Annotated in this window: 51 protein-coding genes (1 of these 51 running past the window's edge); 44 read left to right on the forward strand and 7 right to left on the reverse strand. The window is 42.1% G+C overall.

Translation table 11 applies throughout. From position 1 onward, the window contains the following. Nucleotides 1–272 precede the first annotated feature (272 nt). The 11 genes from J2Z34_RS03265 (at nt 273) to J2Z34_RS03315 (ending at nt 13151) form a co-directional block, all read left to right on the forward strand. On the forward strand, nt 273–2057 hold the full coding sequence (locus J2Z34_RS03265; RefSeq protein WP_209458432.1) for a GmrSD restriction endonuclease domain-containing protein: 1785 nt from the start codon (nt 273–275) through the stop codon (nt 2055–2057). Nucleotides 2058–2278: 221 nt separating this feature from the next. Further along, on the forward strand, nt 2279–3430 hold the full coding sequence (locus J2Z34_RS03270) for a hypothetical protein (RefSeq protein WP_209458433.1): 1152 nt from the start codon (nt 2279–2281) through the stop codon (nt 3428–3430). A 933-nt stretch (nt 3431–4363) separates the two neighbouring features. Further along, on the forward strand, nt 4364–5029 hold the full coding sequence (locus J2Z34_RS03275) for a DUF4230 domain-containing protein (RefSeq protein WP_209458434.1): 666 nt from the start codon (nt 4364–4366) through the stop codon (nt 5027–5029). After that, a complete protein-coding gene (locus J2Z34_RS03280) occupies nt 5029–5664 on the forward strand; it encodes a DUF4230 domain-containing protein (RefSeq protein ID WP_209458435.1) in 636 nt (211 codons plus the stop codon). The genes J2Z34_RS03275 and J2Z34_RS03280 overlap by 1 nt, the downstream gene beginning before the upstream one ends. 209 nt (nt 5665–5873) lie before the next feature. Continuing rightward, nucleotides 5874–6998: a hypothetical protein gene (locus J2Z34_RS03285; protein ID WP_209458436.1), complete on the forward strand. Its 1125-nt coding sequence runs from the start codon at nt 5874–5876 to the stop codon at nt 6996–6998. A 161-nt stretch (nt 6999–7159) separates the two neighbouring features. Continuing rightward, the gene (locus J2Z34_RS03290) at nt 7160–9007 is read left to right on the forward strand and encodes a sigma 54-interacting transcriptional regulator (RefSeq protein WP_209458437.1); all 1848 of its coding nucleotides are present in this window, start codon (nt 7160–7162) and stop codon (nt 9005–9007) included. Beyond that, on the forward strand, nt 8980–9117 hold the full coding sequence (locus J2Z34_RS03295) for a hypothetical protein (protein ID WP_209458438.1): 138 nt from the start codon (nt 8980–8982) through the stop codon (nt 9115–9117). The genes J2Z34_RS03290 and J2Z34_RS03295 overlap by 28 nt, the downstream gene beginning before the upstream one ends. A 111-nt stretch (nt 9118–9228) precedes the next feature. Continuing rightward, nucleotides 9229–10491: a 3-isopropylmalate dehydratase large subunit gene (gene leuC, locus J2Z34_RS03300; RefSeq protein ID WP_209458439.1), complete on the forward strand. Its 1263-nt coding sequence runs from the start codon at nt 9229–9231 to the stop codon at nt 10489–10491. Beyond that, nucleotides 10491–10988 carry a 3-isopropylmalate dehydratase small subunit gene (locus J2Z34_RS03305; RefSeq protein WP_209458440.1) on the forward strand — a complete coding sequence of 166 codons (498 nt, stop codon included), beginning with the start codon at nt 10491–10493 and terminating at the stop codon, nt 10986–10988. The genes leuC and J2Z34_RS03305 overlap by 1 nt, the downstream gene beginning before the upstream one ends. Next, complete coding sequence (locus J2Z34_RS03310) at nt 10985–12271, forward strand: SLC13 family permease (RefSeq protein WP_209458441.1); 1287 nt, start codon at nt 10985–10987, stop codon at nt 12269–12271. The genes J2Z34_RS03305 and J2Z34_RS03310 overlap by 4 nt, the downstream gene beginning before the upstream one ends. A 16-nt stretch (nt 12272–12287) precedes the next feature. Continuing rightward, a complete protein-coding gene (locus J2Z34_RS03315) occupies nt 12288–13151 on the forward strand; it encodes an isocitrate lyase/PEP mutase family protein (RefSeq protein WP_209458442.1) in 864 nt (287 codons plus the stop codon). 126 nt (nt 13152–13277) lie between these two features. On the opposite strand, the gene J2Z34_RS03320 is transcribed toward J2Z34_RS03315, so the two are convergent. After that, complete coding sequence (locus tag J2Z34_RS03320; protein WP_209458443.1) at nt 13278–14348, reverse strand: helix-turn-helix domain-containing protein; 1071 nt, start codon at nt 14346–14348, stop codon at nt 13278–13280. Nucleotides 14349–14670: 322 nt separating this feature from the next. Here J2Z34_RS03320 and J2Z34_RS03325 point away from each other — a divergent pair, with 322 nt between their 5' ends. The 15 genes from J2Z34_RS03325 (at nt 14671) to J2Z34_RS03395 (ending at nt 30228) form a co-directional block, all read left to right on the forward strand. Further along, on the forward strand, nt 14671–14889 hold the full coding sequence (locus tag J2Z34_RS03325) for a biotin/lipoyl-containing protein (protein ID WP_209458444.1): 219 nt from the start codon (nt 14671–14673) through the stop codon (nt 14887–14889). Between the two features lie 35 nt (nt 14890–14924). After that, nucleotides 14925–15644, forward strand: coding sequence for a dihydrolipoamide acetyltransferase family protein (locus tag J2Z34_RS03330; protein WP_209458445.1), 720 nt, complete (start codon nt 14925–14927; stop codon nt 15642–15644). 46 nt (nt 15645–15690) lie between these two features. Further along, the gene (locus J2Z34_RS03335; RefSeq protein WP_209458446.1) at nt 15691–16674 is read left to right on the forward strand and encodes a thiamine pyrophosphate-dependent dehydrogenase E1 component subunit alpha; all 984 of its coding nucleotides are present in this window, start codon (nt 15691–15693) and stop codon (nt 16672–16674) included. Next, nucleotides 16671–17639, forward strand: a complete 969-nt coding sequence (locus J2Z34_RS03340) for an alpha-ketoacid dehydrogenase subunit beta (RefSeq protein WP_209458447.1) — start codon at nt 16671–16673, stop codon at nt 17637–17639. Before J2Z34_RS03335 ends, J2Z34_RS03340 begins: the two co-directional genes overlap by 4 nt. Before the next feature lie 165 nt (nt 17640–17804). Continuing rightward, the gene (locus tag J2Z34_RS03345; RefSeq protein WP_209458448.1) at nt 17805–18845 is read left to right on the forward strand and encodes an NAD(+)/NADH kinase; all 1041 of its coding nucleotides are present in this window, start codon (nt 17805–17807) and stop codon (nt 18843–18845) included. Nucleotides 18846–18964: 119 nt separating this feature from the next. Continuing rightward, nucleotides 18965–19951 carry a lipoate--protein ligase gene (gene lplA / locus J2Z34_RS03350; protein WP_209458449.1) on the forward strand — a complete coding sequence of 329 codons (987 nt, stop codon included), beginning with the start codon at nt 18965–18967 and terminating at the stop codon, nt 19949–19951. Nucleotides 19952–20212: 261 nt separating this feature from the next. Beyond that, nucleotides 20213–21508: an ATP-binding protein gene (locus J2Z34_RS03355; RefSeq protein ID WP_209458450.1), complete on the forward strand. Its 1296-nt coding sequence runs from the start codon at nt 20213–20215 to the stop codon at nt 21506–21508. A 404-nt stretch (nt 21509–21912) separates the two neighbouring features. Continuing rightward, nucleotides 21913–22182, forward strand: a complete 270-nt coding sequence (locus J2Z34_RS03360; protein ID WP_209458451.1) for a UxaA family hydrolase — start codon at nt 21913–21915, stop codon at nt 22180–22182. Nucleotides 22183–22191: 9 nt separating this feature from the next. Then, nucleotides 22192–23349 (forward strand): UxaA family hydrolase, encoded by a 1158-nt coding sequence (locus tag J2Z34_RS03365; RefSeq protein WP_209458452.1) that lies wholly within the window; start codon nt 22192–22194, stop codon nt 23347–23349. 556 nt (nt 23350–23905) lie between these two features. After that, entirely contained in the window at nt 23906–24646 is a 741-nt protein-coding gene (locus J2Z34_RS03370; protein WP_209458453.1) for a GntR family transcriptional regulator, read from the forward strand. 40 nt (nt 24647–24686) lie between these two features. Next, the gene (locus J2Z34_RS03375; RefSeq protein WP_209458454.1) at nt 24687–25709 is read left to right on the forward strand and encodes a nucleoside hydrolase; all 1023 of its coding nucleotides are present in this window, start codon (nt 24687–24689) and stop codon (nt 25707–25709) included. 17 nt (nt 25710–25726) lie between these two features. After that, nucleotides 25727–26701 (forward strand): nucleoside hydrolase, encoded by a 975-nt coding sequence (locus tag J2Z34_RS03380; protein ID WP_209458455.1) that lies wholly within the window; start codon nt 25727–25729, stop codon nt 26699–26701. A 106-nt stretch (nt 26702–26807) separates the two neighbouring features. After that, complete coding sequence (rbsK, locus tag J2Z34_RS03385) at nt 26808–27698, forward strand: ribokinase (RefSeq protein WP_209458456.1); 891 nt, start codon at nt 26808–26810, stop codon at nt 27696–27698. A 173-nt stretch (nt 27699–27871) separates the two neighbouring features. Continuing rightward, the gene (locus J2Z34_RS03390) at nt 27872–29392 is read left to right on the forward strand and encodes a YjjI family glycine radical enzyme (protein ID WP_245250496.1); all 1521 of its coding nucleotides are present in this window, start codon (nt 27872–27874) and stop codon (nt 29390–29392) included. Continuing rightward, nucleotides 29389–30228 (forward strand): YjjW family glycine radical enzyme activase, encoded by an 840-nt coding sequence (locus tag J2Z34_RS03395; RefSeq protein WP_209458457.1) that lies wholly within the window; start codon nt 29389–29391, stop codon nt 30226–30228. The genes J2Z34_RS03390 and J2Z34_RS03395 overlap by 4 nt, the downstream gene beginning before the upstream one ends. A 123-nt stretch (nt 30229–30351) precedes the next feature. On the opposite strand, the gene J2Z34_RS03400 is transcribed toward J2Z34_RS03395, so the two are convergent. Beyond that, nucleotides 30352–31074, reverse strand: coding sequence for a Crp/Fnr family transcriptional regulator (locus tag J2Z34_RS03400; RefSeq protein ID WP_209458458.1), 723 nt, complete (start codon nt 31072–31074; stop codon nt 30352–30354). A 450-nt stretch (nt 31075–31524) separates the two neighbouring features. Here J2Z34_RS03400 and J2Z34_RS03405 point away from each other — a divergent pair, with 450 nt between their 5' ends. From J2Z34_RS03405 to J2Z34_RS03475, 15 genes are all read left to right on the forward strand, one after another. Then, nucleotides 31525–32622 carry a BMP family lipoprotein gene (locus J2Z34_RS03405; RefSeq protein ID WP_209458459.1) on the forward strand — a complete coding sequence of 366 codons (1098 nt, stop codon included), beginning with the start codon at nt 31525–31527 and terminating at the stop codon, nt 32620–32622. 132 nt (nt 32623–32754) lie between these two features. Continuing rightward, nucleotides 32755–34260: an ABC transporter ATP-binding protein gene (locus J2Z34_RS03410; protein WP_209458460.1), complete on the forward strand. Its 1506-nt coding sequence runs from the start codon at nt 32755–32757 to the stop codon at nt 34258–34260. Then, the gene (locus J2Z34_RS03415; RefSeq protein WP_209458461.1) at nt 34257–35312 is read left to right on the forward strand and encodes an ABC transporter permease; all 1056 of its coding nucleotides are present in this window, start codon (nt 34257–34259) and stop codon (nt 35310–35312) included. The genes J2Z34_RS03410 and J2Z34_RS03415 overlap by 4 nt, the downstream gene beginning before the upstream one ends. A 4-nt stretch (nt 35313–35316) precedes the next feature. Next, nucleotides 35317–36222, forward strand: a complete 906-nt coding sequence (locus J2Z34_RS03420) for an ABC transporter permease (protein WP_209458462.1) — start codon at nt 35317–35319, stop codon at nt 36220–36222. A 51-nt stretch (nt 36223–36273) separates the two neighbouring features. After that, complete coding sequence (locus J2Z34_RS03425; RefSeq protein ID WP_209458463.1) at nt 36274–37050, forward strand: nucleoside phosphorylase; 777 nt, start codon at nt 36274–36276, stop codon at nt 37048–37050. A gap of 33 nt (nt 37051–37083) precedes the next feature. Continuing rightward, a complete protein-coding gene (locus J2Z34_RS03430) occupies nt 37084–37878 on the forward strand; it encodes a GntR family transcriptional regulator (protein ID WP_209458464.1) in 795 nt (264 codons plus the stop codon). 696 nt (nt 37879–38574) lie between these two features. Next, entirely contained in the window at nt 38575–39375 is an 801-nt protein-coding gene (locus J2Z34_RS03435) for a caspase family protein (RefSeq protein WP_209458465.1), read from the forward strand. Continuing rightward, nucleotides 39372–40514: a CHAT domain-containing protein gene (locus J2Z34_RS03440; protein ID WP_209458466.1), complete on the forward strand. Its 1143-nt coding sequence runs from the start codon at nt 39372–39374 to the stop codon at nt 40512–40514. Before J2Z34_RS03435 ends, J2Z34_RS03440 begins: the two co-directional genes overlap by 4 nt. 194 nt (nt 40515–40708) lie before the next feature. Then, on the forward strand, nt 40709–43816 hold the full coding sequence (locus tag J2Z34_RS03445; protein WP_245250499.1) for a leucine-rich repeat protein: 3108 nt from the start codon (nt 40709–40711) through the stop codon (nt 43814–43816). 12 nt (nt 43817–43828) lie between these two features. Next, nucleotides 43829–44146 (forward strand): hypothetical protein, encoded by a 318-nt coding sequence (locus tag J2Z34_RS03450; protein WP_209458468.1) that lies wholly within the window; start codon nt 43829–43831, stop codon nt 44144–44146. Nucleotides 44147–44208: 62 nt separating this feature from the next. Further along, nucleotides 44209–45987 (forward strand): DNA/RNA non-specific endonuclease, encoded by a 1779-nt coding sequence (locus J2Z34_RS03455; RefSeq protein WP_209458469.1) that lies wholly within the window; start codon nt 44209–44211, stop codon nt 45985–45987. Between the two features lie 386 nt (nt 45988–46373). Next, the gene (locus J2Z34_RS03460; RefSeq protein WP_209458470.1) at nt 46374–47297 is read left to right on the forward strand and encodes an L-lactate dehydrogenase; all 924 of its coding nucleotides are present in this window, start codon (nt 46374–46376) and stop codon (nt 47295–47297) included. Between the two features lie 44 nt (nt 47298–47341). Then, nucleotides 47342–48370 carry an ABC transporter substrate-binding protein gene (locus tag J2Z34_RS03465; protein WP_209458471.1) on the forward strand — a complete coding sequence of 343 codons (1029 nt, stop codon included), beginning with the start codon at nt 47342–47344 and terminating at the stop codon, nt 48368–48370. A 7-nt stretch (nt 48371–48377) separates the two neighbouring features. Further along, complete coding sequence (locus J2Z34_RS03470) at nt 48378–49325, forward strand: ABC transporter permease (RefSeq protein WP_245250497.1); 948 nt, start codon at nt 48378–48380, stop codon at nt 49323–49325. Beyond that, nucleotides 49322–50143: an ABC transporter ATP-binding protein gene (locus J2Z34_RS03475; protein ID WP_209458472.1), complete on the forward strand. Its 822-nt coding sequence runs from the start codon at nt 49322–49324 to the stop codon at nt 50141–50143. Before J2Z34_RS03470 ends, J2Z34_RS03475 begins: the two co-directional genes overlap by 4 nt. A 296-nt stretch (nt 50144–50439) precedes the next feature. On the opposite strand, the gene J2Z34_RS03480 is transcribed toward J2Z34_RS03475, so the two are convergent. Then, nucleotides 50440–51402 (reverse strand): aldo/keto reductase, encoded by a 963-nt coding sequence (locus J2Z34_RS03480; RefSeq protein WP_209458473.1) that lies wholly within the window; start codon nt 51400–51402, stop codon nt 50440–50442. Nucleotides 51403–51816: 414 nt separating this feature from the next. On the opposite strand from J2Z34_RS03480, the gene J2Z34_RS03485 reads away from it, so the two are divergent. Then, nucleotides 51817–52158, forward strand: a complete 342-nt coding sequence (locus tag J2Z34_RS03485) for a thioredoxin domain-containing protein (RefSeq protein WP_209458474.1) — start codon at nt 51817–51819, stop codon at nt 52156–52158. Nucleotides 52159–52308: 150 nt separating this feature from the next. Here J2Z34_RS03485 and J2Z34_RS03490 read toward each other — a convergent pair whose 3' ends face one another. The 4 genes from J2Z34_RS03490 to J2Z34_RS03505 form a co-directional block, all read right to left on the reverse strand. Then, nucleotides 52309–53610, reverse strand: a complete 1302-nt coding sequence (locus J2Z34_RS03490; RefSeq protein WP_209458475.1) for a DUF4825 domain-containing protein — start codon at nt 53608–53610, stop codon at nt 52309–52311. A 52-nt stretch (nt 53611–53662) separates the two neighbouring features. After that, nucleotides 53663–53959 carry a hypothetical protein gene (locus J2Z34_RS03495; RefSeq protein WP_209458476.1) on the reverse strand — a complete coding sequence of 99 codons (297 nt, stop codon included), beginning with the start codon at nt 53957–53959 and terminating at the stop codon, nt 53663–53665. Further along, complete coding sequence (locus tag J2Z34_RS03500; protein WP_209458477.1) at nt 53940–54431, reverse strand: RNA polymerase sigma factor; 492 nt, start codon at nt 54429–54431, stop codon at nt 53940–53942. The genes J2Z34_RS03495 and J2Z34_RS03500 overlap by 20 nt, the downstream gene beginning before the upstream one ends. Nucleotides 54432–54671: 240 nt before the next feature. Next, entirely contained in the window at nt 54672–55685 is a 1014-nt protein-coding gene (locus J2Z34_RS03505) for a LacI family DNA-binding transcriptional regulator (protein WP_209458478.1), read from the reverse strand. Nucleotides 55686–55832: 147 nt separating this feature from the next. On the opposite strand from J2Z34_RS03505, the gene J2Z34_RS03510 reads away from it, so the two are divergent. Together J2Z34_RS03510 and J2Z34_RS03515 are read left to right on the forward strand one after the other, a co-directional pair. Beyond that, nucleotides 55833–56996, forward strand: a complete 1164-nt coding sequence (locus J2Z34_RS03510; RefSeq protein ID WP_209458479.1) for an aconitase family protein — start codon at nt 55833–55835, stop codon at nt 56994–56996. Nucleotides 56997–57007: 11 nt separating this feature from the next. After that, nucleotides 57008–57671 carry the beginning of an aconitase/3-isopropylmalate dehydratase large subunit family protein gene (locus J2Z34_RS03515; protein ID WP_209458480.1) on the forward strand. The gene runs 1109 nt beyond the window's last position, so only the first 664 of its 1773 coding nucleotides appear in the window; the start codon lies at nt 57008–57010; the stop codon falls past the right edge of the window.

Here is a 57671-nt window from a genome sequence, read left to right on the forward strand (position 1 = left end):
TTGATGACGGCATGATAATCACTCCACTCGTATTGATGGTTTGATTATCTCAAAACACTTGTTTGGCTGCTATGTGCTGTACAATTTCCGCTTACGGCGAAAATATAAAGTATGATGTGGTGAGTAGTTACGACAAGCTATGGGAACTTGTTCAAGGATAAGATTGAATGTTAACAACGAGGAGAGTCTATTATGCCAAGGACAATCACTTATTATTGTCCAGTATTACGCCTCTCTGTCAGTTTATTGGTTAATAAAAAGGAGAACAAAGTATGGCAAAAGCAATCTATACCAATGTGCCGCGGCAGTTATCAGATATTTTAAAGGATGTACGCAATGGAAGAATCGGTCTTCCAGATCTTCAACGTCCCTTTGTCTGGAAGGACAACAAGGTTCGTGATTTATATGATTCGATGCTGAAGGGATTTCCGATTGGCTATATTATGCTGTGGGAATCGCCGGTTGATTACGATGACAAAAAAGCAGCCATCGGAATTGGCGAAAAAGCTTATAAGGTCCCGAAGGATCTTGTAATAGATGGACAGCAACGTTTGACGGCATTAGTTGCTTCTATGTACGGAGAAACTGTGAAGGATAAGAATTTCCAGGATCGCAGAATTCGTATCGGCTACAAACCCCAAACTAAAGAATTTGATGTTTGGACACAGGCAGTCGAAAATAATCCGGAATACATTTCAGATATAAGCGAAGCTTTTTCTGCAAAAGAAAATAATACTTCTGGAAAGTTCAGGAAGGATTTTATTAGACGTCTAAATGAAAGCAGGATAAAAAGAAACGAACTTGAACTCTCCGACGAAGAAGAGTATCAAATTGAAGAAAACATCAATGAGCTTTTACACCTTGAATCCTATCAGATTCCTTCTCTTGAGATTGCGTATTCCTCCAGTGAAGAAGATGTGGCTGATATTTTTGTGCGTGTAAATTCAGCAGGACAGAAATTAACGGAAAATGATTTTATTCTGACACTTATTTCAGTATACGAAAAGGACCGTAGAGATCAAATCGATAAATTTTGCGCGGACTCTCGTATCCCAGCCGATAAAACTTCGTTTAATCATCTTTTATCAGTAGATCCATCGCACCTTGTCCGAATGACTGTCGGTGTGGGTTTTAGACGCGCCAGATTACGATATGCCTATATGATTTTGCGTGGTAAAGATCTGCAATCAGGGATAACGAGTGAAGAAATTAGAGAATCTAATTTGGAAATTTTCAAGAAAGCTTTAGATAAAGTAGTAGATCTTAACAATTGGCACGGCTATCTAAATATTTTAAAAGAAGCCGGATACATATCAGACAAATTAATTGCATCCTCAAATGCAGTTGTGTTTAGTTATGTGCTTTATCTTATCGCTAAGTATGATTACCACATGGATTCCATGCGATTGAGAAAACTTATTCGCAAGTGGTTTTTTATGGCAGCCATTACTTATTTCTATACAGGCAATGCAGAATCAGACGTTGAAAAACAATTTGCAGATATGCGTGAATTTAAAACCGCTGATGAATTGGAGGCATACCTTCAAAGGGCAATTGATGCTCGATTCACTGAGGACTACTTTAAAATCACTCTGCCCATGGAACTTGAAACGTCATCAGCAATTTCTCCGAGCTGGTATGGTTATTTGGCATCACAAATCGTTCTTGGTTATCCAATGCTTTTTAGTACTACGCCACTTTCTCATATGTTTTCGGCTGGTGCAAGTGGAACAAAAAATGCAGTTGATAAGCACCATATATTCCCGAAGAATTACTTAGCACAAATTGGTATTGAAAAAGACAGAGATAGAAATCAGACCGGGAATTTTACCTACCTGGATTACAATACAAACATTCATGTTTCTGACAGACGACCCCAGGAGTATGTAGTAGCTTTTAGAGAAAAACTCGGAGATGAGGAATATTTTAAAACATGCTCACAGCACGCTCTACCTGATAATTTTGAAGCGATGGATTACTTTGAATTTATTCAAAAACGGCGATTCTTGATGGCCCAGATCGTGAAGAAGGCCTATCAAAGGCTTTGTAATAGTTAGGGATTCAATAATGGCAAGCAATGCAAGTGTTAATACACTTGCCAAAATCATTTCGATTTCACTTTTGGAGTATCCCAAACCCTGATACCCTGACTCAGATCTGATTGCAAACAAGGGTTCGTTAGTGGTAAGTCTAGACGTAGACTTTAGAACAGATAGCAGAGAAAAACGCGGAACTTACAAGCGCTGTTGACAGACTTGAATCGGAGGAGGAAACCATAATGGATGGTAAAAATGAACTTGTTAAGGCAATGATGGATGTTGAATATTATCCTCCTTCAGAGCTTGTAAAAATGAATATCGATTTGACTGAAACGCAAAAGTTTCCTATTGAGAAAGCAGCTACATTGGGTGTAGCTTTCCAACCCATAATACAGCTTGTAAGCTATGCCATGGGCGGCGCTGGTCAAAGTGGTATGTACTTTGTTAATACTGCAGGAAAGACTATGTTTCAAAGTGGCGGTCAGTTTATTGGCAATCTTCAAGCAGCTAATGGTGGCGTTGGTGGTGGCCTTGCAAGAATGACGCAAGTGCCTCTTGATCCAACCATGCTTTGTATGGCAGTAGCTTTAATGGCGATTGAAAAGAAACTAGACGCTATCCATGAAGCGCAAAAAGATATCCTTGCCTTCTTAGAATTAAAAGAGGAAGCTAAGCTCAAGGGTAATCTTAATGCGTTAACCGATATTCTGAACAACTACAAATTCAATTGGGACAACGATAAATACAAAGACCATAAGCATATTTTAGTTCAGGATATTAAGCGCGAGGCCGAGCAGAGTATTATACTTTATCGTGAGCAGCTTACAAAAGAGCTCAATAAAAAAGCCCTGTTCCGTAGTGGTCAGGAAGTAAAATCTACACTGAATAAGACAATGAGTCGCTTAAACGATTATCAATTGGCGCTATATACATTTTCCTTCTCGTCATTCTTGGAGGTTATGCTTCTTGAAAATTTCGATACGAACTACTTAAAAAGCATCGCAAGTAAGATTCAGGAGTATTCAGGTGACTACATCGCTTTATATGAAAAGTGCGCCGAGAAAATCGAAAAGGACTCAAAGACTTCTCTTGAAGGATATGCCTTAAAAGGTTTATCAAAACTAAGCAACGGTACAGGAAAAATGGTAGAGAAAATTCCTGTAATCAGCAAGTCACAGATTGACGAAAATTTCATCAAGGTTGCTGGTATTATTCAGGATTTAGATATAAATAGAACACAAAAAATAATGCAGATACTTATGGAAAACCAAACCGATTATATTAGTTCATTCGTTGAAAGCATCCTTACCATAGATAATTTATTCAATCAGACCATGCAGTTGATGTTTGATTCAGAAAACATCTACATTGCAAAGGTGGCTAATGGATAGGAAGGAAAATAAAATGACTACAGCTGAAAGAGCACTAAATTCGATGTGCAAGTAATTCTTTATTGATTATTTTGAAGATTTCAGGAGCTGCGAAGATAAAAAACTTTGAGCCAGAAACTCCTTGTAGATAACAAGAATGCATCATCACTATTAGCCCAGTTGACCAGAATTAACTATACAAAGTGGATTTTTGATAACAATGAAGAAAAAGAAGCATTGAGGTAATCATCAACTCCAATCGACTCGATGATGTTATAAGAAAAAAGGCAAGAGAATATTTTATTAGCTTATAACAAATATACCCTCGTCCATCAAAAGTTAGGATGATTTCTTCCTTCATATCAATTAACATTGCAAGCTCGGGATGATTGATTCTTGACTATTTTCCGCATAATTCTATTAGCGTTCTTTTTCTAGTTTGTCTGCTGAGCTTTGAAAAAATAAATGATTGATGTTTGATTGGACTGTAAGGGCTTCTTCATAGTGTTTTTTTGAAATGAATAATCTTTTAGCTTGGCTCTTTTTGCATCTCTGCATATGTTTAATTCCAGTTGAAGTTCTCATAGCAAAGGTATTTTATCTGAGGAGATCAAGTCAAATGACCGCTTTGCGGATTGGTGAAGCAATATGTATTCTAATTTGACTCTTAGAATTTCTTGGATTAATGGTAGAGGTTTGACTGTTTTAACACTTATTAGGACGCTGTTATATTCTTTGGATCACTTTACAATTTTTAATTAATTCAGGTGCATCATTTGATTAAAGCTTCAAGAAAAACACATTCCATAATGGGGAGGTGTTTTAGCATGTATTGAGATTAATCTACCGAGAACAATTCTGTACAAGAAGCAAGGATTAGTATCGTAAGCTTTCATTTAGAATGTTCAGGTTGAGTTGATAATAAGGATTATTAAAGAGAGGGGAGCAGGTTCTATGGATAATAAAGAGTACGAAGACAAGCAAGGAAATACTCAAAGCCAGGAAATCAAACACAAAATCAAACTGGGAAAGAGGCTAGGTGAAAAATCGATTTTCATAGTGGTACCTCTTGTATTAGTAATCGTAAGTGTTGTTTTAATTGGAACGAAGGCGTTCGGTTGGCAAGAGAAAAAGGCAGAAATTATAACAATCTCATCCTTGGAAAAGATCATCGATATCAGTGAATTATCTACTTTCCAGGCCATATATAATGGGATAGCTGTGGTCATGAATGAAAAGAAACCTGAAGAAGTTGACTATCATGTATCATACGAAGCAAGAGTAAATGCAGGATTCGATTTCAACAAGGTGGATTTTAGGGATGACATGGAGAACAAAATACTTACCGTTGAACTCCCTGAAATTGTCCTAAATGATGTAATAGTGGACATCGCTTCACTGGATTACATGTTTCAAAATGAGAAAGCAAATACAAGCACTGTTTCTGCACAGGCATATAGCGCTTGCATAGCTGATGTCACAAATGAATGTATAGAAGAGTCAGCAATCTATGACTTAGCGGAACAGAACGCGATAAACATAATGAAAGCAATACTAAACCCATTAATAGCTCAGTTAGATGCGGACTATAAGTTAAATGTGATTTTTGGAGGTGCATGATGAACATGATAAGAAAAATATCTATGATTCTCCTGATTATGGGAATGTCATGCACATTTGTTTCCTGCTCTGAGCAGAAGGAAGCAACACTTAAGCTCCAAGAATCCCAAATGAAATCTATAGCTCAACTGGCAACGATGGAATGCTATTATCACAATGTCGCTAAATTCAAAGAGGATGCAGGAGGAATCTTCCCATGGAATAAGGACAAGCATTTCTGGATCGAATATAGCGGCAGTGTCAAGATTGGTATAGATGCATCGCTAGTGAAAATTGATATTGATGATGATATTATTAAAATACAGATTCCTGAAGCAAAGGTGCTTAGTTATGAAGCAAATCAAGAAACTATCACTGAAGATTCATTTATCGTTGCAGAAGACTCCGCAAAAATAACCGCAGAAGATGAGACTAAAGCTTTTGAAGAAGCACAGAAAAATATGGTCTTGGAAGTATCTCGGGATTCAACTCTTATGGCAAGTGCTCAGCAACGGGCACAGAAAATCATTGAAGAATATATAGATAGTATTGGAAAAGCAGTTGGAAGAGAGTACAGGGTAGAATGGGAATACCTCACGGACATTAGTAGTGGAACCGAATCTACTAATCCTTCAGAGGGGAATCCAGATTCATAAATCGAAAAGAATAGAATATGGATAGAATCGAGATCTGATTAGGTTTCATCAACATCAAAGAGTAACTATGTAATAACCTAATCAGACTCCATTGATTCATTGGATTTCAGATGAAATGTATATATAATCTATTCGGGTTCATAAATTCCATTTTATGAGCAACTTATGTCATAAAATCAGCAGCTATGTATAGAGGTAAGGGGGTCGAAATGATTACTGAAAATCTAAATCAAGTATTTAGAAATTACATCGATAAGTTCGATTACATGAACGACAAAGATCACAATGAGTCATACAAATGGATTGCTGTAGAGCATTTTCAAAGGAACTGGGACATTGATGCCCTCGACTTCATATCCATGTTCAAGGAAGCCGTAAGCAAAACGGACAATCTGATCAACAATAGCAAGATTCATCCTAGTGCGGGGATTTTGAAGCTGGCTGAACATGATGAAGAAGCAGTCCGTGAATTATTTCGAAATCTTTACAAAGATGATCAGGGAGACCTCATTAAGCGTCAAGACCAAATAAATGAATTCAACTACAGGATAAAGGAACTGCTTGAAAAATATGAAAAGGGCAAATGGAGTTACGCACATGATATACGGACAATCATAAGCTATCTATGCCTGCGTTACCCAGAGGATAACTATTTTTACAAGCCGAGTGAGGCTAAAATGCTGGCTGAAAGCATGGATTCCGCTGATGATTGGGGTGCAGGACAGTCATTTAAGCTAATTAAGTACTACAAGATGTGTGATACCCTGGTTGAGGCAATAAAAGGGCAACCTGAGCTGTTGAATTTGCACAGTTCCCGTTTGAAAGATGGGGTGTTCACAGATGAGAGTCTTCACATATTGGCTTATGACTTAATCTATTGCGCCAAGAATTACAATCTTTATACTAACTTGCCAGTTCCAAAGATTCCATCCAGAAAAGTAATAGTTGATAATAATGGGCGAGCGGATGGACAGAATAAACAGACAGAACGAGTAAAACTCCAGTGTCAGATAGACGAGTTAAGGAATAGGCTGGAAGAATTAGAATTTGAAATTGAGAATCTGGAGAAAGTATCTCTTCTAGGGAAGACAGTTAATCACAAGGTGTATGGCTGGGGTGACGTGACAAGTCAGATTGATAGTTATGTTGAAATTAGATTTAAAGGGGAATATAAGAGATTTCCCTTATCAAGTGTATTCTCGGATAAATTCCTAGAGATAGGGGATTATCGCATTACTGAACTTTCAAGTTGTCATACAGAACTAAAGAAACAAGAAGAAATACTAAAATACGAGTTAATGAAAGCGGAATATGAAATCAAGAAGATCATATAGGAATCGGTACTCAATTTTGAAATAGAAAATTGGATAATATCGTGAAAGTTAGATTTATCATAATTAGTAATAAAATATTTATTAGGGTAAAGGTGAGTATCAAACAGTTATTGATTATATAAAGCTTGAATGCGAATTTGAAGTGATTAATTGGAGCAAATATGAAAGTTAGACTTGGTTTTATAAGTTATGGTGGATTGACAGATATTATTAGGAAAATCGAAGGTAAGTATAAAGGGATTGCTGAGTTCTACATAACGCATACCCCAATTGATAACGTTGTTGATATTACAAGAAAATTCCAGAAAGAAAATAAGTTGGATATTGTCTTGTCGGCGGGAGCTAACGGTTTCGAAATTAAGAAAGCAGGAATCAAACCGTATGTCGATATCTCACCAACCATTACTGATTTCTTATTTTCTGTAAAAAGAGCAAAATTGATTGGTGGCGATATTGCAATTGTAAGTTATCATTCAAGAATGCCATATTTGGAAGAATTGAAGTCATTGATCAATGTAACTATTCATGAGAGAACGTATTCTGATTTCCTGGAACTCGAAGATATTGTAAGAGAGCTGGTAGATGAAGGTATAACGAATGTGATCGGAAGTAGTCTTGTACGCGAAAAAGGAGATCAGTACGGACTGAACACATATTTAGTATATTCAGAGTCCAGTGTCGAAGAAGCAATTGATGAAGCGATTAGTATTGCATTAGCGCTAAGAGAGAAAGATCGTCAAAATGAAAGATTAAAAGCAATGATGAACTTCACATATGAGGGTATTATTGCTACTGATAAAAATGGTGTAATCGAAATATTCAATAAAAGCGCCGAAAGGATTTCAGGCATTTATTCTAATCAGGCGATTGGTAATCGTATTAGTGACATTATTCCAAATACTAGACTTGAAGAAGTAATTGCGTCTGATAAGGAGGAGCTAAATCAAACTCAGCTTATTGGCAAATACGAAATTCTGACAAATAGGGTCCCTATAAAAATCAAGGATGATGTTGTTGGGGCTATTGCAACATTCCAGACGGTGAATACAATCCAAGAGGCTGAAGAGAAGCTAAGACGCAGACTGAATAAGAAAGGGTTTACAGCAGACACCAAATTTGAGGGTATGATTGGCAAAAGCCAGATATTCAAGCATACTGTTGAGAAAGCAAAACTCTATGCTCGGACAAATTCAACCATACTTTTGTACGGAGAAAGTGGTACTGGAAAAGAGTTGTTTGCACAAAGCATACACAATTATAGCTTGAGAGCTAACAGACCGTTTGTAGCAATCAACTGTGGAGCTTTACCTGAAAATATACTTGAAAGTGAATTGTTCGGTTATGAAGAAGGTGCATTTACCGGATCAAAAAAAGGCGGTAAGCAAGGAGTATTCGAATTAGCTCATAATGGAACCATCTTTTTGGATGAAATCGGCGAATTATCGATGTCAATGCAAACACGACTTTTGAGAGTATTGGAAAATCGGGAGGTAATGCGACTTGGCGGTGAAAGCATTATTTCTGTTGATGTTAGGATTATTACAGCTACAAACAAGAAGCTTAGGGATTTAGTTCGAGAAGGTAAGTTTCGTCATGATTTATATTTCAGAATTTGCGTGTTGGAACTTTTTATTCCATCCTTAACCGAAAGAAAAGAGGATATTCCGATACTCATTGAATCCTTTCTCAAGGAGAATAATATCAGAATTAATCAAAGAAAGCTGGATGAGATAAAAAATCATGAAGCATTCACAGAAAGAATCTGGGAGGGCAACATCAGAGAATTGAAGAATGTAATTGAACGATTCTCGGTGCTCTTCAATAATAGTATAAGTCTTGACGACCTAATCATTGATATACTTTATAGTAGATATGACGTACATAGCGACAATGAACAAAATGAAGTGTACAAGGTAATACAAGAGTGCGGGGGCAACAAGAGCGAAGCAGCAAAGAAACTTGGTATAAGCAGAACAACATTATGGAGATTGCTAAATGGCCAAAAGTAAGTGAAACACTTGAAACAGCAGTTGAAACACTGTTTCAAGACTGGAGCGAAAACGCCTCCGAAGCAATGCTAATAAATATCGAATTAGTAAAAATGACTATTGAAAAATAAAAAAATAGCAAGTTGATATTAGAAAAGAGAGCGGAAAGCTCTTTTTTCTGTTTTGGCATGATTTATGCCTATAGTGAGTTAACCGGTTACAAATATTGAAGGAGGAGACTGATGAATATTACTGAAAAAGTCCTTGCGGCGCATTGCGGCAAAGAAAGAGTTGTTCCAGGCGAAATGATTGTTGCTAAGCTTGATGGTGTTCTAGCAAATGATGTTACATGTCCTATTGCACTGAGAGAAATGAAAGAGATGGGATATGAGACAGTATTTGATGTAAACAAAGCATATTTTGTAATGGATCATTTTACCCCTAATGCAAATGTGAAGGCAGCTGAACAGAGCAAATATGTGAGGGACTTTGCAAAGCAAGAGAATATGCCATTTTTCTTCGATGTAGGTACTATGGGAATAGAACATGCGCTGTTACCCGAAAAAGGTTTAGTTCTACCCGGAGAAGTTATTGTTGGTGGTGACTCTCACACATGTACCTACGGTGCACTTGGAGCTTTCTCAACAGGGATGGGTAGTACTGATATTGCTGCTGCTTTGGCAACTGGTGAGTTATGGTTTAAAGTGCCTGAGACAATTAAGTTCATATATTCCGGGAAACTTCCTGAATATATCACAGGTAAGGATCTTATTCTACATACAATAGGTAAGATTGGTGTGGATGGTGCCTTGTACAAGACAATGGAATTTACAGGTGAAGCGATAAACGAGCTGTCGATGGATGGTCGCTTTACAATGTGTAACATGGCAATTGAAGCAGGTGCAAAGAATGGAATTATAGCACCTGATGATAAGACAATTAAATATGTTGAGGAACATAATCATTCATTGAAGGAATTCAATGTCTATTACAGTGATGATGATGCGACATACTCTCAGATAATTGAGATCGATGTATCGGCTTTGGAACCTGTTGTAGCTTGTCCTCATCTCCCTGAAAATACGAAATTTGTCAGCGAAATCAGTGAAAAGTATGTAGACCAAGTGGTAATAGGCTCATGTACAAATGGAAGAATTGAAGACTTAAGAGCAGCTGCATCAGTATTAAAAGGTAAAAAAATACACAAGAATGTAAGGACTATAATCATACCTGCAACTCAGTCAATCTACACACAGGCAATCAAAGAAGGATTAGTCGATATTTTCATTGAGGCAGGGGCGGCTGTATCTACACCTACTTGTGGGCCATGCTTTGGTGGACATATGGGAATATTAGCAAAAGGTGAGGTTGCTGTATCCACCACAAATAGAAATTTTGTCGGAAGAATGGGACATCCAGAATCTGAAGTATTTTTGTCAAGTCCATATGTTGCTGCTGCCACAGCTGTAATGGGTAAAATATCACATCCGCGGGAGGTGAAATAATGGGCAAAGCATTTAAGTTTGGAGATAATATTGATACAGACGTGATTGTTCCTGGAAAGTATCTTTCGATTTCTGACCCGGATGAGTTAGGGAAAGTGTGCATGGACGGTATAAAAACAGGATTCGCAACCCAAATAGAACATGGAGATGTTTTTGTTGCAGGAAAGAATTTTGGGTCGGGCAGTTCACGAGAGCATGCACCGATCAGTATAAAGGCTTCTGGAGTCCAGTGCGTCATAGCAGAAACATTTGCGAGAATATTTTATAGAAATGCTATAAACATAGGGTTACCAGTTCTTGAATCAATTGAAGCTAGCAGAAGTATTAGTGAAAATGATATTGTATCAGTAGATTTCATTAAAGGGTCAATCACAAATGAGACAAAGAATGAAATTTACTCTTTTGTACCTTACGATAAGAACATACTTGAGATAATTAATGCAGGTGGATATAAACAGTATATTAAGAACAAAAAAGCTGAAGGAGAAAAAAAGTGAATATAAGCGTAATTATTTTATTAGCAATTGTTGTTGCAATAGGATTAGGATTTGCATTTAAAATTAATGTTGGTCTATTCGGAATACTGTTCGCATATTTCATTGGGGTATTCGGTCTCGGAATGTCAGTCAAAGCAGTGACTGCAACATGGTCACTCACATTGTTTTTTACAATATTTGCGATAACATTTTTTTATGGATTCGCAATATCTAACGGCACTCTTGAGTTAATTGCAAAGAAATCAGTCTATCTAACCCGTAATGTTCCTTACTTGATACCATTTGTTTGTTATGGACTTTGTATCGCTATGTCGGGAATCGGACCAGGACCATACGCGGTGTATGCATTCTTATCACCACTTATCATGGCAATTGCTAAGGAAATCAAAATGCATAAGATGATAGCAGTAGTCGGAATTGTTGGTGGTGGTGTTGCTGGAGCTTTCACAAGTATAGGAATGGGTGGAGGTATTGCTAAAGGTCTAATTGAAGGCGCTGGATATGTTCAGGAAGCAGCCCAATTTACAAACAGGGTATTAATTAATTCCTTTATTGGAGAAACAATACTGTTCATTATTGTATATATAATATTTAAGGGTTATAAGGTTAAGCCGTCTTCGATTGAGAAACCTGTTGCCTTTAACAGGGAACAGAAGATTAACATGATTCTTATAGTACTCACACTGGCACTTACGATATTCCCAACATTATTCTCAAACTTAGTACCAGATAGCGCTATGTTGAAAACAATAGCAAAGGGAGCAGATGTTGCATATGTTTGTATACTGGGAGCAATCTTAGGGATATTCTTCAAGATTGGAAAAGAGAAGGCAGCATTTGCAATCGTACCATGGAATACGATCATACTTCTATGCGGCATGGGAATGCTGGTTTCAGTGGCTGTAGCAGCTGGCACAATCGACATGATTGCGAATGCTATAAGTACTAATGTAAGCAAGACCACTGCACCCGTTGTTATGACAATACTCGCAGGCGCAATGAGCTTTTTCTCGAGTACGATGGGTGTAGTTATGCCTACGCTGTATCCAGTAGTACCTACCATAGTAGCTGCAACTGGGGTGGCTCCTACTGCACTATTCTCAGTTATCACTCTAGGTGCTGCAGTTACTGGAGTATCACCATTCTCTTCAGGTGGTGGACTAGCATTACCTGCAATTCAGGATGAACAAGAGAAGGCTGTCGTATTTAAGCAGCTGTTAATTCTACCATTCGCAAGTCTAGCCGTAATAGCTATCCTAGTTCTTGTTGGAATAATTAGATAATAATTTGGAGGTTAAGATGAAAACTACAAAAGTATTGAGAGATATGTTAAAGAATAGATCGATGATAATGGCTCCAGGTGCATATGATGCCTGGTCTGCCAAACTGATTGAAAATGCTGGATTCCCTGCAGTATATATGACAGGATATGGTGTCTCGGCAAGTGTATTGGGTAAACCAGACATCGGACTAATAACTTTGTCAGAGATGGTTGCATCTGCTAAAAATATCGTAGCATCAGTTGGAATTCCTGTAATAGCTGACGCTGATAATGGATTTGGAGGGACACTCAACGTTGTAAGAGCAGTAACTGAATATGAGCAGGTTGGAGTCGCTGCAATCCAGCTTGAAGACCAGGTAACACCAAAGAGATGCGGGCACATGGAAGGAAAGGAAGTAGTGCCTATGGAAGAGATGGTAGCAAAGATTAAGGCTGCAGTACACGCAAGAAAGGATCCTGACTTCGTAATAATTGCCAGAACTGATGCTAGAGCAGTAAGAGGATTTGATGAAGCTCTGAGGAGAGCTAAAGCATATGAAGCTGCTGGGGCTGATGTTATCTTCTTTGAAGCTCCTCAATCCTTAGATGAAATGGTTCAAGTTTCCAAAGAGATAAAGGTGCCACTGCTAGCAAATATGGTTGAGAAAGGCAAGACTCCGCTCACAAAAGCATCTGAACTCAATGAAATGGGATATAATATAATTATATATCCAGTTTCGCTGCTTTATACTGCTACAATGGCAATACAAGGCATGCTAAGTCAATTGAAAGAAGACGAAACTACTTCAACAATGTTGGATAAGATGGTGTCCTTCCCGGTATTTAATTCAACGATTCAACTTGATGAATTAAGGGCTTTAGAGAATTCATTCACAAAATAATCATAAGTTCTGAGGGATATAGTGTTGCTTACTGAGCAATAGTAAGCAATTGAAATCAATAGAAAACAAATAACAGAAAAATCGGTTTACTTCAGATGGAGGTAAACCGATTTTTCGTTAGCCTATCTACAATATTATTTTGTGCAGTATTTCAGTTCTGCTGCGACTATCCATTTTTTTAAAGACATTCTGTATGTGTGTCTTAACTGTATGCGGGCTAATGAAGAGTTCTTCTGCAATCCTATTATTTGAGTATCCCTGAGAAATCATGAATACAATGTCACATTCTCGACCAGTAAGATTATAGACGGTCTTTAAAACTTTTTGGTCAATGTAATATGAATTATCATTTTTAATGATATAGAGAGAATAAAATATATTAAAATCACAATTGGGATTAGGGATTACAAACGGGACTACCTTGAAGTAAAAATTCTGGATGGATGTCATCAGAGACGACTGAGAATTTGATGCGTTGAAACACATTTTCTCTGATAATCTTGTCATCAATCCATTAATTGAATCCAAACCAAAATCTTCTCCCCAAAGCTCCTTTATAAATTGAACAGCAATCTGATTGAAATGAACAGCAATTAGCTTACTATCATAAACTACTATCCCAATAGGTGCCTTTTCCATTGAATCTACAATTAGATTATTTTCTTGTTGGACCTTAGCGCTATCCAGACACTCTTTTAATCGACGAGAGATAATATCGCGCAAAATATCAGCTTTCTCTAATTCTGCCAAGCTAAAACTACCACAACTTTTAGGTTTCATTATTCCAACCACACCTAACAACTTATTATTATCATGCAATTGCAGAGCAATTTCATCATAAACACCCATCGTGCTAAGAATATGGTTATAAAATATTGAGTTTTCATACTCGTATTGGGACATTATATCAGTTATATGTACTATGTTCTTTGATAGAAGGCCTTTTGGGATGCTGTAAGTGTGAAATATATCTGTCTTGTAATAATAGTCATTATACGTCTTCATCATTCCATTATTGATATGGATTGAAACAGGGTTAATATATTGGCTATTTTCATCTGTCAGAAAAAAAGCCATTGGGTAGTCCTTATATGCATCCTGCAACGCTTGCAACACGGTAATCCTGAGACCATCTTTACTGCTATAAATACGCGATTGCAGATCCATTAACATTTTATAATCTCGTTGTGTTAGCATAGCAACCTCCTCTTCCTTAAAATACTCATAGGATTCAGCAACTAATGATTATTTGGAGAGAATTCTATTTAATATTTGTGGGTGCATTTTAGTGCATACTCCTCCAATTAAATTGTAGTCCTAATATTTTGACAATGCAAAAAACGATTGGAACTCAAGGCGTTTTTTACAGATAATTTACAGTTGTAAATACGTAAAAAGTATTAGAGGTTGAAAGCAAATTAAGTAATTCTCCTTAGATAATTTAAGAGGCGATATATATATACTCGAATTGAAGAAATAATTGAAAGGAGGGTGTGAATATATGCCTCAAAATATTTTTATGCCCAAGTTCGGTATGTCCATGATGGAAGGCGAAATTGGACAATGGTTGGTGAAAGAAGGGGACAAGATAACCAAAGGGGATGATATTGTAGAAATAATCGAGAACAAAGCAACTCATACCGTACAGGCTATGGTTTCTGGTATGCTGGAAAAAATTGTTGTCAATGAGGGTGAGGTCGCATCTGTTGGTGCAATAATTGCAATTCTATCCGAATAGTTGTTTTGGGTTTCATCATGACAAAGGAGACTATGATGGATAATGAAATTGCATCGTCACAAGTAGATGGAATGGAAATTTTAAAAGAATTTCCACTTTCAGGTATCAGGAGAATCATAGCGAGCAAGATGGAGGAAAGCCTTCGAAAATCGCCTCAGGCTACCGTAACTTCAAAAGCTGATATGACGTCACTAATGGCCATGAAGAAGAAATACTATGAGCAAGGATTTGAGGTTACCTTTACTGATTTGTTTGTTAAAGTCTCTGAATTTGCTTTGAAATTGGTTCCTGAATTGAACGCCTCGCTTCAAAACGGGAAAATCAGACTGTACAAATCTATCAATATCGGAGTTGCCATTGGTACTGATAAAGCGCTATTTGTCCCTGTAATAAAGAATGTGCAGGATAAGAGTCTTCTGGAAGTATCCAGGGAGCTAAAGGAGTTGATTCTAAAGATAAGTGATCAAAAAATTACAGCTGATGACTTTTCATTTGGAACATTTACAATAAGCAACATGGGAATGTTCAAGGTTGATATCATGACACCAATCATAAATGTTCCTGAAGCGGCGATACTTAGCATAGGTGCAACGCGTAAAGAACTGGTTGTGGATGATGATGACACAATAAGGATCAAACCTATGACTACTCTTTCATTGACTCTGGATCATGCAGTTCTGGACGGTTTTCCTGCAGCAAGGTTTCTGGAAGCATTTCAACATATAATGGAGAATCCAAACGATTATTTTTCTTGATTATGTGCTTTTGTTGTTATCTCAAAATATTATGGAGGTGTTGTGAGTGAAATACTCCAATGAGCAACTAATTAATATGTACGAGAAAATGGTGCTTTCCCGTGTATATGAGGAAACAGCCATTGAACTTCTTGGGCAGGGCAGAATTCAGGGTGGAGCCTGGCATTTGGCAATTGGTCAGGAAGCTTCGCAGGTAGGCTGTTTAAGTGCACTTGGTCCTAAAGACTTCTACGAGCCGACATTCAGGAACCATGGTTTGCTGGCCACAAGAATGGATATAAACAAATTTACAGCCGAGTGTCTATGCAAAGAAACAGGTTATGCCAGAGGAAAATCAGCTGTAGTTCATGTCTCTTGCATTGAAGACCGTATACTTCCAATAAACGGTATACTCGGTGCTGGTATGCCTATCGCAGTCGGATATGCAGTTGCACTAAAAAGAAGGAATACTGATAGTGTTGTTGTGGCTTCAATCGGCGATGGCGCATCAAATGAAGGTAATTTCTACGAGGCTATAAACCTTGCAGGTATAATGGATGCTCCAATAGTATTTTTTGTTGAGAATAATGGAATCGGATTTACCAATCCAATAAGCAATGCGACAAGAGCACAGGACTTATCTGCAAAGGGTGTAGCTGTTGGTATTCTAGGTGTTACTGTTGATGGCAATGACATACTGGCAGTTAGGGAAGCGATGGAGGCAGCTATTGAAAAAGCGAGGTTAGGTCAACCTAGCATTGTGGAAGCAAAGACAGTTCGAATTCGGCCACATGCTGAAGGGCTTTCTGTAGAAACAAGAGATCCTAGAATTATTGAAGAAGCAAAGAAAAATGATCCGATAAAACGCTACGAGAAGATATTAAAGGATCTTGATCTACTAAATGATGACAAAATTTCTGAAATCTACAGCAAAATGAAAAAACAGTCGATGGATGCATTTGAGTATGGGCTGGCCTCTCCTTATCCATCTAAGGAGAGCATATGCGATATTAGTCTGGTGTATAAAACTTTGGGAGGTGATCTGGCATGAGAGAGATAACTTATATGCAGGCGCTCCAGGAAGCTCATATGGAAGAAATGAAACGAGACGAGAATATATTCCTTATGGGTATCGAATTGAGACACATGGGTAGCGGAATCGGACAGACAGCAGGGGTTTTCAAGGAGTTTGGACCAGACCGTGTATTTGACACTCCGATAAGCGAATCTGGGTATGTAGGGACAGCTGTGGGGCTTGCACTTGGTGGTGTAAGGACTATTGTAGAGGTCCAATTCGCCGATTTTTTGAGTTATGCTTTTGACTCAATTGTTAATCAGGCAGCAAAAATGCGCTATTTGTCTGATGGAAAGGTAAGTGTACCTTTAGTAATAAGGGCACCCCAGGGAATGGGATTTTACTTCGGCGCTCAACATTCTCAATGTGTGGATTCTTGGTTTATGAATGCTCCCGGACTTAAGATTGCTATCCCAAGCAATGCTTATGACGCTAAGGGGCTTTTGAAGACTGCGATTCGTGATGATGATCCGGTTCTATTCCTTGAACACAAGGCGTGCATCTTCACAAAGAGTGAAGTTCCTGAGGAAGAATATCTTATACCATTTGGACAAGCAAAGGTTGTAAGACCAGGAACAGATGTGACAATTGTAGCTATGCAAAAAATGGTTTGGGACAGTATGGAAGCTGCTGAAGAACTTCAAAAAGAGGGTATAAATGTAGAGGTAATAGACCCTCGGACACTTATTCCTTTAGACAAGAAGACAATATTCGATTCGGTAAAGAAAACTGGCAAGGTAGTAATCGTAAATGAATCTCCTCTTAGGGGTAGTGTGAGCGGGGAAATCAGTTCACTTATTTCAGACAGTTGCTTCACTTACCTGAAGGCTCCAATTAAAAGGGTTGGGGCGGCAAATATTCCAATTCCATTCGGAGCAAATGAAGTACATGTTCTGCCGAATAAAAATGACATAATAGCTGCAGTAAAGTCAATCATATGATAGTACTACGGAAGTGACCAGAAGATCTGCAAGACGGAGAGTATCCATCTTGCAGATCTAATTTACTGAAAAATGCGGAATGACATTGTGTATGAATAAATACATCAATTACATAAAGAGTGCTGAACCATCCCGGCTATACTACATAATAAGGTGGGGAATGATTTGTTTAAGATTGGTATCATTGTAAATCCATTCTCGGGGAAAGACCTTAGAAGAATCTCATCTCAAGCTAGCAATGTAGGGAATAATGAAAAAGCTATTAAGGTTGTTCGAATGATAAATAGTATGAAAGTATTCGGTGCAGAGAAAATTTATCTGATGCCAGATAATTTCCTGCTTAATGCAAGTATTGTATCAATTGTTCGCAGGGATGATAAATTTGATTCAGCTGTGGAACTTCTTGATTTTGAACCAACTGATAGACCGGACGATACCATCAAAGCAGTCGAGGTAATGAAAAATCTAGACATTTCTTGCCTTATTGTTCTTGGTGGAGATGGAACTTGTCGACTGGTGGCAAAGACAGAAATAGAAGTACCAATAATTCCAGTTTCTACAGGAACCAACAATGTGTATACACAATTTTGGGAAGGAACAACTGTAGGGATTGCGGCTTCTTACGTTGCTATAAATGGAATTGATAAAGACTCGAGAAAAAGCAAACGCATTGAGGTATATATTAACGGAGTCTTACGAGACATTGCTCTTGTTGATGCCGTGGTTACTGATATTCCATATGTAGGCAGCAAAGTTGTGACTGAACCGGAAAATATCAAAGAGGTTATTGTGAGTATGTGTTCTCCAGCCTCTGTAGGCTTTTCAGCAATAATTGGAAATATTGCATACTGTAGTGAATATGATGATTTTGGTTATAGGTTAAGGATTAATGAAGGTGGCAAAACTATCTTGGCCCCGATCTGCCCAGGTAAGCTATCTGAGATATCATATGAGGAACATGAAAGAATGGAAATAGGATCTGAGCATATCTGTTTACCAAATTATGATGGGACTATAGCTTTGGATGGAGAAAGAACGGTTACTTTCCGAAAGGATGAAAAATTGAGTTTTGTAATCACAAGAAAAGGACCAAGTAAAGTCGATGTAACCAAAACCCTATGTGAAGCAGTGGGAAAGGGATTCTTTATAGTAACCGGACATGATCATGGTCAAATAAAAACAATGAATACTGAATTCCCAGAATGACTTAAAATCTTGAAATTAGGAGCACACGTCACGAGAACTTATGGGGAAGATTATTTTTTGTATTGGAGATATCGTAATTTTGATTTCTATTCCACAGAAATCGTGAAAGGTGCAAAAGCATGAAATATATTGTAAATGAATCAAATAATCCCTACTATAACTTAGCATTTGAGGAATATGTTTTTAAGAATTTGAAAGGTGAATATATTCTGTTATGGAGAAACAGCCCATCAATAATCGTAGGCAGATTTCAAAATATTGTTGAAGAAGTGAACATCCCATTTGCAAGAGCCAATAACATTGATATTATACGTAGAGTCACTGGTGGAGGTGCGGTATATCACGACCTTGGCAACTTGAACTTTTCATTCATCACTGAGCCAGATAGCATTGAGAACATAGATTTGAAGGCTCACAATCTGGTTATAGCAAGAGCACTATGCAAAATTGGGGTTAAGTGTGAACGAAATAGCAGAAATGACATCATAATTGAAGGGAAGAAAATATCTGGAAGTGCTCAAAGTATCAATCATAACCGTGTTTTAAATCATGGAACTTTGCTTTTTGACTCTCAGCTAGAAATGCTTAATAATGTATTATCAGTCAAGCGAGGTAAGATTGAGTCCAAGGGTATTAAGTCAGTTTCAAATTCGGTTACAAATATAAAACCATTTCTAAATGAGGAGATTAATATTGTAACCTTCAAGAAGCTACTTCTTGAAGGCATTAACAGTTCTCTCAATCTGGAGGATAGTGAATACAAACTGAATTCAGATGATATTAAAAATATTGAAAGTATTGCAGAAAGTAAATATAGGACATGGGAGTGGAATTTCAGCAATTCGCCCAAATTCATTTATTGTGGACACAAGATTAATTTGGACAGTTCTTTTGAGATTAGACTTCAAGTAGAAAAGGGAATAATAATAAATTGTAAGTTTTACGGAGACCTCATAGATAAATGCGATTTGAGAGTATTGGAAGATACCATAGAGGGATTGAGGTATGATCTGGATGAAGTAAAGAACGCATTAAGCGTTATTAAAGTAAATGAATTTCTTAGAAATATAACAAATGAGAATTTGTTGGAATGTATGTTTAATTGATATTATAGAGACTTATGTTATAAGGGATAAACTCTCAAGACAATCATAAAGTGGTGAAGCCAGCAGACATCTATTCCTCAAATTAGTAGCCAGCCATTCAATATGTTTGTGCTGTTGGTATCGAATTATTCTGAATGTGCAAAATATAGCAAGATAAATAGAAATATTCATGTAAAATAGCGTTTAAAATTTAAATAATAGAGCTGAATATTACACGTATAAATGCTATACTATGGTTAGTACCCTTAAGGAGGGACTCATATGTATAGAAAAATAGTGAGCTTTTTTGAAGAGTGGAAAGCAAGCAAACATCGAAAACCATTGATTTTACAAGGAGCAAGGCAGGTTGGCAAGACGTACTCTATTTTGGAGTTTGGGCGTAACCACTATGAAAATGTCGCATATTTCAATTTTGAGACCAATCCAAAACTCAATGAAACCTTTGATGAAAATATCAGCCCGGATTATCTTATTCCAATTCTTTCGCATATCGCAGGGCAAACGATAGTAAGGGAAAAAACACTGATTGTATTTGATGAAATTCAGCTTTGTGAAAGGGCATTGACTTCATTGAAATACTTCTTTGAAGATGCTCCGGATTACCATATTATTGCAGCAGGCAGTTTACTTGGAGTGGCTGTCAATAGAGCAAAATATTCTTTTCCTGTAGGCAGAGTGGACTTGAAGACTCTTTACCCGATGGATATTCAGGAATTCATGCTGGGGTTAGGGGAGGAAGATTTACTCGAACAGATCAAATATTGCTTCGAGAATGACTCACCAATGCCTTCAGCTTTACATGATGCTGCAATTCAGCTATACCGTCAATATCTTGTTGTGGGTGGTATGCCTGAATGCGTGATTCAGTTTGCCGAAACGAAGGACTATATACTTGTACGCCATACACAGGATACCATTCTTGCGGGGTACCTAAATGACATGAGCAAGTATAACAACCTGAATGAAATCAAAAAGACCCGACTTGTCTATGACAATATTACAGTTCAGCTTTCAAAGAAGAATACCAGATTTCAATACAAACTCATTAAGAAAGGCGGACGGGCATCAGAATTCGAGAATGCCATTGAATGGCTGACCTTATCGGGCATCGTTTCACAAGTTTATAAGGTTGAGCATATTAAGAAGCCTCTTGAAAACTATCGAGATATTGATGCATTCAAGATCTATGTTTCCGATTTGGGATTGCTTTGTGCAAAGAAAGATTTATTGGCAAATGATGTTCTCTATATGGTTGAGGAACTAAATGACTTCAAAGGCGGAATGACAGAAAACTATGTAAACACTCAGCTCACATCTAATGGGTATAGCACTTATTACTGGGAGTCAGAACGTGGAGCAGAGATTGACTTTATCATTCAGCGTGACGGGCAGAATATTCCCATCGAGGTTAAATCAGCCGATAATACCAGAGCAAAGAGCTTAAAGGTTTATATCGACACCTACAAGCCTGCTTATGCTATTAAGCTCTCAACCAAAAACTTTGGTTTTGAGGACGGGAAAAAGACAGTACCTCTTTATGCCACATTTTGCATCTAGTAATATGCAGATGAAGCTGCATAAGGCAATCGCACAGGAAGCAGTACAATTTGCTGTTAACTTCACATCCCCAGACCGCGTTGAAGGCATAAATGCCTTTATGGAAAAGAGGAAGCCAAATTTCAAAGGTATTGGAAATTAGTTTTTTGTAAGATTGGGATTAAGTTGGATTTTCGACAGAAGGGACCCTATAATCAGCATCTGGATCTGCTATTCTATATTTTTGTGACTGTGGACTGATGGTTTTACCTTGGCCTTTCAGATTGAACCGAAGAGAAAAGAACATTTCACACTAAGTTCCCCGGAAAGTAGATATACTAATACTTTCCGGGGATTGATATTTTGCTTTATGTTTGAAATCAGATTTGTTAAGATTCAAGTAAAGCAGTTAAGGAGGAATGGGGATGGTCAATTCTGTTATCATGAATGAAATGGATACTGTTGTGACAGTGACTTCGAAAGTGTCCGCTGGGAACGATGTTGAATACATAGTCAATGGGAAAAGTAATTCGATTAAGGCTACTTCTGATATTCCGATAAACCATAAAGTTGCAGTAAGGAACGTGATGAAGGGGCATGAAGTCTACAAGTATGGGGAAGTAATAGGATATTCTACTTCTGATATCAATGTCGGAGACCATGTCCACGAAAACAACCTGAGCAGTTTCAGGTAGGAGGCAGATATGAAATTCAACGGATACAAGCGATCTGACGGGCATGTTGGCATACGCAACCATGTCATTGTAATGCCAGGGGTAATATGTGCTGCTGGAGTGGCACAGAAAATCGCCAACAAGACGGATGCAGTTTACCTTTATAACCCGAATGGGTGCGCTCAGAATTCAAGTGATTCTGCAATTACCATGGAGATACTATCTGGACTTATCGCCAACGGAAATGTCTATGGAGTCCTCATAGTGGGACTTGGCTGCGAAATGCTTCGAAAGGACAATTATATTGAGGCTATCAAAAAGAAGACAGACAAGCCGGTGCACTATATAAGCATCCAGCAGGAAGGCGGAATAAAGAAGACAGTGGGGAAGGGCCTGGAGATAGTAAACGAACTTATGGAAGGCGCGAGCAGATGCGAAAGGGAAGAATGCGATCTGTCTGAGCTTATCCTTGGTTTGGAATGTGGGGGTTCGGATCCAACATCAGGTTTTTCTTCTAATGCTGTATTAGGGGTAACATCTGACAGAATAGTAGACCTTGGCGGGACTACCGTCCTATGTGAAACACCTGAAGCCATAGGAACAGAAAACATTCTAAAACGCAGAGGCTGCACACCTGAAATCGGACAGCAACTTTATGATACGGTAATCAAGTATGACCAGATGTGCAAGAATAACGGAGAAGACATTAGAAAATCAAATCCGTCACCAGGCAATAAGGCCAGCGGGATAACCACATTGGAAGAGAAGTCCCTTGGATGCATACATAAGAGTGGTACAAAACCATTCATGGGAGTGTATCAGTACGGACAGATGATAGACAAGAAGGGTCTCGTATTCATGGACGGTACAGCCTATGACGTAGCTTCTGTAGTATCCCTGGTAGCCGGAGGGGCGCAGATCGTTGCCTTTACCACAGGCATGGGAACTCCGGTAGGAAATGCCATAGCCCCGGTGGTGAAAATAACCGGAAATAAAGATACGGCATCCAGATTAGCTGACATGATTGATTTTGATACCAGTAAAAGCATAAGCGGCGAAAAATCGGTTGAGGAATTAGGCTCAGAGCTTTTTGACCACATAATAGATGTATGCAACGGTGAAGAAGTAGTTGCTGAAGTAAATGGATTCTCTGATATGGCAATAAACCAGTTCTACAGCTATTCGTAAAATTGCAAAGTCATTTCTATTCAGAAACATGGAACGGAATGAAGTGTCATACCAGAACTAAACCGCATGAAATGTCAAAATACTTAAAAAGAAGAGGTTAGGCATACCTTGAGCAGGATGCTTAGCCTCTTTATCATTTCATGACAGTTTTCCTGGAAATTTCTGGACTGTTCCCTGAACATGCGCAGGACACATTTGCAAGGTAAGATACAGTACTTTATAGTGATGAATTTATCACTGGGCAAACGATGAAGTACACTTTAGGACCTCTGATGTGAAATATATGAAAGGAATGTGTAAACGATTGACTTTCGTGTTGGCTGGTGATAAATTAGACATAAAGTATTTATTAGACATATTTTGAAAAACATGTCTAATTAATCTTTCGTAGTATATGGTAAGTGTGTGACAGATTGGATGAACTTGATTAGAGCCCGAGGAATTCCTCCGGATTCAGAGTCTGACTAGTTAGTTGTAATGTTTTTTTGTCAGTGCGGGCAACTTGTTGCCATACCGAGAAAAGTTAATATCCAATGACGAAAAGAGGAGCATCAGTATGGGAGAAAGAACAGTTCAAGAAATAAATGGGAAGCAGCCGGTATTTGTGACAGTATATGACAAGCTATACGAAATGCTGACAGACGGTACGTACCCAGTAGGGAAGGCGCTGCCGCCGGAGCCGAAGCTGGCAGGCTTGCTAGATGTCAGCCGTGAGACCTTAAGGAAAGCCCTAAGGTTGCTTGAGGAAGACGGGCTTCTCCAGAAGGTAAAGGGAAAAGGAAATTTTGTGATGGATTTGAACAAGCCGATGGTTTCAAGTCTGGAAAAGCTTGGGAATCCAATCCATAAATGCATCCAGGTACCTCTTGATGAAGAGGTGGAAATGGAGATGCATCTGCAGGAATCAGGAGACTATGAACATAAGCTGTTCAAAAGGGAAAGCCAGACAGCACTTGCAGTGGACAGGTGGTACAGGAGTAACGGTAAGATAGTAGCCTATACTCTGACACTTGCACCAATAGAGACCTTCACATCGCTTGGGCTTGACCTGGCGAATAAATCTGCGATGCTGGATTTTTTCGAGAATCGGGTCTACGAGCTGGCAACGCGTTCGCATTTAAAGGTGAAGACAACCTGGGTAGGACGATTCATCAGCGACAGGTATGTCCTTAATGAAGATGAGGAGCTTACTCTGATACACGAGAATCTTTATACAGAGGATGAATTCAAGTTGCTTATACATAACAAGCACTATATCATTCCTGAAGCCTGCTCAATTGAAATAAACGCGACATGATGTCGAAAGTAAGTAAGCCTAAATAACATAGGAGGAAATGATGGACGAAAGAAAAATAAAGAAAGTGATTCTGGATGTAGACACAGGATCAGATGATGCAATAGCCGTCATGGCTGCGCTTAAATCAGAAGAGTTAGAGGTTCTGGGAATCTGTACAGTATGGGGTAACCTGGGTGTAGAGCAGACAACATTCAATACTCTTGCAGTATGTGAGGCGCTGAACATGGATATTCCTGTCTATGCCGGATGTACTCAAAGTATGGTGAAAGACCTGACTCCCAGGCGTGTGCCAGAAAGCGACATTAAGCCTATAGTAATAGATGGCAAGAAGCTTAGTCTGCATAATGAAAGATTAAGTGGCTTGCCTGATACAGAAAGGACCAAGGAGAGACTCCATGCAGTAGAGTTCTATCACAAATACCTGAAAGAGACCACTGAACCTTTAACTATAGTCGCCACGGGGCCCCTAACCAATCTTGGATTCCTGTTCCGAATGTCTCCTGAGCTCGCAGAAAAGGTCGATGAGCTTATAATTATGGGGGGCGGAGTTGAAGTATCCAATGCCAGCGAAGGCGGTGAAGCCAACGTCTGGCATGATCCTGAAGCTCTTCAGATCATCCTTGAAGCTGGACTTAATCCACTTTTTGTGACTCTAGATGCCACATATTCTGTTCCGCTAACAATATCAGACTGCGATACACTTGAATCGCTAAATACCTTCGAGGGAAGGTTTGCCGCAAGCGTGGTTCGCCAGAGGATAGAATATGAGTCAGCGAGGCATGCGACAAGAGGAGCCTGGTCTCCAATCCACGATGCACTTGCAGTATGTGCGTGCATTGATAAATCCGTGCTTACAGGAGTACTTACTGGAAACTGCAGGGTGGAGTGTACAGGTATATGCGACGGAGAGCTGCTTATTGACAAGAGGGCAAAGCCAGAACCTGCCAATGCATCCATCGCTGTAAGAGCTGACAAGGAAAAATTTTTAGGGATGCTGTGTGGTTTGTTCACAAGCAGCGGAAAAGAATCCTTGAAATCTGAAGAGGAGGAAATCATGGCTTAGGCCCTGATGATGAAACTATGAAGAAGAAAGTGATCTTAGATGTTGATACAGGCTCGGATGATGCAATCGCAATAATGCTTGCACTGCTGTCCCCTGGAATCGATGTCCAGGCAATATGCACCTGCAGCGGTAATGTGGACATAAGCCACACGACTGACAATACTCTGAGGATTCTCTCGAGAATGGGGAGGAACATTCCGGTATATCGGGGGTTACCGGCACCACTGGTCAAAAAGCTATACAAAGAGAGAAACGTTATTAAGAAGCTTGAGGTAGTCATAGAAGGTAAAACAGTAAAAATGCATGACGACCAGCTGAATCTTCCTGAACCGGGATTCAAGGAAGAGGATATTCCTGCGATTTTTTATTACAAGGAAGTCCTGTCGAATTCTAAAGTGCCAATCAACATAATAACCACAGGACCACTGTCGAACCTGGCTACCGTGTTTTCACTTTGGCCCGAACTTGTGAACAGAATTGGCAGTCTTACCATAATGGGTGGTGGACACGGGCTATACAACAACAACTATGGTGAAGGAAATTTCTGGCATGATCCCGAAGCGGCACAGGTAGTTTTGAATTCAGGAATAGTGCCAACTATAGTACCGCTTGATGCGACCCACCAGTCTATAATTACCATAGACGAAATCGATATGCTGAGAAACCAGAATAATTTCTGCAGTGAATTTGCAGCAGGACTTTTAGAACAGCGTATGAAGCTTCATACTGCAAACCAGCCGCTGCATCTTCCTGATTCAGCAACGCTCCATGATGTCGTAGCGGTTGCGGCCTTTCTTGATCCCAAAGTACTAGTGGGTGTCAAGGATGTACGTTGTATAATTGGATTTACAGGCTCAGCTGAAGGGCACTGTTCATTCGACAGAAGGGAATCAAAGGGTAAGAACAACTGCCGTTTCGCAATGTCAGCTGACAGGGAAAGGTTTGTCAGGCTGTTTCTTGAAACCTTTGCTTTGGCAAAGGATATTCAGTAGCTGGAGAAAAAGTTAAGGTTTGCTTGATAATTGCGATGAGGCAATGAGTATCGGCTTAAACCGGGCTTTGGAAAAGTTCTCAAATAACCAATACAAGGAGGTACCCATGAAGATTGTAGTTGTCGGGAGCCTGAACATGGACTATATTTTGCAGGTTCCGCATATCCCCAAAGAGGGGGAGACCATACTTTCAACAGAAACAGACACATCACTGGGAGGCAAGGGCCTGAACCAGGCCGTAGCAGCTGCCCGTTCAGGTGCTGAGGTTGCTATGGTAGGCGCCATCGGTGAGGATGAGGATGGCAAAATCATGAAGGACCTTCTGGTGCAGGAAGGGATAAACCATGAAGGACTCGATAGACAACCGGGACCTTCAGGAAAAGCATATATCTCCATAGATGCGAAGGGCCAGAACACAATCATCGTGTCTCCGGGAGCGAACTTCAAGCTTACCGAAGAATGGGTTGATGGGCACAGGGAAATTTTCAAGGATGCAAAGTATTGCATCCTGCAGATGGAGATACCGCTGCCAGTCATATATTCAGTACTTGAGCTGTGCCGAAAGATGGGGGTTGAGGCAATCTTCAATCCTGCGCCGGTGAATGCAGCCTTTGACAGAAGCCATCTGTCACTCGTTGACTATCTTGTGGTAAATGAGACAGAGCTTATGCTCCTGAGCGGAGGAGAAGAAGACCCGGAAAAGGCTATTTCAAAGCTTCGATCAGAAGGTGTTAGCAGCATAGTCTACACAATGGGGTCCAATGGGTCCAGATTCTGCAGCAAAGAGCTTGACATTACGATACCTGCATACAAGGTCAAGGCAGTGGATACCACTGCAGCAGGTGATACCTTCATCGGGGCATTTGCCAGCAAGTTCGACGGCAGCAACCATGCCGAAGCAATGACCTTTGCCTCAAGGGCTGCAGCACTTGCAGTCACCAGGGAAGGCGCCATAGGCTCAATACCCAGGAAGGCAGAGGTTGATCTTATGGCCTGAGCCTCAAGAGAAATACTGAAATTCTGCAACGATAGAAAAAGGACTTATTTTCGCTGAAAAGATGAAAATAAGTCCTTTTTTGTGCCATATGGCATATTTTTATACTATCAGCAATTGTTATCATATAATCAATACAGCGGGGAATTGATAAGATAACCAATATGGAGGGAAACATGAAAAAAGATCTTGAAAAACTGATTCAGCAGGCACAGCAGATTGCTGCAAATTCCGCACTTACCCACGAGCAGGCTACAAACAGCCTGGCTTCACTTCCTGGACAGTTTGCGAACGTGCTCAACCTTCCTGAAGGATTCCAGGAAATGCTTGATGAGGGATTGCTCTGCAACCTGAGTGAAGGGTTTTTGCCATATGCCCCGAGATACATACTGCCTGACTACCAGAAGCTAATGGATGAAGGCTGCCAGTTCCTGAGACTGAAGCCACCTTCGACCCTTTCAGAAGCTATACTGACGCTCGAGATATTCTATCGCCACGTTCCTTCCGTAACCCATTATCCTGTATATCTTGGCAGGGTTGACAAGATGCTTGAGCCCTTCATCGACGGGGTAAGCGAAGAAGAGGCAAGGCGTGAGATAAGGAACTTCCTGTTCTTCCTCTCGAGGAGCATTCCGGATTCGTACTGCCATATGAACATAGGGCCTGAGGAGACAAGGGCTGGCAAATACATACTGGATGCAGAGATGAAGCTCCAGGAAGCTATCCCTTCGATTACCATGCTTTACGATGAAAAGGTGACCTCTGATGATTTCTCGGAGAAGGCACTCAGCTGCGCACAGCTTTGCGCAAAGCCAAGCTTTGCAAACTACAATGATTATCAGGAAGCCAATCCTTTCCCGATAGGTATCGCAAGCTGCTACAATGCACTGCCTATTGCAGGCGGAGCATTCACACTCTCAAGGGTGATGATCAGCAAGATAGTTGACAAGGTCAAGGATAGCAACGAATTCTTCGAGTTCCTGCCGAAGGCTGTAAACACACTTTGCACATTCATGGACGAGAAGATCAGATATCTTGTTGAGGACAGCCATTTCTTTACAACTAACTTCCTTGTTAAGGAAGGCTTCGTAAAGCTTGAGAACTTCACCGGTATGGTTGGAATAGTAGGATTGAACGAGTGCGTGAATACGCTCCTTGCAAAGGATGGAATTGCCGGAAGGTATGCACAGGGCAAGGAAGCTGATGAGTTGTCACATAGGATACTTGCTGCAATGAACCAGCACCTCAATGAATTTGAATCAAAATATTGTGATGTAACAGGGAACCATTTCCTTCTTCATGCTCAGGTAGGAATCTCAACAGATGTAGGAATAACACCAGGAATACGTATAGCAATCGGCGAAGAGCCTGACCTTTATACCCACCTCAAGCATGAGGCCAAGTTCCAGAAGTATTTCCCTAGCGGAGTCGGTGACATATTCCCGTTTGATGAGGCCGCAAAGAACAACGTGGGTGCAATACTTGATATAGTTAAGGGCAGCTTTAACCAGGGAATGAGGTATTTCTCAACCTACACTGATACCTGCGACGTTGTCAGGGTAACAGGATATCTTGTAAAGAGGTCGGACATTGAGAAGCTTTCAAGGGGTGAGGCAGTAGGGCAGGCCAATGCCACCTGGGGTTACCTTGCATCCAAGAACCAGCATGCACTTGAACGGAAGGTAGAGTCCCTATGAAAGCCCCGGTCAATCATATAATAGACTCAAGCTTCATAGACGGTCCTGGAAACAGGACTGTCATATTCTTCCAGGGATGCAATTTCAACTGCAAGTACTGCCATAATCCGGAGACCATAAACCTCTGCATACATTGCGGACAGTGCGTTCCTGGATGCCCTGAGGGAGCACTGGAGCTTGTGGATGGCAAGGTGGAGTGGGATGAAAAGAAGTGCGTTGATTGCGGAGCATGCTACAAGAACTGCCCTTACTCTGCGACGCCAAGGGTCAAGGAATCGACAGTGGAGGAGGTCATGGAGCGCTTAAAAGGCAACATGCCCTTCATCCGTGGGATCACAGTATCCGGAGGAGAGTGCTCTCTCCAAAGGGACTTCATAGTGGAGCTGTTCAGAGAGGCGAAGAAATTAGGATTGGGAACTCTTATGGACAGCAATGGGGGACTTCCCATAGCATTTGATAAAGAGCTCATGGAAGTTACAGACGGTGTGATGCTGGACATAAAGGGTACTGATAAAGGCTTCCATCTGGAGCTTACCGGACGCAGTAATGACATAGTACTTAACAATGCCGTGGAGCTTGCAAGACTCAGGAAGCTCACTGAGATAAGGACAGTGGTGCTGTCAGACAACCCATGCAGCCGCCAGACGGTGGTCAATGCAGGCAATATCCTGGAGCCATTCCTAAAGGACAGCAAGGTAACCTACAGACTCATAAAATTCCGTCCAATTGGTGTCAGGGGTGAAGCTGAGCACTGGATGATGCCAAGCCAGGGACAGATGGAAGAGCTTAAATCGCTTGTGGAAGACAAGGGATTTGACAAAGTCATTATTACATAGCACCTGATGGTACAATTCTGTTGATTAAATCAGGAAAGTTAGCGAATAATAGACCATAATAATCTGAGAGCACTGTCATAGGTCACATGGCCTTTTGGCAGTGCTCTTTTCAGTCATTGGACATTATGGCATCCCATGCTCTATTCTATAGTATTCATACTTCTCCGCTATCCTTTTGAATGATAAGCTGCTCACAACAATCTTTCCATGGCTTCTTTTTATGAGGCCTTCTTCCTCAAACTGTTCAAGGAGTCGATATAGCGTCCGGTTGCTGATGTTAAGAAGCTCGGCGATTTCGGTCTTGTTTGCTTCAATGATTAAAGGCAGAGGTTTTCCCGAGCTTTTCTCGAATAGGAATATCATAAGGTTCTCAGATGGAGTGTTCAGTGTAAGCTGGTCGTTTCTGTCAAGCATCCTGTCTGTGAACCTTGCCAGAAATGACAAGGCAGCCAGTGCAATCTTATGGTTGTTCCTGATTGCCTGAAGAAAGAAGGAAGGAGGTATTACTGCGCAGTAAGCGCTGGTTTCAGCCTGTAGAGTGACTCCATGCTCTCTGGTTCCGTTAAGTGCCTCATACAAGCCATATATCTGAGGAGCCTCTGAAATGCCGCTCCGTATGCTTACGCCACCCGGGCTGTATTTGAAGACAGAAACCTGACCCTCAATAAGTACCATCAGCCTCTCAACTGGTGAGCCCATGTATGTGAGATATGCACCCTTTTCGAACCTGGCGAAATGGATGTTTTCGTTAGCAATGGAATTCATGAAGGCATTGTCAGGGTTTACTGGAGTAGCTTTAGACATGACAGATTCAAGGAGCTTGGCCAGCTTTTCTTCATTTGTCATAGCAAATACCTCCTAATTGCATTTGGAATCCAAAATGTTACTGGAGCTTAAGGCGACTGTTAAAATTAGAGTATCACAAACCTATGGAGTTGACCATAAACTGGTAATTCTTGATGGTAGTATCACCTGGTAATTAGCTATCTGAAATAATAAGTATGGTCTATACGCTATTGTCAATATTATAAGAATTAGACCATTACTATATTGGGTTATATATGCGTATTCCATTATGGGTAGTTACAGGAGAACATGTTTAAATAATTTGGTCCAGTTAATATCATAGGTGAAATAATCGTTATAGCTGAGGGTGTTTGAAATAAAAAAGAAGCTAAAAAATTTTTAAATTTTATCATTGTTAATGTTTACATGTAAAACAAGCTGTGGTATATTTAACACAAGTTGTTAAACAAGTTACGAAACATGTACAACAAACTATAGGGGGAATTAAACATGAAGAAAACGATTGCCTTACTTGGTTCATTGCTGTTGTCTGCCACTATTTTCGCTGGATGCGGAAGTAAGGCTCCTACCACTCCTTCAGGCATAGAAGCTTCGAAGCCATCTGAATCACAGACTGCTGCCCCAAAGGACTTCAAGGTTGGCATTATATTTACAGAGGCAGGTCTTGGTGGCCAGTCATTTAATGACCTTGCATTCGAAGGTGTCAAGAAAGCTGCCACTGACCTTGGAATCACCTATGACTATGTCGAACCCAAGTCTGTTTCTGATGAAGCGATCGTACAGGAAGACATGGCCTCATCAGAGGAGTATGACATCATAATATGCGTCGGAGCTGAACAAATCGATGCGCTTAAGAAGGTAGCCGCAAACTATCCTGAGCAGAAATTCGCTCTTATCGATGCAAACCTTGAACTTCCGAATGTTGCCTGCTACACAAGCAAGGAGCAGGAAGGATCATTTATGGCAGGAGCACTCGCAGCACTCTTGAAGCAGGAGAAGGTTACAGACAAGGTTTCAGACGGAAATACCGTAGGTGTAATGGTTGGAGTCAACAATCCGCTTCTTAATAGATTTGTCGCTGGTTATACTGCAGGTGCGAAGTACATCAACCCTAAGCTTGAGGTGCTTGTTGACTATGTAGGTGGATTCGGAGATCCGACTACTGCAAAGAACATAGCGACTACATTCAACTCGAAGGGTGCTGACGTAATATTCCATGCTGCAGGAGCTTCAGGAATGGGACTCTTCCAGGCAGCCCAGGAAAAGGGCTTTGTTGCGATAGGCGTCAACCTCAACCAGAACGGAGTAGCTCCGGACAACATAGTCGCCAGCATGATGAAGAGGGTAGATTCCAGCGCATACCATGCAATAGAATCTACTTTGAACGGGGAATTCAAAGCAGGACTAAAGGTCATGGGACTTGCTGACGATGGAGTAGGCCTGAATATGGAGGGAAGCAACATAAAGCTGCCCGAAAGTGTGACATCAAAGCTTGATGAGATCAAGGAGCTTGTAGTATCAGGAAAACTGGTTATACCAGCTAAAATCGAAGAGGTCAATTCATTCCTGGAATCGAATAAAAAATAATCGGACTATATTGATGGGCAGTTTGGGCTCCGGAGTGTTTTGCATGGCTGCAGAATATTTGCCGATATCCCTTACCGCCCTTTTCCATGTAAAGGGTGAAATACAAATAGAACCAAGAACGGAGGTAAACTCATGCCAATAATTGATATGAGGCAGATAACAAAGCGTTTTCCGGGTGTTGTGGCAAACGACAAGGTGGATTTTCAGGTAGAAAAGCAGGAGATACATTGCCTACTGGGTGAGAACGGGTCCGGCAAGACAACGCTTATGAATGTGCTTTTCGGTCTGTACCATCCGGAAGAAGGGGAAATTTTCGTCAAGGGAGAAAAGGTTAGGATAAACAACCCGAATGACGCCTACAAGCTGGGAATAGGAATGGTGCACCAGCACTTCATGCTGGTAAACCAGATGACAGTGCTTGAGAACATCATACTTGGGAATGAGTGCGGAAACTTCTTCCTGGACAGGAAAGCAAGCGAGGATGCTGTCAGAGACCTCATAACAAGATTTAACTTCAAGCTCGACCTGAACCAGAAGATAGCTGACCTTTCTGTCGGAATGAAACAAAGGGTCGAAATCGTAAAGACACTTTATCGCGGAGCTGACATAATCATCCTCGATGAGCCAACTGCAGTTCTTACACCCCAGGAAGTGGCGGACCTCTTTGTGATACTTCATCAGTTGCGAAGGGAAGGTAAAACAATAATATTCATAACCCATAAGCTTAATGAGACCATGGAGATGTCTGACAGCGTGACAGTACTGAGGAAGGGTGTAAAGGTTGCCGACCTTAAGACCAGGGATGTGAATGAGAATGACCTTGCGGCGCACATGGTTGGCAGGCAGGTGGAGCATATAGTGAGTGATAGTGTGGACAGTTATGGTGAGGTTGTGCTATCAATCAAGGACCTGGTCCTCAATGACAAGACCAGAGTTCCTGTGAACCTACAGGTTCGGGCAGGTGAGATACTTGGAATTGCAGGAGTAGAAGGAAACGGACAGCAGGAACTCGAGGAACTGATAATAGGAACAATGCCGGTTAGTTCCGGAACCATAGAGATCAACGGAAAAGACATAACCAGAAGACCTGTTGCTGACAGGAAGGATATGGGAATAGGATATATTCCTGCAGACAGGCACAAGAATGCAATCCTGAGCAATTTCTCGATTATTGAGAATTACTTGTTGGGTTACCAGAAGGACAAGGAATATGTTAAAAATGGATTCATAGACTATAAGAAGCTTGAAAGTGACACAGACCGGCTTGTCAGGGAATTCAATGCTAAGGTTGCGGACATCGGTGACCCGATTTCATCGCTTTCCGGTGGTAACCAGCAGAAGATAGTCTTGAGCCGTGAGGTCAGCCATGACCCTGTCCTGGTAATCGCTGCGCAGCCTGTAAGAGGACTGGACATAGGCGCAATTGAGTTCATCCACAAGACGCTTCTAAGGCTCCGGGCGGAGAATAAGGCAATTCTGCTGATTTCAGCAGAGCTTTCTGAAGTCATGAACCTTTCTGACAGGATTGCAGTACTTTATGAGGGTCAGGTAAGCGCTGAATTTCCTAGAGGAAAGTACAACCAAGAACAAATCGGACTGTTCATGGCAGGTAAAGCTGAGAAGGAGGTAGGAGCATGAGCGAAGCAACAAAAAAACGAGCGACAATAAAGGCGCTGTCTGCACTGGGCGATTTCGGGAATTCCCTTCTGAGTGTGGCAATAGCCGTCATAATCGGTGGCTTGATCATACTTGCTATCGGCGAAAATCCGATTGAAGCCTACACTGCACTGATAGAGGGTTCTCTGGGAAATGCGAGGAGCATAGCCAATACCTTCAGCAAGAGCATCCCGCTCGCTTTCACCGGACTGGCAGTAGCGATGGCAAACAGGGGAGGTATGCTTAATATCGGTGCAGAGGGGCAGCTTCACGCAGGAGCAATGGCTACCGCACTTGTAGCTTTGGCTCTTCCTGGTTTGCCGGTTGTGATCCTTCTTCCTGTTTGCATAATCTCCGGAGTTGCAGCGGGTATGCTCGTTGGCTTCATACCTGGTTACTTCAAGGCAAAGAAGCAGACAAGCGAGGTCATTGTTGCTATCATGCTCAATTATATTGTGACGCTCTTCATGTCATTTCTGGTAAATGGACCATTCAAGGCAGAAGGCTCCGTTTCCCAGACCAATGCCATATCTGAAGGACTGATGCTAAATAAGCTTATCGAAAATTCGCAACTTACAACTGCACTTTTCATACTGCTCGCTGTAGCTGCCGTCCAATACATATTCCTGTGGAAGAGTGCACCGGGCTTTCAGTTAAGAGCAGTCGGAAGCAATCCATCAGCTTCAGTTTCTGCAGGTATGAACTCAAAGAAACTCATGATCTTCTCAATGTCACTGAGCGGAGGGATTGCGGCTTTGGCAGGAGTAACTGAAGTTTTGGGCAAGTATGGCAGATATATCGAAGGGTTTTCCCCTTCATTCGGATTTACCGGAATCGCTGTAGCAATACTTGGTAGAAATCATCCTGGCGGTGTGCTTGTTACATCTCTCCTATTTGGAATACTTGATACAGGAGCATTGAGGATGGGAAGGGTTACCAACGTATCAGCAAACATAATCATAGTAATCCAGAGTCTTGTGATACTTCTGGTTTCTGCCCCCGAAATAGCAAAAATGATCCGAAGGAGGGGTTGATGTAATGGAATTATTTTCAAAGATGATAACATTGACACTGCAGCTTTCAGTTCCGATAGTCCTTGGTGCAATGTGCGGTACGATTGCAGAAAGGGGAGGAATAATACTTCTTGGTGTTGAGGGCCTTATGCTCCTTGGTGCCTTCACAGGAGTTCTCGGTTCACACATTACCGGGAGCGCGTACATAGGGTTCTTGTTTTCAGTTGCAGGTGGAGCTGCCTTCGGGTTCCTTTATACAGTTTTCTGTCTGAAATTCAAGGCACACCAGTCAGTTGTCGGAGTTGGTGTCAACATGTTTGCAAGTGGAATTACAGCAGTGCTTCTTAAGGTATTCTGGAACAGGGAAGGAATGAGCGACCCGGTTGCAACGATACCAAACGTAACAGTACCGATAATTTCGGAAATTCCTGTGATTGGCATGTTGTTCAAGGACCAGTCTCCATACCTCTACATCATGGTGCTTATTGTAGCTGCTGTATGGGTAGTGTTTTATCGTACAAGAATTGGACTTAGGTACAGGGCAATCGGAGAGCAGCCATTTGCAGTACAGACGTCAGGAATAAATGTAAACAGGTACAGATATGTGGCAATGACTTTTGCAGGCATCGTCGCCGGAATAGGAGGATCATTCCTATCCTTATCCCAGAACAACCTGTTCGTAATTGACATGACAGCAGGAAGAGGTTTTATGGGGCTTGCCGCCAACATCTTCGGAGGTTGGAACCCTATAGGCTCACTGCTTGCAGGAACTGTATTCGCAGTTGCCCAGGCAGTCAGGTTCTACGTGTCAGATCTTGGGGTACCAATCCAGTTCATTCAGATGCTGCCGTATGCAGTCACGCTGTTCATTCTTCTGTTTGTTGGAAAGAAGGCTAAAGGACCTGAAGCGCTGGGAAAACTTGTGAAGTAATGATATTGACAGACAATATAAATATATAATAATTTATAATGGAGGAACACAATGCAAGATAATACTAAAATGATGCACATAGCTCTTTCGAAAGACCAGGTAGGCAAGTACGCATTTATTCCCGGAAGCCCTGAACGGGTTCCAAGAATAGCTGCTTACCTTCGTGATTCGGAGAAAGTAGCACAGAACAGGGAGCATACCAGCTACAGAGGATATATAGGAGACACTCCTGTGATGGTGGTTTCAACAGGAATGGGAGGACCCTCAACTGCAATATGCGTTGAAGAACTGGTGAAGCTCGGAGTTACCACCTTCATAAGGATAGGCACCTGCGCATCAACTTCTTCACGTGTAGAGCGCGGTGACATCGTGATACCGAATGGTGCTGTAAGGATGGAAGGTACATCTTCACATTATCTTCCTCTTGAGTTCCCATCCGTGCCAGATTATTATCTTGTAAAGAAGATTGAAGAGGCAGCGGTAGAACTGGGATTCAGGTATAATGTAGGGGTCACTATAACAAAGGATTCCTTCTACACTCAGACTGAACCTGAGACTAAGCCAGTTGGTTACGAGCTTATCAATAAATGGAATGCCTATGAAAAGGGCGGGGCCACCAGCACGAGCATGGAGGAAGCACTTCTCTTCATTGCTGCAACCAGCTTAGGGGTCAGGGCAGCTTCAGCACTCGTTTCAGCAACTAACTACAAGAGCTATAACCAGGACAATTCTCTTTCACCGATTGAAATTGAGAAGAGGGCAATATTGACTGGTATAGAAGCCATGAGAAAGATTATTGAGGAAGACAAAAGAAAATCAAAAGAATGACATAATCTAGAGCAAGATAAGGATGTGTTTGATATGGCACAAGTCACTTCAGTAACTGATAAGGAAAGGAAGCTTCCCTTGTTCGTGGCTGCATATGAGACAATGTACAACAGGATAAAGGATGGTACCTATAAACCTGGGGATAAGCTGCCAAGTGAAAGTGAGTTGTCAGTGGAACTTGCCATAAGCAGGGGGACTCTGAGGCAGGCTATGCTGCTCCTTCAGGAAGACGGCCTGATAATGAACTATAAGGGTAAAGGAAGCTTCGTGCTTGAAACGAACAAAGAATTGAGCACAGGGATTGAGAAGATCGTCAATCCACTAATCACTTGCAGTATCCAGCCTATTGACAAGGTAATCACCGAAATGCACTTCCAGCCGGCTACAGAGCCTCACCGGAAGCTGTTCGACCTACCTCAGTCATCGCTTGTGTCACGTGCTGAGTTCTCATACTTCATCAAGGACAAGATAGTGGGATTCGCATTGGTATTCATGCCCTATGACCTGTTGGTCGAAAACGGGGTGGCGATAGATGACAATGACGAGATTCACAGGTTCTACAACAGCTTTCTCACAACTGAAAGGCTCAGCTGTGAAAGTGTACTGAGGATGGGATTTGCCCGGAAGTTGACAGCTGATAAGATGCATATAAAGGAAAAGGAACCGATCCTCATAATGGAAGAGACATTCTATATGGGCAACCGGCCTTCAATGCAGCAGAAGATATTCTTCCTACCCGCGTACTATGAGTTGAGGATTCTAAGGTCAAATGACAGATATACCTCTAAGCAGGGTACACAGGGTCAGCTGCCATCTGATAAGCTTTAGAATCACACAAGTCAATATTCAGTTTAAAGAAATAATGGATTGAAGGAGCAATACTGGGTGGTGTTGCTCCTTGCTTTTTTTGCATTAGATCATACTTCAAGACGTTGTTCGAGATTTACCAAGTAAGTGAGCTAATAAATTCATAAAGAAGAAAAATGAAACGACAAAATGGTACGAAATGAGAAACGCATAAGAAAATGAATAATGATGCGAAAAATTGTACTGAATTGATAGTTTTCGGTAACATCAGAATAAAAGTGTTACAAATATGTAAAAAAATGCATGTATTTTTAGATTAGTTAAAGTTGTAGAATATACTTAAGAAAAGTTATAAAATGATATCAAATCTATGAACAAAAAGTATAAACTCTTAAATATCACAGTAAATACTGTATGTTTTTATTGGAATGAGAGTATCCATCAAACAAGAAAATCTATTCAGGTTAGTGGCAAAGCAAAAAAAATCAAATTTATCACTTTGGAACTAAGACAAGAGTTACCAGGAATTGTTGAGGATAAAACTAGCGGGTATAGAAACATAAAATCTGTTTATATGCAGCTTACACAGGATCGAAGTTAGCTTTTTGGATCCTGCAATTGAGCATAAGATGCAGATTCGCTTGAATCTAGACAATTACGTATATTTGCTTTTATACACTACTTAGGTTGATTGAAAGTATGGAGGAGGGTAGTAAGATGGCAAAAAAAGCACTATGTGTTGGCATAAACGACTATCCGTTTGAAGGAAATGACCTGAAGGGCTGTGTCAATGATGCAAAAGGCTGGGCAGGCATGCTTACTGGTCACTTCGGGTTCGCTGAGGCTGATGTGAAGCTGCTGCTGGATAAGCATGCAACCAAAGAAGCGATACTATCTGCACTTGAGGAAATGATTGTGAATGGGGAGCCTGGAGATACTCTTATATTCACTAATTCATCTCATGGTACCTACTTAATTGATGAAAGTGGCGATGAGCAGGATAAGTATGACGAAGCGATTTGTCCATATGATTGTAAGGAGAATCTGATTGTTGATGATGAGCTGAGAGAGATTCTTAACAAGCTAAAACCGGATGTCAGCTTCTACATGATTTCAGATTCCTGCCATTCCGGAAATGTCCACAAGGCATTAGTTGTGGATACTCCTGATCATAGAAGAGTAAGGTTCCTTAATCCGAGCCTTATTGGTAAAGCCAGCTTGCTTAATCCATTCAAAGCAAAACCAAGGGGAAGCAAGATAAGCAGGAATGTCAGAGTCCAGGACCTTCTGCTCAGTGGCTGCAAGAGCATTGAATATTCCTATGATGCCATGATTGATGGAGACTACCATGGAGCCATGACCTACTATGCGCTGAAGGCGGCTCGGGAGGCAGGATATCAATTGACCTTCAAGGAGCTGCATAAGAAGATAAATGAATATCTTAAGGCTTCCGGATATCCTCAGCATCCTCAGCTGGAAGGTAAGACAAGCCTGAAAAGCAGTCAGGTGTTCAAATGATTGGCGGTTACAGGGAAAACATGCCATGTGTAGTGCACATCTCTATTGCAAGGTTCGACAGCCGATTGCCAGAAGCAGGAGAACCTCTGAATTTTCTGGTTTCAATACATGTGGAGGGAACTGGAATCACATGGCAGCAGAACATAACTGTAGACACCTCAACGGAAAAGGAACTGCAGGAAATGACCCAGGACCTTTATCTCTGGAGCTGCAACCAAAAATTGACGCGAGAAACTGCCAGGGATTGTTCATTGAAGCTGGGGGCAAAGCTGTATGATACTTTTATCGGCACAGTGGGAGATAAGATACTGGCTGGATTAAAGATAACAGCTATTCTCCTGAATATTGACGAAACAATCCAGAACCTTCCCTGGGAACTTATGGGGAAGAATGGAGTGCATCTGTCACAGGCTCTGCCTTTCGGAAGATTAGTAACGACCCGTGAATTACTTAGACCAAACAGGGATCCACTTAGAGAAGATAAAATCGTTAGAATACTAGCAGTAGTGGATACTACGCAGGACCTTATTTCAGGAAAGCATGAGCTTAAGGCTTTGCAAGCCCTTGAGGAAAGGAGAGATGGATACCAGATTAAAGTGGATGTCCTATGCGGAGAAAATGCAACTGTAGCCGAGTTCGAAAGGCTTGTTACTCCAGGGACATACGATATACTACACTTCTCGGGGCATGGTTCCTTTGACCGACAGTCACCTGAAACAAGTGGCCTGCAATTTTATGACGGCATACTTGAGGCTGATCAGATTCTTGACATTAACTGGAAATCACCACCATATTTTGTATTCAGCAGCGCTTGTGAATCAGGTCGATCATCAGGAGGAATAAGGCTTATATCAAATGAACGACACAGCAACGGACTTGCAGCTGCCTTTATTTCTGCTGGCGTATCAGGATATGCAGGCTACTTTTGGCAGGTTTCTGACACTGGAGCAGGTGTTTTTGCTCAAATATTCTACAAATACCTCTTTGAGGAAGAAAACCTTGGAAAAGCCTTTCTTGAGGCAAGAAAAAGAACTTCATGGGAACTTGATGAAGTAGGCGATCTCGCTGCATATGGTGCAGTTTTGTTCGGAGATGCTGCTACAAGCGAAAGACTCGATCTGGTGAGAATGGGAAGATAGGAAATCTAAAATAGAATTGTTATCATAATTTTTCGGATATATATGGATTTGGTAAGCATGTTTCCCAACCTATTAAATACTCATTGAACTAAAGGCGATTATGTAATCCTCTGTATGATAGTCCTTGTCGAGGAGGGGCCATAATGAAAAAGTCGGTGCTAAAATCAATTCTCTTTATGACTGTTGTATTAGTCATGCTGATTCTACAAGACAAACCACAACTTTTATTATCAATTATAAATAGTGAATACCAGTCAGCCAGTGCAATTAGTGTGGATGTATTAATCCAACCCATTCCAGGTTTACCAACTAGAAGTCCTTACGAGTTCACACACGATGGGGATTTTGCTACTATAATTAGATATTTTGGACAAGAAACTGACATCATAATCCCTGAAACAGTAAGTGATGGTATTAGAAGCTACAAAGTCATCAGTATTGGTGGAGAGGCTTTTGCAAATAATGAGGAACTGACTAGTGTAGTCATACCCAATGGTGTAATTGACATTGGTGTAGGCTCGTTTGCCGGATGCTCTAATCTTAAAAGAGTTATGTTTCCTGAGAGCTTAGAGAGCATCGGAAGGAGTTCTTTCGGTGGCTGCACTCGGCTGGTGAGTGTTACTATACCTGAAAGTGTAACTAGAATTGGGAGTAGCGCATTCGCAAAGTGCGAGAGACTCATTGAGGCCTGGTTTTTCTGCAACAGACCGATATTCGGGGATGGGCCAGAATTAGTAGCATACTGGGAAAGTGCATTCGGTAATATCAACAATGATTTCAGAATCTACTACCTCTCAGGACGAACTGGATGGGTAAGCTCCAGACAAGTCATTCCGTTCTACAAAGTAACTTATAACGCAAGCGGAGGCTTTGGGCAGGTTCCTGTCGATGAGAATAATTACCTGGAGGGTGACAGGGTCTTCGTGCTTGATAATACGGGGCAGCTTAGTAAGCCTGGCTATATTTTGGCTGGCTGGAACACTTTGGATAGCGGTGCGGGAAGAGATTATGAAGCAGGGAGTTATTTTGCAATCGGAAAGGAGTCTGTAACCTTATATGCGAGGTGGGAGCCGAGTGCGCCGGTTCCTGAAAAATATACTCTGGTCTTCGACATTAATGGAGGGACTGGAAACACTCCGGCTGCTGTATCAGTAGAATATGAATCGGAGATAAGGCTGCCGACACAAGGTGATCTGAGTAGAACTGGCTACAGGTTCGATGGCTGGAATTCAATGTCTGACGGAAGCGGAAGAAACTATTTTGCTGGTGTCAATAACGTCATTGAACCTGGTGAAGAAGCGCTTGCTGATGGCGTAGCGGTTCTTTATGCAAGGTGGGTACCGATTGAGTACACCATGGTAAAGGTTCCTGAAAGCGCCACATATAATGAGCCAATCAGCATGAGTGCCACACTGATGCTTGGAGACAAACCGATTGAAGGAAGAAGACTCATCTTCAAGATTGCAGATAATATAGTGGGGACTGCAGCTACTGATGCAAGGGGATTTGCGGAGTTAAGGGATGTAAAAGTAGCCTATAAGGCTGGTACTTATCCTGTCAGCGTATATTACCTTGCTGGGGACGTTGAGTCAGCAAAAGGAACAAGCAGTCTGACTGTAAAATCCGGCTCGTTTCCGCCTGGCTTGATTCCAGTGATTATCGCGATAATTGGTGCTTCATCAATGCTGCTTATAAGGAAGTTCGGAGGAAAGAAGAAGGTTCCTGATGACAGACCTGATGGACATTCTGCTCATGCTCCTGTGATTGAACATTTCACAAAAGTTGATTTTCCAGCAAAATGTGTTCTGAACAGGAAGGTTGACCTGACAATCAGGCTTAACAAGAATGCTGCAGAATTCAAACAGAGCATTAAAGCAATTAAGGAGATTGTACCAGGCAAAACCAAGTCAGTCACCTTGAACTATAAGGTAACAGCACCTGGATTTGCAGAAATGGTAAATAGTCAGCTTGTACAGGTGGGTAACAAGCAGATGGTTTTAAATCTGAACGGAGAATCAGAGGCTATCAAATTTGAGCTATACCCTCAAGAAGTGGGAGATCAACGAATTGAAATAGAATTGTATTTTGAAGGCAGCAGAATAGACTACAGCATATTGGCTTCAACCGTTGCAGAAACCTCCCAGGAAGTTTCTGCTGAATTCCTTGGAGAGAAAGCAAATGCAGTATCGATGGATTCACCGGATAACAATTTTCAAAAAATACAATCCATCACAAGCGAGAAAAAGAAGACAATGGAAATCCGCACCTTGCACGTTGATTACAACACCAGGAAGAATAAGATTGTTTATCACGTCTATTCAAAGGAAAACAAAGCTCCCGCAATCTGCAAAGTCAGTCTGCCGAACACAATCGAGGAGATGTTTGCCACAATCAAGGAATTTACTGTGTTCTTGGACGAGATAGTAAAAATTGGTGACACATCAGCCGGTGAATGGAAGGACATCTACTTCAATCTTAATTCCAAATGCCAGAACCTATATCATATGATTGTGCCGGATGAGATTACTGAGATGATAAAGAAGTGGGAGAGCAGTTCAGCGTTCATCATTTCGACTAATGAGCAATGGATTCCGTGGGAGGTATTCCATGACGGTTCTGATTTTTTGAGCAAGAAGTTCATATTTTCCAGGTATCCAAGATTGCCTGAGAACAAGAAGATACCGCAAAAGGACAGGGCGAAATCAAGCTCCATTAACATAGGACAGATCACGAATGTGGTAGGAGGCAATTTCAAGGTACCACAGACAAATGAAAGGGTTCGGAAATTATTCAATTTCCTTCCAAACATCAAAGTGAATCCACTCATAGAGGAATCCATTTCCGACCTGGTTGAAGTGCTTCCTGAAACAGATTTGCTGCACATCACCTGCCATGGGAGCATGACTCATCCAATGCTGCAGATTTCAAATGAGCAGACAGACTATAAGAACCTGAACCTGGACATAATCCAAAATTTACCGTTAAAGCCTGGTTGTTTCATATTTGCCAATGCCTGCTATTCAAATACTACTGTCAGTGTCTTTAAGAACTTAACCAGCTTCGGCTGGGAATTCTATAAGGATGGAGCTGAAACGTACATTGGTACGCTTGCGCAAATTCCGGAGGTATATGCAGTTGAATTTGCAGAATCGTTATATCAGTCCCTGTTTTCAGGCGAAGAATTGACAGTAGGTCAGGTAATTCACATGGTGAAAAATAAGATGTCATCAAACAAGAATATATTCTGGCTGCTGTATTCCATGTATGGAGATCCGATTACCCGCTTCAAGTCTGTCAAATAGGAGGGTTTTATCTTGTCAATCAAGGTATATTTCGTTTCATCCAACATTGAAGAGGCAAGTTCAACAAAAATAGATGACCGAACAATACTCGGGACACTTGGGGATCGAAATGAGGCTGTTGCAGTGCAGCTAAAGGAGCTTTTTGAATCTGTAACCGAAGCAATAAAACCATCAATAAAGACAAAGAGCGATGTAATCATCGAGCTGACAGGTTCCATGGACATAAAGATGGAGGGCAGCATCAAATATCTGATATTTAATGCAGGAGCTTCAGGAACGGCATCCGGAACAATGAAGGTAACACTGAAGACCGAACTGATTCCAGATTGAAGAAGGCATTAAATATCAAGGATTCGATGTAATCAAGGCAACAATCAGAGGGGGCATATTATATGAAGAACGCATCACCTGAAGAAACATATCTTAAAGAGATGGCCGAAAAGCAGGACAAAATAACAAGCGCAGCCGCCAAGCGCTATCAGAAGCTTGAAGGTGAAAGGAAAGGTGCCAGAAAATCAAAAGCGTTTGACCCGGGTACCATGCAGGTACGCAGGAGCATCATCAACACCTATGATGGCTTGTCCATTGAGCGCATCCTCAACAAAAGTGACCTGTTTCCGATTGCACATCTGCAGTTGGGGCTGAATGCAGGAAAATCCGTTTGCCGAATATCCGTCAGGAGCAGGAGCGGCAAATTGCTTAGCTATGGCACTGGCTTCATGGTATCTCATTCTCTAATGATGACAAACAACCATGTCCTGAACAATGAAGAAGCAGCTCAGTACAGCCTGGCAGAGTTCAATTTCGAGGATGACGAGCAGTTCCTCCCGCGTCAGTCGGTAAGCTTCAGACTTGATCCCAAAAGGTTTTTCATTACCGATGAGAAGCTTGATTTCACGCTGGTCGCCGTACAGGAAATATCAAATACAGTAAAGCTTTCAGATTTCGGATATCTGCAGCTACTTTCCCAGGAAGGAAAGATCCTTGAGGGAGAATATGTTTCAATCATCCAGCATCCCCAGGGAGGCATGAAAGCTGTTACTGTAAGGGAAAATGAAGTAAGGTTCCTTTCAGATGATTTCATACACTATGTCACTGATACTGAACCTGGCTCTTCAGGCTCACCTGTGTTCAATGACCAATGGGTTGTTGTAGCGCTGCACCATGCCGGAATACCTGACCCTAAAGACAAGACAAAATGGATTGCCAATGAAGGTGTGAGAATAAGCTCGATAGCGAAATATCTAAAAAACAAGCGTGACAGATTGGATGCCATTGCTATTTCGCTTGTAGATGAGTTGCTTGGCGGAAACATCCAGATTGGTAATGATGTTGTAATGGACACAGAGGAACTCAGTGAGGACTGGTACAGCAAAGCTTCAGGCTATGATTATAAGTTCCTGGGTGATGGCTTTGACGTGCCGATGCCTGAATTGGACAAGGATAGGGCAAATGATGTCGTGAAAGCAGCTGATGGCAAAGAGATACTGAATTATACGCACTTTTCAGTAGTTATGAGCAAATCAAGAAGACTTGCCTTCTATACAGCGTCAAACATTGACGGTAAAAATCGGATTGAACTGAAACGAAGCGGAGACAAGTGGTACTATGATCCAAGGATAAGTAAAGAATATCAGTGCGGACCGTCACTTTACAGTAAGAATGAGCTCGACCGCGGGCACCTTGTAAGGCGTCTGGACCCGGTATGGGGATCTGATGCCGACAAGGCAAATGAGGACACTTTCCATTTTACGAACTGTTCACCACAGCACAAGAACCTTAACCAGAAGACCTGGCTTAACCTGGAGGACTACATCCTAAGCAACGCAGCTAAGCACAGCATGAAGGTCAATGTGTTCACAGGACCTGTGTTCCGTTCAGACGACATGGTATATAGAAAGGAATACAAGATACCGGCTGAATTCTGGAAGGTTGTGGTAATCGTAAAAGATGACGAGTCCTTATCTGCGACAGCCTACCTTCAGACTCAGAAGAACCTCATAACTAACCTGGAATTTGCATATGGACAGTATGAAACCTACCAGGTTCCTGTGGCTCAGATAGAGGAGCTTACAGGTCTCGATTTCGGGAAGCTGCGGGAGCACGACCCCATGGAGGGAGTAGAAGCAGCGGCATTCGTTATTGAGGGACCGGAAAGCATAAGGCTCTAACATTTGCTTTGGAAATTCAGATTACTTAACCCTGCATATTTATTGCATAGTTATTGTGTTTTATGGTTGACAAGCCACATCGACGTGGAATACAATTAGCGAAAGAATTGAATCAATAGAAACCTTTGAGGCAGAGGAAAATCAGAAAGCACCTTTTAGAGAGCGGGACCCGGTGGAAATCTCGCAGGAAGCGCTGAACAATATGGACTGCTGAGGTTGGCGTCAAATGCGCCGACGCAAGACTGCGTTATTGGTCGGGGATATGTATGTATCCTTATGAGATGGTTCATTTGAACCTAAGCAAGGTGGCACCGCGCAAAGTATTCGCCCTTGGTCTGTTATTGGCAGACCAGGGGCGTTTTGTTTTACTAGGAGGGATGCAGGGTATGAAGTCAGGTGGAAAGATTGTAATTCTGGGAGCTGGTCATGTAGGGTCACATTGTGGTATGGCACTGGCCTGGCGAGGGATCTGCCGGGAAATCGTCCTCGTGGACAAGAATGAGAAGAAGGCTGCTGCACAGGCCATGGACATATCTGATGCACTTACATTTCCGCCGAATGGAGCAGCAGTGCGTCCGGGAACCTATGCTGATTGCGCTGATGCAGATATTGTGGTCATTGCTATCGGTGTGCCCAGACTTCCGGGACAGACAAGACTTGACCTCCTGGAAAGCTCTGTAAGGATGCTCAAGGAGCTTACAGAAACCCTTAAGCCTATCGGAATAGGGGGAGTAGTGGTAACCATAACGAATCCTGCAGACATCGCAGCATACTATGTGCGTCGTGAACTTGGTCTCCCAAGGGAGAAGGTATTTGGAACCGGAACGCTGCTGGATACCGCAAGGCTTGTAAGGACCATATCTGAGAAGAGTGGAGTTTCAAGAGGAGCCATCAGCGCATTCTCGATGGGAGAGCATGGCGACTCATCTATGATCCCGTTTTCCCAGGTTAGGATCGGAGCCCTTCCCTTTGACAGCTATCCGAAGCTTGATAAGGAGTACATACTTGAACGCACCCGGATGACAGGCATGGACATCATAAACGGTAAGGACTCGACTGAGTTCGGAATCGGCCAGGCACTGACAGCACTCTGTGCTTCGATAATTGGCGATGAAAGGCAGGTATTTCCGCTCTCGGTGCTTCTTGAGGGAGAATACGGTCAAAGGGATGTCAATTGCGGTGTCCCGTGTGTTGTTGGAAGAAACGGAATCGAATCAATTGTTGAATTACCGCTGAACTCTGAGGAGCAGGCTCAGTTTGATGCATCCTGCGACATAATCCGAAGGCATATCGAAAAGGCCTGCAATTAGTAATAGCTTGTTTAATTAATTTGTGATTTTAAGGAGTGAAGGAAATGAAACGTAATGGAAAGATAATCAGCATAACCTTAATGACTGCAATGGTAACCTTGCTTTTCGCTGGCTGCGCCGGTAAAAGCACCACTGAAACCACATCACCTTCCGCCACGGCACCCGCGAAGATTCGGGTCGCTATAGTGCAGCCACTGAGCCATTCGTCGCTTGACCAGATCAGGGAGACCATAGTTTCTGAGCTGGAAGCTTCGGATGTAGAGTTTGAAATCACAACACTAAACGCCAACGGTGACACCTCCTCCCTTTCCACAATCTTAAGCAACGAGAAGTCCAAGGGAGTGGACATTGTGGTTCCAATAGCCACTTCAACAGCCCAGAGCGCAAAGGTGGTATTTGACGGTGAAAAGACACCCATAATATTCGCAGCAGTGTCTGATCCGGTTGCTGCGGGCCTTACAGGAGATGACAGCAAGAACATAACCGGCGTTTCCAACAGCATACCGGCTGCAGAAATAGTGAAGCTTATTTCAAACTTCCAGCCGGATTTCAAGAAAATCGGATTCCTCTATACCTCAAGCGAAGCTAACTCTGTATCTACCATCAATAAAGCTAAGGCATACTGCGATGCAAATGGAATAGCTTATGAGGAATCTTCAATAGCAGCACTGAGCGACCTTCAAAGTGCAGTAAACAGTCTGCTTTCAAAGGGAGTGGATGTTCTTTATACGGGCAATGACAACAGCATAGCATCAGCAATGACCACATATACAGACGCAGCCTACAGCAAGGGTGTACCAGTATACTGCGGCGCAGATTCAATGGTTGCTGACGGCGGATTTGCCACAATCGGGGTAAACTATGTTCAGCTTGGCAAGCAGGTTGCAGATATGGTTGTAAAGATAGCCAAAGGATCTGAGCCTTCAGAGATTCCTTATGAGACTTTAAGCGAGTACGCAAAGTTCATCAACCTGCAGGCGGCTGACAAGTTAAGTTTCGAGCTTACAGATAAGATGCTTGAAGGCTACAAGGTATTGGTTGAGCAGGATGGAACCAGCCACTTCGGAAAGTGAGTGAGGGATGATGTACGTTGACATGCTCATTTCAGCTCTAGGCCAGGGAATAATATATGCCCCCATGGCCCTGGGGATTTTCATAGCCTTCAGGATACTTAATACACCGGACCTTACCATAGACGGGAGCTTCGTCTTCGGTATGGCTGTCTGTGCCATTGTAACCATTGGAGGACATCCGGTCCTTGGAATTCTTGCAGGTATTCTTGCTGGTATGGCAGCAGGGCTCGTAACCGGATTTCTACAGACCACATTCCGCATTAATCCCATACTTTCGGGAATCCTGACCATGACAGGTCTATATACGGTTAACTATGCGGTTCTTGGAGGTCAGTCCAACCGCTATCTCCAGAGCATGGTAATCAACAAGAGCGGTGTTGAAGCACCGGTATCCAGCAGGACCATTTACAAGATGGTTTCACTTTCAGAGAATGGCGCAGTATCAGAGCTCATCCTTTCTGGAATCATCGTGGTAATACTGGTAGTAATGCTTGCCGTATTCTTCAAGACCAGGCCTGGTCTTGCCCTTCGGGCGACAGGCGACAATGAGGAAATGGTAAGGACCTCCTCAATTAATGCCAACCTCACGAGGAGAATGGGGATAATGCTTGCCAACGGACTTGTAGCACTGTCAGGAGCCATGCTCTGCCAGCAGCAGCGGTATGCGGACCTTGGGAACGGCAATGGCATGCTGGTGGTCGGCCTGGCATCCGTAATCATTGGCCAGGCTATATTCGGGAAGCGTGGAGTGACACTCAGCGTGATTTCAGCGGTCGTCGGCTCTGTTCTTTATAGAATAATACTGCAGGCTGCATATCAGATAGACATGCCAAGCTACACTGTAAAGCTGATTTCAGCGCTTATAGTTGCCATATCCCTTACACTGCCACTGATCAAGGAAAAGATTGATGCGGTCCAGATGAGGAGATCAGGCGAGGGGAGGGTGGACAGATGAGCAGGCAGGAAGATCAGAAACAAAGCCAGCTTTCAATCATCCACCTGTGCAAGAGCTTCAACACGGGTACTCCCAATAAGATGGTTGCCCTTGACGATTTTTCACTTGAAGTTCCAAAGGGAGAGTTCATAACCATCCTTGGATCAAACGGAGCGGGAAAATCCACACTTTTCAATGCTATTCTAGGGAAATTCCTTCCCGACAGCGGCAGGATAATACTAGACGGCGACGACATAACCTACAAGAAGGACTATAAACGTGCCGCAAAAATAGGATGTCTTTACCAGAATCCTTTACGAGGCACGGCTCCCAACATGACCATCGAGGAAAACCTTGCACTTGCCTATACGAGGTACGCCTCACGTTCATTTTTCGCAATACACAAGAAGGACTCGGAATATTTCCGTCAGCTTCTGGCTACTCTGGACCTGGGACTCGAGGACAGGATGAAAACCAAGATGGGACTTTTATCCGGAGGGCAGCGCCAGGCTGCATCACTTCTTATGGCAACTGTAGCCAAGCCAAAGCTTCTGCTTCTCGATGAGCACACGGCAGCGCTTGATCCGGCAACCTCAAAAAAGGTTCTGGAAATCACCAACCGGATCATCAAGGAAAACAATCTGACAGCACTTATGATAACTCATGACATGAATCAGGCTTTAAGCTTTGGAACACGTACCATCATGATGGATGCAGGAAGGCTTGTCCTGGACATCACAGGAGAAGAGCGGACCAGAATGACTCCCAGGGAATTATCAGAGCTTTTCTCAACCAAATCCGGCCACCTTCTATCAGACAGGAGCATGCTATCAATCTAGGTCTTTATGGCTGAACTTTTGGCGAAGATAGAATGCTGGATTTGAAACCTGAAATCGAAAAATTCGAGCCGAAGGCAATAGGAAACATACGTCAGTCTAAAATTGGTGTGCACACTGATTAAGCTAAATTAATATCGAACCTAAAAAATAATGCAGGCCAGCCTGATCAAAAAAGATCTGGATAGCCTGCATTATTTTTTTTCAAGGGATGGCAGACATCTGCTTTCGCCATTTTGAGTCAATCGAAGCAAGAGTTCCTTAACAGTAAGGTTAAATTTGAATTAACTTAGGATTCTTCAAATCGCACCAACAATCTTATGTGGGACGTATGGCTCTTCGAGGTAAGTGACTTCATCGGCTGTAAGCCTGACGTTCAGGGCTCCTGCGGCATCATCGAAATACTTGGCCTTTGTTGCACCTATTATTGGAGCTGTAACACCCTTAGCCAGATGCCATGCAAGTGCAATCTGAGTCATGGTCGCACCATGCTTTTCTGCAAGCTCATGGACACGCTGAACAATGGCATAATCCGTTTCCTGGGTGCTGTCGTACTTGGAGACGGCTGTCTTGTCGGTCTGGCTTCGCTTGGTTTCAGCATTCCAGTCCAGACGTGCGAGTCTGCCTGCTGCCAGTGGGCTGTATGGTGTCAGAGCGACATTCATCTGACGGCAGATAGGAATCAGTTCCCTCTCGTCCTCACGGTAAAGCAGATTATAATGGTTCTGCATGGATGAGAAGGGTGTCCATCCATTCTTCTCAGCGACAAATTGCATGTTATGGAACTGGTATCCATACATTGCTGAAGCACCCAGAGCCCTCACCTTACCAGCCTTTACAAGGCTGTCCAGAGCTTCCATGGTCTCCTCGATCGGAGTTCCATAATCGAACCTGTGGATGATGTATAGGTCGAGATAATCGGTGCCAAGTCTTTTAAGAGAAAGGTCAATTTCTCTCTGGATTGCCTGCTTCGAAAGCTTGCCTTCGTTGAAGTAGACCTTCGTGGCAAGAACCACCTTGTCACGGGCGACATTATTCTTTATCGCACGACCCAGGTATTCCTCACTGGTACCTGCAGAATATGTGTTGGCGGTGTCAAAGAAGTTGATTCCCAAATCCAGAGCTCGCTTCACGAGTTCCTCGCTGTCCTCTGCATTAAGTGTCCATGCGTGGAAATTGGTGCCGGGGTCACCGAAGCTCATGCATCCTACACAAAGGCGAGAAACCATCAGATCTGAATTTCCAAGCTTTGAATACTCCATTTTTTGCCTCCTCGATATTTTCCTTGGTCCAGTAATTGAAAACAGAACTACAAAAAAGTAAGTTATACCTGATGTCCATGATCATTGAATCTGTTACTCTTATTCTAATCCTTTGAGTCAACTCCAAGTCAAGTGTTATTGATCAATTCCCCTGGTAGTTTCATAATGAGTCTATCCATAACAATTCTGTGATTGTAAGAGTATTGTATTAAAGTCTTTAACGTCCTAGTATTAGTATACGACAGCGATTTGAAAAGTATTATTGAGAAGCAATGGGGGGTAAGAACGGAAATCCCACAAAAGATGAGGGATTAATCGTAGATATCCCACAAAAGATGAGCGAATGATTATGCTTTGTATCTAAAAAATGGATTTAGAAATTTTGCAAGGAAAGTTGAAGCATTGAGGTGTGAAATGAACGAAATTCTGGATATCAAGTTACTCAGTTCCATATGTACCAGAAACGAGTATTATCTCAAGAATACAATTGAAACAGCGGACAGGCTAGGATTGAAATACAGGATTGAAAGAGTTACCGACAATGAGGTGCTGAAAGCCTATGATGTCTACAACAGGTGCAAATCAGGGGCGTATTGCCCGGGATGCAACCGTCTGAATGATTTCAGGTTTGGAGACGATTCGACCATGTATGCTCCCGCCCTGGTCATCGATGGTAAGGTTGTTCTGCACAGCTGCATATTCACCAAAGAAGTTGTTGAAGGTGTGTTGTCAGGGTATGCTGGCCAGGAAGAATGATAGGAATAGAGCTCGAAAGCTCTATTTCAGTACCTTCATTGCATTAACTTTGAAAATATGATTACATGTAGAAAAGGCAGGTGCTTGAAGCATCTGCCTTTGAAATATATATACAATTTGGATATGTGTCCGAAGATTCAATGTCAGCCCTTAATTTGAATCTACCAGATTCCCGGAGGTTTCCAGAAATTCAAGCACTGCTTCCATAGATTCACCAATGTCCTTTACCTCATAGCCAAGCATATCTGATGCTTCAGCTGCATTTAGTGTGAAGACAACATCCCTGCGGGTTATTTCAATATAATCAAGATTTTCAATTAGACCAAGCAGCAGGATGGCATCTGGAGTAAGGTCAAGATCATTGAACTCTTCATGAGTTGAGCTGTAAATGATCTTAAGGCCATAGGGCTCCATGGATGTCTCAAGCTCTATGGTGTAATCTCCTAATCCGGCTAATCCAGTCTTTCCTATAAGTTCTGATACCGCTGAATTGTTACCTATGTATTCAACCCTTGCATCATACAGTTCTTCAGCAAGCTGCTTCAGCATGATGCTGCCGTTGAACGAGATAGGGTCAGATGTACGGGTAAGGGTATAGTGCACCTTTTCCCCATCTGCAAAAATCTCGAGTCCCGGTATATCGTTTGTAAAATAGTTGACCTGATATATGTGGTAATCATCTGCAGGGACTCCGGATAAGCTGGTATAGCTTATCTTAAGTGCAGAGCCCTTGAGCAGGCTTCTTGACATTCCTTCTGCAGTAACATCCACTACGCTGGTAAGACCCTTGTTATAGATTACATAGTCGGTATTTGTTCCATCAGGGCTCGTGACCTGGTGTTCAAGAACATAGATGCCGTCTTCGGAACCTTTCGATTCTTCAAGCCATTCAGCGATCGTCCTGTTTCCTGAGTATTCCTCGAAACGCATCCCAGAAACCGTACCTATGCTGCTGGTTGAGAATGTACCCCTGTAAGCCATAAGACCGAATGCGAGCACAGACATTACCAGAACTGGAATGAGTATTGCAGCAATAAGTATCCAGCCAAGTCCCTTATCATTCTTCACACGGGCTTTGGTTGACCTTGATTCCGCTGGCACAGGCTCACCGCAGCTGGCACAAACCTCCCAGTAGGATTCAACTGGACTGTTGCATTTCTGGCATCTGCCCTTAAGCTGTGTGCCGCACTGGGGGCAAACCGCATAATTCTCAGATACAGGGCTCTGGCACTTGGGACATTGCATTGCAGTATGGTCTGCCCTCACTATGAGATATATGATAAGCCCGATGAATGTAGGGGAGAAAACTGAGATCAATGTCCAGAGTACTGCGTTCATACCTCTGCTGGCCGCATCCCTGTAGACATAGATTCCTATCATTATTGGAATAACCAGAAACAGCATTGAAGCTGCCAGAACCACAATAAACACCCCAAAAGTAGATATAGCCATATCAATAACTTCCTTTCAATTAGAAATTCTTCATAATTCTGTTATCAGCTTGTCATGCTTCAAGGATTGACCTTAGATTAATAGGATATCTCTTTGCAAAGACAGCTGCGATAATTCCGCTGCCTGCAAGTGAAGCACCTAAAAGTACAAGGCATGCCATACCAGCCGCAAGTGAGTACGGTGCTATGATGAATGCAAGCATTACCAGGCATATGTTGCTGATGAGAGATGCAATTGTGAGAATAAGCGTACGTTTCGCAAGCTGTCTGGCATATACGATTTCCATGAGCTTCTTTTCATCAAGCACCGGCGGCTTGTAGCTGTTAAAATCATAGCTCAACTTCATCATTCAACATCTCCTTTAGAAGTTTCTTTGCCTTGCTCAGCCTCGACTTCACGGTTCCTGGCGGAACTTTCAAGGTGAAGGCCGTATCATTTATGTCAAGGTCCTGGTAGTAGTAAAGGATGATCGTTGTCCTTAGCTTATCAGGCAACCCTTGCACAGCTTCATGCAGTTCACTGAAATCATGAGCCTCTACAGCTGAAACATTTTCCATCACTGAATCCTTGGCTTCCTGTGACCTGAAGCCATCGAAAATGAGGCTTCGGGACTTCTTTCTAAGCTGGTCCCTGTATGTATTCACACATATTCTGGTTAGCCAGCCTTCAAATCCATTTGTCTTATCATATAGCTCAATCTTTGCGCATACCTTCAGCCATGTCACCTGATAAAGGTCGTCTGCATCGGAAGGGTTGGTGCAGAGGGTTCGGCACAGGCCATAGAGACGTCTGCCGTGCTTCTCAATATATTGATCGATCATCCTCTCTACCTCCCTTCACTAACATATACGTATGGTGAACACAAAAGGTTCACTTTGTTTTAAATTCTTTTTACGTCTCTCAAAGCCGCAGATGCCTGCAATAAAAAGAAGATGACTCCCACAAGCAGCAGGTGCCATCTTCATTTAAACATAATTCCTGGTAAGAGTCCTCTTGGCATGAAAATTTTGGGTTAGCCGATCATGAACAGGCTTTCTTGGTTCTCTGACTTCACCTGAGGATCATATCCTGCATGAGTCCCGATATAGGATCTGGGGTTCTTTAACCGCATGGATCGGTTCTTTGGCTGTATCGTTGAGTATACTCTCAGCAATTGCTATGGATTCTGATGCCATCTCTTCTGAAGGGATTGAGACTACTGTTATGGATGGTGTCATATACTCAGTGGTGTCAGCTCCGAGTAGTCCGAAAGAAATCATCTCAAGCTCATCAGGAATATTGATCTTTTCCTGGTTAAAGATTTTGGCAGCTCCTATAGCCAGTACATCTGAGTCACAAAACAGTGCCTTAGGTAAATTTCCCCTGCGGATAAGCTTTCTGGCTGCATTTGCTCCACCCTCATATGAGTGCTCGGCCTTGATTACCATGGATGGGTCAATGTCCATCTTCAGTTCTCTGCATGCATTAAGGAAGGACTGAGTTCGGAAGCTTGTAGCTATAGCAGACCCTTCTGTAGTAATCACAGCAACCCTCTTATGTCCTTTCTTTGCAAATATGGATGCTGCCTCAAAGGCAGATGCCTCGTCATTGCTCCTTACAGTGTGGAAGCTTTCGAGATACCTGTTGAAAAGTATAACGGGGATCTTTGATTTTGAGCTGGCTAGGAAATCCATGTCCTTAGCTGAAGCTGCACCTATAATTGCTATGTTATACCTGTTCTTGTTGGTCAATCCGATTTCCTTGTACAAATAGTCGTTAGTATATGTGCAGACTACGAGGTCCACATTAAGGCTTCTTCTCTTTACTTCATTCTGAAGGCCGACCAAAATTCTGGCCAAAAAGGAAGCCCTGTAATCAAGTGGCCAGTAAAGTGCAATTACAGGCTTGCCTTCATCGGCGCTTCTTAACCTTCTGGCGACATTGTTAGGTTTATAGCCCAAAGTCTTGACCGCTTCTGAAACCTTCAGCGCAGTTTCTTTGGCAACCTGCCTTTCCTCGGCCTGTCCGTTTATGACGATTGACACTGTCGATATGGATACGCCCGCAAGGGCGGCGACATCTCTAATTGTAGGCATAGTAACCCATCCTTCAACGTTTGTATAAATAGCATAGGAAAAAAGCTTTTTAATGTCAAGCTTAAAACGTTTTAATTAAACCATTGACAAAGATTTAATTTATGATAACATTCTCTTAGAACGTTTTAAGTAATGATGAGGAGTATGATGAAGATGACATGGTCACAGGGAATTTTAGCCAGGGCCTCCGGTAATGAAGACATTCAGGCAGGACAGATTTTGAGACTTAAATTTGATAATTGTATTATCAATGATGGGGCAGGACACAAGGCAATTGACCTGCTGGATCGCGAAAAGGGCATAAGAAGCCATGATTCGGTGACTGTTATCCTTGACCATAACATTCCGGCCGGCAGCTTCGAAAGCGCATTCATACAGAAGAAGCTCATCGATTTCGCGAGGGATAACAATACTGATTTCATTCAGTCGGCGGGGACCACGTACGAGCTGATGCTGAATCAGGTAAAGGAAGGAAGCCTGTCCGCAGTCTGCGGTAACCACCACGGTGCCTTTGGAGTGAACGGTGCACTTGGAATACGGCTTTCAGTTGAAAAGATGGCAGAGCTTCTCATGAACGGGGAGATTGAATATATAGTGCCTGAAGCAATCAATGTGGAATTGTCAGGTAGACTTCCAGATACAGCTTCAGCCAGAGACTTCATGTTGGGGCTTGTTTCTGAGTTAGGAGAGGAAGCCTTCAGGGGACACGTGGTCGAGATTACAGGTGAGTCTGTAAGGACACTTGGCAGGACTGACAGGTTCGTCATTTGCAGCCTGATGAGCAGGACTGGCGCTGAGTCGGTACTCATGAAGGAAGAGAAGACAGAAGGGTACCTTAAGACCATCTCATATGACCTTGGCAACGCTAAGGCAGTAGTAACTCTTCCGGGTGATTTGAAGACAGTGAAGACAGTTGATGAGCTAAAAGGAACTAAGATGTCAGCAGGTTTTATCGGGGCGTGCACAGGAGGCCATATCGAGGACCTGCGCATGGCAGCTGAGATACTGAAGGGCAAGAGGATAAAGCTTGGATTCAGACTCCTGATAGGCTGTGTGAGCAACGAAATATATCTTCAGGCTATGGATGAAGGCCTGGTTGACATATTCTTTGATTTTGGAGCCCAGTTCACGAATCCTGGCTGCGCATCATGCAAGACAACTTCAATAGGAGTAGTCGGAGACGGAGAAAGCCTTATCTCAACAGGATCATATAACTTTGCCGGATGCGCGGGTACAGAGGATTCAAAGATATACCTTGCGTCCGTGGAGACAGTAGCAAGAACAGCCATATCAGGGATTATTGGGGAGTGAAGGGAGACAATATGGGAAATTTATTAGTTGGTAAGGTCTGGAAGCTTCCGGATGATGTTGATACGGATACGATAATACCGGGAAGATATGGAGTATTGCCTACAGCAAAGGCCATGAGCAGACACTGCATGGAAACCCTGAGACCGGAGCTGGCATCAAGCGTAAATCCAGGGGATATATTCGTGGCAGGCAAGAATTTCGGCTGCGGCAGTTCAAGGGAGCAGGCTCCTGCCTGCATAGCGGCACTGGGAGTAAAGGTCATAATTGCAAAATCCTTTGCCAGGATATTCTACAGGAACGGAATAAATAACGGCATGATGCTGATAGAGAGTCCTGATGTGCCTGACAACTGCGAGGAAGGGGACATCATCACTATCGAGGTCAACAAGAGCATAACTGTAAACGGCAAGACCTTCGCTTTCCCAATCTTCCCGGATAACGTTAGCGCAATCATAAAAGATGGCGGTCTGGTTGAAAGATACAAAAGAATGAACGAAGAAAAGGAATTCTTCAAGACCAAGGGACATACCATGGCGGAGAAGATCCTTATGAGGAATACAGGCTTATCGGACCTGGAGCCAAGGCAGCTTGTTACCGGAAAGCCTGACATGTGCATGATCCATGACATATACACTCCTTTCGTGATACAGCAGCTCGATAAGATGAAGTTCAAGG

This window comes from Youngiibacter multivorans (assembly GCF_017873395.1).
GTDB lineage: Bacteria > Bacillota > Clostridia > Clostridiales > Clostridiaceae > Youngiibacter > Youngiibacter multivorans.

Excerpts from the sequence above, each read along its gene's own strand:
- J2Z34_RS03405 (WP_209458459.1), top strand. The coding sequence starts at position 31,525 with ATGAAGAAAACGATTGCCTTACTTGGTTCATTGCTGTTGTCTGCCACT.
- J2Z34_RS03375 (WP_209458454.1), top strand. The coding sequence starts at position 24,687 with ATGGACGAAAGAAAAATAAAGAAAGTGATTCTGGATGTAGACACAGGA.
- J2Z34_RS03290 (WP_209458437.1), top strand. The coding sequence starts at position 7,160 with ATGAAAGTTAGACTTGGTTTTATAAGTTATGGTGGATTGACAGATATT.
- J2Z34_RS03315 (WP_209458442.1), top strand. The coding sequence starts at position 12,288 with ATGAAAACTACAAAAGTATTGAGAGATATGTTAAAGAATAGATCGATG.
- J2Z34_RS03265 (WP_209458432.1), top strand. The coding sequence starts at position 273 with ATGGCAAAAGCAATCTATACCAATGTGCCGCGGCAGTTATCAGATATT.
- J2Z34_RS03475 (WP_209458472.1), top strand. The coding sequence starts at position 49,322 with ATGAGCAGGCAGGAAGATCAGAAACAAAGCCAGCTTTCAATCATCCAC.
- J2Z34_RS03440 (WP_209458466.1), top strand. The coding sequence starts at position 39,372 with ATGATTGGCGGTTACAGGGAAAACATGCCATGTGTAGTGCACATCTCT.
- J2Z34_RS03410 (WP_209458460.1), top strand. The coding sequence starts at position 32,755 with ATGCCAATAATTGATATGAGGCAGATAACAAAGCGTTTTCCGGGTGTT.
- J2Z34_RS03420 (WP_209458462.1), top strand. The coding sequence starts at position 35,317 with ATGGAATTATTTTCAAAGATGATAACATTGACACTGCAGCTTTCAGTT.
- J2Z34_RS03485 (WP_209458474.1), top strand. The coding sequence starts at position 51,817 with ATGAACGAAATTCTGGATATCAAGTTACTCAGTTCCATATGTACCAGA.
- J2Z34_RS03435 (WP_209458465.1), top strand. The coding sequence starts at position 38,575 with ATGGCAAAAAAAGCACTATGTGTTGGCATAAACGACTATCCGTTTGAA.
- J2Z34_RS03285 (WP_209458436.1), top strand. The coding sequence starts at position 5,874 with ATGATTACTGAAAATCTAAATCAAGTATTTAGAAATTACATCGATAAG.
- J2Z34_RS03270 (WP_209458433.1), top strand. The coding sequence starts at position 2,279 with ATGGATGGTAAAAATGAACTTGTTAAGGCAATGATGGATGTTGAATAT.
- J2Z34_RS03280 (WP_209458435.1), top strand. The coding sequence starts at position 5,029 with ATGAACATGATAAGAAAAATATCTATGATTCTCCTGATTATGGGAATG.
- J2Z34_RS03330 (WP_209458445.1), top strand. The coding sequence starts at position 14,925 with ATGGATAATGAAATTGCATCGTCACAAGTAGATGGAATGGAAATTTTA.
- J2Z34_RS03465 (WP_209458471.1), top strand. The coding sequence starts at position 47,342 with ATGAAACGTAATGGAAAGATAATCAGCATAACCTTAATGACTGCAATG.
- J2Z34_RS03305 (WP_209458440.1), top strand. The coding sequence starts at position 10,491 with ATGGGCAAAGCATTTAAGTTTGGAGATAATATTGATACAGACGTGATT.
- J2Z34_RS03430 (WP_209458464.1), top strand. The coding sequence starts at position 37,084 with ATGGCACAAGTCACTTCAGTAACTGATAAGGAAAGGAAGCTTCCCTTG.
- J2Z34_RS03510 (WP_209458479.1), top strand. The coding sequence starts at position 55,833 with ATGAAGATGACATGGTCACAGGGAATTTTAGCCAGGGCCTCCGGTAAT.
- J2Z34_RS03460 (WP_209458470.1), top strand. The coding sequence starts at position 46,374 with ATGAAGTCAGGTGGAAAGATTGTAATTCTGGGAGCTGGTCATGTAGGG.
- J2Z34_RS03415 (WP_209458461.1), top strand. The coding sequence starts at position 34,257 with ATGAGCGAAGCAACAAAAAAACGAGCGACAATAAAGGCGCTGTCTGCA.
- J2Z34_RS03355 (WP_209458450.1), top strand. The coding sequence starts at position 20,213 with ATGTATAGAAAAATAGTGAGCTTTTTTGAAGAGTGGAAAGCAAGCAAA.
- J2Z34_RS03390 (WP_245250496.1), top strand. The coding sequence starts at position 27,872 with ATGAAAAAAGATCTTGAAAAACTGATTCAGCAGGCACAGCAGATTGCT.
- J2Z34_RS03275 (WP_209458434.1), top strand. The coding sequence starts at position 4,364 with ATGGATAATAAAGAGTACGAAGACAAGCAAGGAAATACTCAAAGCCAG.
- J2Z34_RS03360 (WP_209458451.1), top strand. The coding sequence starts at position 21,913 with ATGGTCAATTCTGTTATCATGAATGAAATGGATACTGTTGTGACAGTG.
- J2Z34_RS03490 (WP_209458475.1), bottom strand. The coding sequence starts at position 53,610 with ATGGCTATATCTACTTTTGGGGTGTTTATTGTGGTTCTGGCAGCTTCA.
- J2Z34_RS03380 (WP_209458455.1), top strand. The coding sequence starts at position 25,727 with ATGAAGAAGAAAGTGATCTTAGATGTTGATACAGGCTCGGATGATGCA.
- J2Z34_RS03395 (WP_209458457.1), top strand. The coding sequence starts at position 29,389 with ATGAAAGCCCCGGTCAATCATATAATAGACTCAAGCTTCATAGACGGT.
- J2Z34_RS03400 (WP_209458458.1), bottom strand. The coding sequence starts at position 31,074 with ATGACAAATGAAGAAAAGCTGGCCAAGCTCCTTGAATCTGTCATGTCT.
- leuC (WP_209458439.1), top strand. The coding sequence starts at position 9,229 with ATGAATATTACTGAAAAAGTCCTTGCGGCGCATTGCGGCAAAGAAAGA.
- J2Z34_RS03455 (WP_209458469.1), top strand. The coding sequence starts at position 44,209 with ATGAAGAACGCATCACCTGAAGAAACATATCTTAAAGAGATGGCCGAA.
- J2Z34_RS03365 (WP_209458452.1), top strand. The coding sequence starts at position 22,192 with ATGAAATTCAACGGATACAAGCGATCTGACGGGCATGTTGGCATACGC.
- J2Z34_RS03505 (WP_209458478.1), bottom strand. The coding sequence starts at position 55,685 with ATGCCTACAATTAGAGATGTCGCCGCCCTTGCGGGCGTATCCATATCG.
- J2Z34_RS03425 (WP_209458463.1), top strand. The coding sequence starts at position 36,274 with ATGCAAGATAATACTAAAATGATGCACATAGCTCTTTCGAAAGACCAG.
- J2Z34_RS03495 (WP_209458476.1), bottom strand. The coding sequence starts at position 53,959 with ATGATGAAGTTGAGCTATGATTTTAACAGCTACAAGCCGCCGGTGCTT.
- J2Z34_RS03325 (WP_209458444.1), top strand. The coding sequence starts at position 14,671 with ATGCCCAAGTTCGGTATGTCCATGATGGAAGGCGAAATTGGACAATGG.
- J2Z34_RS03500 (WP_209458477.1), bottom strand. The coding sequence starts at position 54,431 with ATGATCGATCAATATATTGAGAAGCACGGCAGACGTCTCTATGGCCTG.
- rbsK (WP_209458456.1), top strand. The coding sequence starts at position 26,808 with ATGAAGATTGTAGTTGTCGGGAGCCTGAACATGGACTATATTTTGCAG.
- J2Z34_RS03480 (WP_209458473.1), bottom strand. The coding sequence starts at position 51,402 with ATGGAGTATTCAAAGCTTGGAAATTCAGATCTGATGGTTTCTCGCCTT.
- J2Z34_RS03470 (WP_245250497.1), top strand. The coding sequence starts at position 48,378 with ATGATGTACGTTGACATGCTCATTTCAGCTCTAGGCCAGGGAATAATA.
- J2Z34_RS03295 (WP_209458438.1), top strand. The coding sequence starts at position 8,980 with ATGGAGATTGCTAAATGGCCAAAAGTAAGTGAAACACTTGAAACAGCA.
- J2Z34_RS03340 (WP_209458447.1), top strand. The coding sequence starts at position 16,671 with ATGAGAGAGATAACTTATATGCAGGCGCTCCAGGAAGCTCATATGGAA.
- J2Z34_RS03445 (WP_245250499.1), top strand. The coding sequence starts at position 40,709 with ATGCTGATTCTACAAGACAAACCACAACTTTTATTATCAATTATAAAT.
- J2Z34_RS03320 (WP_209458443.1), bottom strand. The coding sequence starts at position 14,348 with ATGCTAACACAACGAGATTATAAAATGTTAATGGATCTGCAATCGCGT.
- lplA (WP_209458449.1), top strand. The coding sequence starts at position 18,965 with ATGAAATATATTGTAAATGAATCAAATAATCCCTACTATAACTTAGCA.
- J2Z34_RS03370 (WP_209458453.1), top strand. The coding sequence starts at position 23,906 with ATGGGAGAAAGAACAGTTCAAGAAATAAATGGGAAGCAGCCGGTATTT.